Source organism: Klenkia sp. PcliD-1-E, assembly GCF_024124375.1.
Taxonomy (GTDB): Bacteria; Actinomycetota; Actinomycetes; order Mycobacteriales; family Geodermatophilaceae; genus Klenkia.
The window spans coordinates 1-51,300 of record NZ_JAMXRZ010000012.1 but is presented as its reverse complement, the minus strand read 5'-3'; the positions used below and the strand labels follow the sequence as shown (position 1 = coordinate 51,300).

At 74.0% G+C, this 51,300-nt stretch carries 48 protein-coding genes; 20 read left to right on the top strand and 28 right to left on the bottom strand.

Going from position 1 to position 51,300, the window contains the following annotated elements; all coding sequences use genetic code 11:
• Positions 1–151: 151 nt before the first annotated feature.
• The 5 genes from NH342_RS04505 to NH342_RS04485 all read right to left on the bottom strand — a co-directional run bounded on the left by NH342_RS04505 (position 152) and on the right by NH342_RS04485 (position 5,977).
• Positions 152–1,351, bottom strand: a complete 1,200-nt coding sequence (locus NH342_RS04505) for an LLM class flavin-dependent oxidoreductase (RefSeq protein WP_253011806.1) — start codon at positions 1,349–1,351, stop codon at positions 152–154.
• 211 nt (positions 1,352–1,562) lie between these two features.
• Positions 1,563–2,834, bottom strand: a complete 1,272-nt coding sequence (locus NH342_RS04500) for a bifunctional 3,4-dihydroxy-2-butanone-4-phosphate synthase/GTP cyclohydrolase II (protein WP_253011803.1) — start codon at positions 2,832–2,834, stop codon at positions 1,563–1,565.
• Positions 2,831–3,313, bottom strand: a complete 483-nt coding sequence (locus NH342_RS04495) for a flavin reductase family protein (RefSeq protein ID WP_253011800.1) — start codon at positions 3,311–3,313, stop codon at positions 2,831–2,833. The genes NH342_RS04500 and NH342_RS04495 overlap by 4 nt, the downstream gene beginning before the upstream one ends.
• A gap of 3 nt (positions 3,314–3,316) precedes the next feature.
• Positions 3,317–4,801: an aldehyde dehydrogenase gene (locus NH342_RS04490; RefSeq protein ID WP_253011797.1), complete on the bottom strand. Its 1,485-nt coding sequence runs from the start codon at positions 4,799–4,801 to the stop codon at positions 3,317–3,319.
• 96 nt (positions 4,802–4,897) lie between these two features.
• Positions 4,898–5,977 carry a TDT family transporter gene (locus NH342_RS04485; RefSeq protein ID WP_253011794.1) on the bottom strand — a complete coding sequence of 360 codons (1,080 nt, stop codon included), beginning with the start codon at positions 5,975–5,977 and terminating at the stop codon, positions 4,898–4,900.
• A gap of 87 nt (positions 5,978–6,064) precedes the next feature.
• Between NH342_RS04485 and NH342_RS04480 the strand changes: the two genes are divergently transcribed.
• Both NH342_RS04480 and NH342_RS04475 read left to right on the top strand, forming a co-directional pair.
• Positions 6,065–6,973, top strand: coding sequence for a LysR family transcriptional regulator (locus tag NH342_RS04480; protein ID WP_253011792.1), 909 nt, complete (start codon positions 6,065–6,067; stop codon positions 6,971–6,973).
• A gap of 102 nt (positions 6,974–7,075) precedes the next feature.
• Positions 7,076–7,312, top strand: coding sequence for a hypothetical protein (locus NH342_RS04475; RefSeq protein WP_253011790.1), 237 nt, complete (start codon positions 7,076–7,078; stop codon positions 7,310–7,312).
• A 6-nt stretch (positions 7,313–7,318) separates the two neighbouring features.
• Here the strand turns inward: NH342_RS04475 and NH342_RS04470 are convergent, their stop codons facing one another.
• Genes NH342_RS04470 through NH342_RS04460 form a run of 3 tightly spaced genes read right to left on the bottom strand, consistent with a single transcriptional unit; the run spans position 7,319 to position 9,972 of the window.
• The gene (locus NH342_RS04470) at positions 7,319–7,852 is read right to left on the bottom strand and encodes an NAD(P)H-dependent oxidoreductase (RefSeq protein WP_253011787.1); all 534 of its coding nucleotides are present in this window, start codon (positions 7,850–7,852) and stop codon (positions 7,319–7,321) included.
• Complete coding sequence (locus NH342_RS04465) at positions 7,849–8,769, bottom strand: hydroxymethylglutaryl-CoA lyase (protein WP_253011784.1); 921 nt, start codon at positions 8,767–8,769, stop codon at positions 7,849–7,851. The genes NH342_RS04470 and NH342_RS04465 overlap by 4 nt, the downstream gene beginning before the upstream one ends.
• Complete coding sequence (locus NH342_RS04460) at positions 8,770–9,972, bottom strand: CaiB/BaiF CoA-transferase family protein (protein WP_253011781.1); 1,203 nt, start codon at positions 9,970–9,972, stop codon at positions 8,770–8,772. It lies immediately after the preceding gene.
• A gap of 191 nt (positions 9,973–10,163) precedes the next feature.
• Between NH342_RS04460 and NH342_RS04455 the strand changes: the two genes are divergently transcribed.
• Both NH342_RS04455 and NH342_RS04450 read left to right on the top strand, forming a co-directional pair.
• Positions 10,164–10,685 (top strand): DinB family protein, encoded by a 522-nt coding sequence (locus NH342_RS04455; protein ID WP_253011778.1) that lies wholly within the window; start codon positions 10,164–10,166, stop codon positions 10,683–10,685.
• Positions 10,682–11,701: a zinc-binding dehydrogenase gene (locus NH342_RS04450; protein ID WP_253011776.1), complete on the top strand. Its 1,020-nt coding sequence runs from the start codon at positions 10,682–10,684 to the stop codon at positions 11,699–11,701. Before NH342_RS04455 ends, NH342_RS04450 begins: the two co-directional genes overlap by 4 nt.
• A 121-nt stretch (positions 11,702–11,822) precedes the next feature.
• Here the strand turns inward: NH342_RS04450 and NH342_RS04445 are convergent, their stop codons facing one another.
• A complete protein-coding gene (locus NH342_RS04445; protein ID WP_253011774.1) occupies positions 11,823–12,737 on the bottom strand; it encodes a hypothetical protein in 915 nt (304 codons plus the stop codon).
• A gap of 17 nt (positions 12,738–12,754) precedes the next feature.
• Positions 12,755–13,726: an AraC family transcriptional regulator gene (locus tag NH342_RS04440; RefSeq protein WP_253011771.1), complete on the bottom strand. Its 972-nt coding sequence runs from the start codon at positions 13,724–13,726 to the stop codon at positions 12,755–12,757.
• A 189-nt stretch (positions 13,727–13,915) separates the two neighbouring features.
• Here NH342_RS04440 and NH342_RS04435 point away from each other — a divergent pair, with 189 nt between their 5' ends.
• A complete protein-coding gene (locus NH342_RS04435; RefSeq protein ID WP_253011768.1) occupies positions 13,916–16,240 on the top strand; it encodes a hypothetical protein in 2,325 nt (774 codons plus the stop codon).
• Between the two features lie 45 nt (positions 16,241–16,285).
• On the opposite strand, the gene NH342_RS04430 is transcribed toward NH342_RS04435, so the two are convergent.
• The 7 genes from NH342_RS04430 to NH342_RS04400 all read right to left on the bottom strand — a co-directional run bounded on the left by NH342_RS04430 (position 16,286) and on the right by NH342_RS04400 (position 21,737).
• Complete coding sequence (locus NH342_RS04430) at positions 16,286–17,425, bottom strand: LLM class flavin-dependent oxidoreductase (RefSeq protein WP_253011765.1); 1,140 nt, start codon at positions 17,423–17,425, stop codon at positions 16,286–16,288.
• Between the two features lie 115 nt (positions 17,426–17,540).
• On the bottom strand, positions 17,541–18,776 hold the full coding sequence (ilvA, locus tag NH342_RS04425) for a threonine ammonia-lyase IlvA (protein WP_253011762.1): 1,236 nt from the start codon (positions 18,774–18,776) through the stop codon (positions 17,541–17,543).
• A 93-nt stretch (positions 18,777–18,869) separates the two neighbouring features.
• A complete protein-coding gene (locus NH342_RS04420; RefSeq protein ID WP_253011759.1) occupies positions 18,870–19,799 on the bottom strand; it encodes an oxygenase MpaB family protein in 930 nt (309 codons plus the stop codon).
• A gap of 17 nt (positions 19,800–19,816) precedes the next feature.
• Positions 19,817–20,227, bottom strand: a complete 411-nt coding sequence (locus tag NH342_RS04415; RefSeq protein ID WP_253011756.1) for an anthrone oxygenase family protein — start codon at positions 20,225–20,227, stop codon at positions 19,817–19,819.
• 43 nt (positions 20,228–20,270) lie between these two features.
• On the bottom strand, positions 20,271–20,606 hold the full coding sequence (locus NH342_RS04410; RefSeq protein WP_253011753.1) for a type II toxin-antitoxin system PemK/MazF family toxin: 336 nt from the start codon (positions 20,604–20,606) through the stop codon (positions 20,271–20,273).
• Complete coding sequence (locus tag NH342_RS04405; protein ID WP_253011750.1) at positions 20,603–20,839, bottom strand: hypothetical protein; 237 nt, start codon at positions 20,837–20,839, stop codon at positions 20,603–20,605. The genes NH342_RS04410 and NH342_RS04405 overlap by 4 nt, the downstream gene beginning before the upstream one ends.
• A 28-nt stretch (positions 20,840–20,867) precedes the next feature.
• On the bottom strand, positions 20,868–21,737 hold the full coding sequence (locus NH342_RS04400; protein ID WP_253011747.1) for an SDR family oxidoreductase: 870 nt from the start codon (positions 21,735–21,737) through the stop codon (positions 20,868–20,870).
• Positions 21,738–21,792: 55 nt separating this feature from the next.
• Between NH342_RS04400 and NH342_RS04395 the strand changes: the two genes are divergently transcribed.
• The gene (locus NH342_RS04395; RefSeq protein WP_253011745.1) at positions 21,793–25,167 is read left to right on the top strand and encodes a pyruvate carboxylase; all 3,375 of its coding nucleotides are present in this window, start codon (positions 21,793–21,795) and stop codon (positions 25,165–25,167) included.
• A gap of 177 nt (positions 25,168–25,344) precedes the next feature.
• The gene (locus tag NH342_RS04390; protein WP_253011743.1) at positions 25,345–26,955 is read left to right on the top strand and encodes a methyl-accepting chemotaxis protein; all 1,611 of its coding nucleotides are present in this window, start codon (positions 25,345–25,347) and stop codon (positions 26,953–26,955) included.
• 9 nt (positions 26,956–26,964) lie between these two features.
• Here NH342_RS04390 and NH342_RS04385 read toward each other — a convergent pair whose 3' ends face one another.
• The 5 genes from NH342_RS04385 to wrbA form a co-directional block, all read right to left on the bottom strand.
• Positions 26,965–27,861 carry an oxaloacetate decarboxylase gene (locus tag NH342_RS04385; protein ID WP_253011741.1) on the bottom strand — a complete coding sequence of 299 codons (897 nt, stop codon included), beginning with the start codon at positions 27,859–27,861 and terminating at the stop codon, positions 26,965–26,967.
• Between the two features lie 63 nt (positions 27,862–27,924).
• A complete protein-coding gene (gene rutA / locus NH342_RS04380; RefSeq protein WP_253011738.1) occupies positions 27,925–28,977 on the bottom strand; it encodes a pyrimidine utilization protein A in 1,053 nt (350 codons plus the stop codon).
• 33 nt (positions 28,978–29,010) lie between these two features.
• Positions 29,011–30,381 carry an MmgE/PrpD family protein gene (locus NH342_RS04375; RefSeq protein ID WP_253011735.1) on the bottom strand — a complete coding sequence of 457 codons (1,371 nt, stop codon included), beginning with the start codon at positions 30,379–30,381 and terminating at the stop codon, positions 29,011–29,013.
• Positions 30,382–30,420: 39 nt separating this feature from the next.
• Positions 30,421–31,026: an isochorismatase family protein gene (locus NH342_RS04370; RefSeq protein ID WP_253011732.1), complete on the bottom strand. Its 606-nt coding sequence runs from the start codon at positions 31,024–31,026 to the stop codon at positions 30,421–30,423.
• Positions 31,023–31,637: an NAD(P)H:quinone oxidoreductase gene (gene wrbA, locus NH342_RS04365; RefSeq protein ID WP_253011729.1), complete on the bottom strand. Its 615-nt coding sequence runs from the start codon at positions 31,635–31,637 to the stop codon at positions 31,023–31,025. Before wrbA ends, NH342_RS04370 begins: the two co-directional genes overlap by 4 nt.
• Before the next feature lie 110 nt (positions 31,638–31,747).
• On the opposite strand from wrbA, the gene NH342_RS04360 reads away from it, so the two are divergent.
• Entirely contained in the window at positions 31,748–32,449 is a 702-nt protein-coding gene (locus NH342_RS04360) for a FadR/GntR family transcriptional regulator (protein ID WP_253011726.1), read from the top strand.
• 125 nt (positions 32,450–32,574) lie between these two features.
• Positions 32,575–33,615, top strand: coding sequence for a VOC family protein (locus NH342_RS04355; protein ID WP_253011723.1), 1,041 nt, complete (start codon positions 32,575–32,577; stop codon positions 33,613–33,615).
• Between the two features lie 103 nt (positions 33,616–33,718).
• Here the strand turns inward: NH342_RS04355 and NH342_RS04350 are convergent, their stop codons facing one another.
• A complete protein-coding gene (locus tag NH342_RS04350; protein ID WP_253011720.1) occupies positions 33,719–34,921 on the bottom strand; it encodes an amidase in 1,203 nt (400 codons plus the stop codon).
• Positions 34,922–35,000: 79 nt separating this feature from the next.
• On the opposite strand from NH342_RS04350, the gene NH342_RS04345 reads away from it, so the two are divergent.
• From NH342_RS04345 to NH342_RS04315, 7 genes are all read left to right on the top strand, one after another.
• The gene (locus tag NH342_RS04345) at positions 35,001–35,522 is read left to right on the top strand and encodes a MaoC family dehydratase (RefSeq protein ID WP_253011717.1); all 522 of its coding nucleotides are present in this window, start codon (positions 35,001–35,003) and stop codon (positions 35,520–35,522) included.
• Complete coding sequence (locus tag NH342_RS04340) at positions 35,519–36,724, top strand: CaiB/BaiF CoA-transferase family protein (protein WP_253011714.1); 1,206 nt, start codon at positions 35,519–35,521, stop codon at positions 36,722–36,724. Before NH342_RS04345 ends, NH342_RS04340 begins: the two co-directional genes overlap by 4 nt.
• A gap of 3 nt (positions 36,725–36,727) precedes the next feature.
• Positions 36,728–37,891 carry an acyl-CoA dehydrogenase family protein gene (locus tag NH342_RS24070; RefSeq protein WP_253011711.1) on the top strand — a complete coding sequence of 388 codons (1,164 nt, stop codon included), beginning with the start codon at positions 36,728–36,730 and terminating at the stop codon, positions 37,889–37,891.
• Positions 37,888–38,724, top strand: coding sequence for a CoA ester lyase (locus NH342_RS04330; RefSeq protein ID WP_253011708.1), 837 nt, complete (start codon positions 37,888–37,890; stop codon positions 38,722–38,724). The genes NH342_RS24070 and NH342_RS04330 overlap by 4 nt, the downstream gene beginning before the upstream one ends.
• 148 nt (positions 38,725–38,872) lie before the next feature.
• Entirely contained in the window at positions 38,873–40,261 is a 1,389-nt protein-coding gene (locus tag NH342_RS04325; RefSeq protein ID WP_253011706.1) for a threonine/serine exporter ThrE family protein, read from the top strand.
• A gap of 69 nt (positions 40,262–40,330) precedes the next feature.
• Positions 40,331–40,804, top strand: coding sequence for an Lrp/AsnC family transcriptional regulator (locus NH342_RS04320; RefSeq protein WP_253011703.1), 474 nt, complete (start codon positions 40,331–40,333; stop codon positions 40,802–40,804).
• 64 nt (positions 40,805–40,868) lie between these two features.
• Entirely contained in the window at positions 40,869–41,591 is a 723-nt protein-coding gene (locus tag NH342_RS04315; RefSeq protein ID WP_253011700.1) for a VIT family protein, read from the top strand.
• Between the two features lies 1 nt (position 41,592).
• Here NH342_RS04315 and speB (NH342_RS04310) read toward each other — a convergent pair whose 3' ends face one another.
• Genes speB (NH342_RS04310) through NH342_RS04300 form a run of 3 tightly spaced genes read right to left on the bottom strand, consistent with a single transcriptional unit; the run spans position 41,593 to position 44,437 of the window.
• Positions 41,593–42,537 (bottom strand): agmatinase, encoded by a 945-nt coding sequence (speB, locus tag NH342_RS04310; protein WP_253011697.1) that lies wholly within the window; start codon positions 42,535–42,537, stop codon positions 41,593–41,595.
• Entirely contained in the window at positions 42,534–42,914 is a 381-nt protein-coding gene (locus tag NH342_RS04305; protein WP_253011694.1) for an SgcJ/EcaC family oxidoreductase, read from the bottom strand. Before NH342_RS04305 ends, speB (NH342_RS04310) begins: the two co-directional genes overlap by 4 nt.
• Positions 42,911–44,437 carry a cytosine permease gene (locus tag NH342_RS04300; protein ID WP_253011691.1) on the bottom strand — a complete coding sequence of 509 codons (1,527 nt, stop codon included), beginning with the start codon at positions 44,435–44,437 and terminating at the stop codon, positions 42,911–42,913. Before NH342_RS04300 ends, NH342_RS04305 begins: the two co-directional genes overlap by 4 nt.
• Positions 44,438–44,539: 102 nt before the next feature.
• Here NH342_RS04300 and NH342_RS04295 point away from each other — a divergent pair, with 102 nt between their 5' ends.
• From NH342_RS04295 to NH342_RS04285, 3 genes are all read left to right on the top strand, one after another.
• Complete coding sequence (locus NH342_RS04295; protein ID WP_253011688.1) at positions 44,540–45,202, top strand: cyclase family protein; 663 nt, start codon at positions 44,540–44,542, stop codon at positions 45,200–45,202.
• Between the two features lie 97 nt (positions 45,203–45,299).
• Positions 45,300–46,172 (top strand): PP2C family serine/threonine-protein phosphatase, encoded by an 873-nt coding sequence (locus tag NH342_RS04290; RefSeq protein ID WP_253011684.1) that lies wholly within the window; start codon positions 45,300–45,302, stop codon positions 46,170–46,172.
• Positions 46,173–46,229: 57 nt separating this feature from the next.
• Positions 46,230–46,667: a hypothetical protein gene (locus tag NH342_RS04285; RefSeq protein WP_253011681.1), complete on the top strand. Its 438-nt coding sequence runs from the start codon at positions 46,230–46,232 to the stop codon at positions 46,665–46,667.
• Between the two features lie 5 nt (positions 46,668–46,672).
• Here NH342_RS04285 and NH342_RS04280 read toward each other — a convergent pair whose 3' ends face one another.
• Together NH342_RS04280 and speB (NH342_RS04275) are read right to left on the bottom strand one after the other, a co-directional pair.
• A complete protein-coding gene (locus tag NH342_RS04280; protein ID WP_253011679.1) occupies positions 46,673–48,559 on the bottom strand; it encodes a primary-amine oxidase in 1,887 nt (628 codons plus the stop codon).
• Positions 48,556–49,566 (bottom strand): agmatinase, encoded by a 1,011-nt coding sequence (gene speB / locus NH342_RS04275; protein WP_253011677.1) that lies wholly within the window; start codon positions 49,564–49,566, stop codon positions 48,556–48,558. The genes NH342_RS04280 and speB (NH342_RS04275) overlap by 4 nt, the downstream gene beginning before the upstream one ends.
• Positions 49,567–49,674: 108 nt before the next feature.
• Between speB (NH342_RS04275) and NH342_RS04270 the strand changes: the two genes are divergently transcribed.
• Complete coding sequence (locus NH342_RS04270; RefSeq protein WP_253011675.1) at positions 49,675–51,045, top strand: NAD-dependent succinate-semialdehyde dehydrogenase; 1,371 nt, start codon at positions 49,675–49,677, stop codon at positions 51,043–51,045.
• Positions 51,046–51,300 lie beyond the last annotated feature (255 nt).

Genomic DNA, 51,300 nt, shown 5'->3' with positions numbered 1-51,300 from the left:
CCCGCTGAGAGGCTGACGCAACGGTCAGCCCCTCAGCGATCCCCGACCAGAACACCCGCATGTTCGCCCGAGTCGCCACGAGCCCCACCCCTCAGCTGGGGTGATGCAACGACCGGTTGACACCGAGCCAGCTGATCCACGCCGCGGGCGGTCAGTGGCGGATGCCCGCCTGCACCATCAGCGGCAGGATGTCGCTCTCGAAGACGTCGAGCTCCTGCACCGGGTCGATGAGACCCATGATCATGCCGTCCATGCCGGCCTTGTTCAGCTTCACCAGCTCCTCGGTGACCTGCTCCGGGGTGCCGACGATCGGGTAGCCGCCCCAGCCGGCGATGAAGCGCTCCTGGTACTCCTTGACCACGTGGTCGAAGGACTGCGAGGCGCCCGAGCTGGCGATCTTGATGACGTTGCCGGCGGCGCCCCAGTCGCCCTCGTCGATCACGTTCTGGAAGGCGGCCTTGGCCTCGGCCTCGGTGTCGCGGCAGACGATGAGCCCGTAGGTCATGGTCTGGATGTCGCGCTGGTGCTCGGTGCGGGCCTTCTCCTTGAGCGTGGACGTGTAGCTCGTGACGTTCTCCAGGGTGTCCAGCGAGGCGAAGTTGACGTCGACGTTGCGGGCGGAGAACTCGATGCCGGCGGGGGAGTTGCCGGCGTTGATGAGCGCCGGGCGCGGGCCCTGGATCGGCTTGGGGTAGGCCTCGACGTCCATGCCGTGGAAGTACTTCCCGTCGACGTCGAAGCTGCCCTGCTCGGTCCACAGCTTGTTCGCGAAGTCCAGCCACTCCTGGCCGAACGCGTAGCGCTCGTCGTGCTCGCGCTGCTCGCGACCGAACATCTCCATCTCGGGGGTCACCCAGCCCATCACCAGGTTGAGCACGAACCGGCCGCCGGAGATGTGGTCGATCGTGGTGGCCTGCTTGGCCGAGACGATCGGGTGCATGGTGGGCAGGTGCGAGGTCGCGGCGATCGCGATGTTCTCGGTGGCCTCGGCCAGGCCCGCGGCCCACGTGTAGGTCTCGAAGCAGTTGCCGTTGAAGTTGGTCGAGCCGCCGAAGCCCTTCCAGCGGGCGACCGGGACCATCGCCTCGAAGCCCAGCCGGTCGGCCTTCTGGGCGATGGCCTTGGTGTGCTCCCAGGTGATCTCGTAGCTGCTGGCCGCGTGGCTCATGATCAGGCCGTAGGAGCAGTTCGTGCCGAACAGGCCGAGCTTCATGCCCTGGTCGTTGAACAGCGGGTTGGTCGTCGTGCGGTCGGCGTGCGGCTGGGTCTCGGCCGGCGGCCGCGGGTCGGTGGGGGCCAGCCCCAGACGCTCGTTGGCGCGCTGGGTGGGACGGTCGTCGGTGGTCGTCACGCGAGCTCCTCGGCGGATCGGCGGGCCGGGCGCGGTGTGCCCTGGGCCACGTTCACCGCCGACGCTAGGAGTGCCCGGCGGCCGCCGACAGCCGCCGAGCGCACTGCCGTGACCGCTCCCGGCAGACCTCCGCGACACCCCGCTGACCTGCACGGGAGCACACCCGGGGCCCCTCGCGCAGCGCTGCGCGAGGGGCCCGGGACGGCGCGGGTCAGGTGCCGGCGACCGGCAGGTCCAGGACGGCGGACAGCCCCCCGGCGGGCAGGGTGGCGGTGCCGAACCGGTGGCCCATCCGCTCCCGCTTGGTGCGCAGGTAGCGCACGTTGTGCGGGGTCTCGACGGTGGGCAGGTGCACCCGGCCGGTGATGGTGAGGCCGTAGCCGTCCAGGCCGCCGTACTTGGCGGGGTTGTTGGTGATGAGCCGGATGCGGGTGGCGCCGAGGTCGCCGAGGATCTGGGCACCGACGCCGTAGGAGCGGCTGTCGACGGGCAGGCCTTGGGCGGTGTTGGCGTCGACGGTGTCCAGGCCCTGCTCCTGCAGGGCGTAGGCGCGGATCTTGTGGCCCAGGCCGATGCCGCGGCCTTCGTGGCCGCGCAGGTAGACCACGGCGCCGACGCCTTCGGCGGAGATGGTGGCCAGGGCCTGCTCGAGCTGGGCGCCGCAGTCGCAGCGCAGGGAGCCCAGGATGTCGCCGGTCAGGCACTCGGAGTGCACCCGCACCAGCGCCCCGGCCGGGGTGCGGGAGGCCGCGGACAGGTCACCCATGACCAGCGCCAGGTGCTCGGTGCCGTCGAGGGTGTTGCGGTAGGCCGCGGCGCGGAACTCGCCGAACTCGGTGGGCATCTGCGCCGACCCGACCAGCTCGACGAGGCGTTCGGTGGCGCGGCGGTGCCGCACCAGGTCGGCGATCGCCAGGATCGGCAGCCCGTGCTCGCGGGCGAACCCGGTCAGCGACGCACCCGCTCGCATGGAGCCGTCCTCGTCCACGATCTCCCCGATCACGCCCACGCCCGAGAGCCCGGCCATGGTGGTGAGGTCGACGGCGGCCTCGGTGTGCCCGGCGCGCACCAGCACCCCGCCGGCGCGGGCGATGAGGGGGAACACGTGCCCGGGACGGCGGAACTCGGCCGCCGGTGCCGAGGTCAGGGCGCGGACGGTGGCGGCGCGGTCGGCGGCCGAGACGCCGGTGGAGGTGTCGTGGTGGTCCACGGTGACGGTGAACGCCGTGCCGTGGGCGTCGGTGTTGTCGGTGACCATGAGCGGCAGCTGCAGCTCCGCCGCGCGGGCGGCGGGCATCGGGGTGCAGACGATGCCGGTGGTGTGCCGCACGAGGAAGGCCATCTGCTCCGGCGTGCACAGCTCGGCGGCCACGACCAGGTCGCCCTCGTTCTCCCGGTCGGCGTCGTCGACGACGACGACCATGCCGCCGGCGGCCAGGGCGGCGACGGCGGTCTGCACCGATTCGGTGGGGGTGCGCTTCACGGGGTGGCCTCCAGTGCGGCGTGGGTGCCGAAGACCCGGGAGTGGTAGGTGAGCGGGGCGCCGTCGACGGTGTCGGCCGCGGTGACCAGGCCGAGGGCGACGACGTGGTCCCCGCCCTCGACCAGGGACTCCACGTCGCAGGCCAGCCACCCGGGCGCGCCGGGCAGCCGGGGCAGGCCGGAGTCGGGCACCCAGTCGACGGCGGCGAACTTGTCCGGGCCCTTGCGGGCGAACGACAGCGCCAGCGCCGACTGGGTGGAGCCGAGCACGTTCACGCCGAACCGGCCGGTGTCCCGGACCAGGGCCAGCAGGTCCGACCCGCGGTCGAGGGAGACCAGCACCATCGGCGGGTCCATCGACAGCGACGCGAACGCCGACACCGTCGTCCCGTGCGGGACGCCGTCGGCCGACACCGCGGTGATGACCGAGACCGGGGTGGCGACCCCGGCCATCACCTCGCGGAACGCCTCGGCCAGCACGGGTCAGCCCAGCTGGAACGGGTCGCGGGTGCCGCCGGTCAGCTCGATGAACACCGACTTGTTCTCGGTGTACTCGTTGACCGCTTCGACGCCGTTCTCCCGGCCGATGCCGGAGTTGCCGAACCCGCCGAAGGGCATGTTCGGGGCGACCACCCGGTAGGCGTTCACCCACACCGTGCCGGCCCGCAGCTTCGCCGCGACCCGGTGCGCGCGGTGCACGTCCTTGGTCCACACCGCCCCGGCCAGGCCGTAGGGGGTGTCGTTGGCCAGCTTCAGCGCCTCGTCCTCCTCGGTGAAGGTGTAGGCGGCCAGCACCGGGCCGAAGACCTCCTCGCGGACGATGGTGTTCTCCGGCCCGACGTTCGTGACCACGGTCGGCTTGACGAACAGCCCGCCGAGCTCCGCGGCCGGCTCGCCGCCGCAGGCGAAGGTGGCGCCCTCGGCCGCAGCGCCCTGCAGGTAGCCGAGCACCTTCTCGTACTGCGGCCGGTTGGCCACCGGGCCCATCTCGGTGTCGGCGTCGTTGGGGTCGCCCAGCACGATCTCGTTCGCCCGGGCGGCGATCTTCTCGACCAGGGCGTCGTGCACGTCGGCGTGCACGATCAGCCGGGAGCCGGCCATGCAGGTCTGGCCGGTGGCGGCGAAGACACCGGCGACCAGGCCGTTGGCCGCGGCGTCGAGGTCGGCGTCGGGGAAGACGATCTGCGGGCTCTTCCCGCCCAGCTCCAGGGTGACCCGGTTGAGGTTGCTCACCGCGGCCCGGGCGACGGCGGCACCGGTGGCGGTGGAGCCGGTGAAGGCCACCTTGTCCACGCCGGAGTGCGAGGCCAGGGCCTCGCCGGTGGCGCGGTCCCAGCCGGTGACCACGTTCAGCACCCCGGCGGGCAGGCCGGCCTCGTGCAGCACCTGGGCGAAGGCGACGGTGGAGGCGGGGGAGTGCTCGGAGGGCTTGACCACGCAGGTGTTGCCGGCGGCGAGCAGTGGCGCGAGCTTGAAGGTCAGCAGCAGCAGCGGGGAGTTCCACGGCGTGATCGCACCGACGACGCCGACCGGCTCGCGCACGGTGTAGCCGAAGTAGTTCGGGTTCACCGGCGGCACGGTGCGGCCCTCGATCTTGTCGGCCAGCCCGGCGAAGTAGTAGTACCAGTTGGGCAGGCCCTTGAGCTGGCCGAGCATCTCGCGCATCAGCTTGCCGGAGTCGTTGACCTCCAGCTGGGCCAGCCGCTCGGCGTTGGCGAGGATCGCGTCGCCGCACGCCCGCATGACCGCGGCGCGCTGGAAGCCGGTCATCCGGCCCCACTCGCCCTCGAAGGCGGTGCGGGCCGAGGCGACGGCCTCGTCGACGTCCTCGGGGGCGCCGTCGGCCAGCACGGCCCAGGCCTGGCCGGTGTAGGGGTTCTGCGACTCGAAGGTCTTCCCGGACCGGGCGTCGACGGTCTTCCCGCCGATGAACAGTCCGAAGGTCTCCAGCTCGGTGGCGGTCGTCATCGACAGCTCCTCAGGTGTTCGAGTGGTGGCGGTCACCCCCGACGGTAGGCACGCCGATCGCGGGCCACCATCCGCTGAGAGCGTCCCGATGACCGGCTACAGCAGCGACGAGTCGAGGACGCCCCGTGCGGTGCGGATGGCCACGGTGCCCCACGCGACCAGCAGCCCGGCGAACAGCACGACCGCGGCGACCTGCAGGAACACCTCGCCGGTGTGCGCGGCCAGCCCGGAGGTGCCGGTGACGACCGTGCCGACCGGGAAGGTGAACGACCACCAGGTGAGGGTGAACGGCAGCCGCGCCCGCGCGGTGCGCACGGTGACCGCGGCCGCGATCCCGGCCCACATCAGCGCGAACCCCCAGACCGGCAGGCCGTAGACCAGGCCGGCGGCCCGGAACGCCGAGGCGTAGGGCTCCGGGACCGCGAGGTGCGCCTGCGTGCCCAGGTTGTTGGCCGCGGTGATCGACTGACCGAGCGGGCCGAGCACGATCCACAGCGTCGGCACCATCGCGGCCGCCCCGACCTTGTGCCGGGCCAGCCGGCCCCACACCAGGGTGATCACCACCAGGCTGGCCAGCAGCGACAAGCCGAACATCGACCAGCAGAGGGTGAACACGGTGGTGCGCAGCTGGCCGGCGGGCAGCTCGGGCACCAGCAGCGCGCCGGTCGCCGCCGACACCATCGGCGGGACCACGGGCATCAGCCACCCGCCGAAGGCGGCGTCCTCGGGGACGTCGTGCCGGGTGAAGACCAGGTACGGGACGGCCACGGCGGTGACCAGTCCGGAGACCGTGCCCGCCACCCAGAGGACGGCGAACACCCCGAGCGCCGCGCCCTCACCGACGAGGTCCGCGCCGACCAGCTGGGTGGCCACCCCGAAGGCCAGCAACGCCATCGGCGGAGCGCCGTAGAAGTGCGCCATCACCGGGTTCGAGGCATGCGCCCGGGCGGCGTCCGGGTGGTGCCGCCAGTGGGCCACGGTCGCGGCCGACACGGCCACCAGCAGCACCCCGGCGAGGACCCAGACCACCTGCGCCAGCAGGCGCAGCCCGGGTAGCTGCACCGGCAGGGTGACCGCGGCGGTCGCGACGATCGACGTCCCCATCACCGAGGCGAACCAGTTGGGCCCGATCGCGGCGACCCTGGGGTGCGCGGGGGCGACGAGGGTGGCGGTCATGCCTCCACGGTGCTGCCGGCGTCCCGTGCGCGGTAGGGGCGTCGTCGCTGTGGATGCACAAGCCGAGCTTGTGGGACAGTCGGCCCCGTGCCCCTCAGCCCGCACGTGCCCGACCTGGGTGCCCTCGAGCTGCTGCTCGACGTCGTGGCCACCGGCAGCATCGGGGCCGCCGGGCGCCGGCACGGCATCAGCCAGCAGGCCGCCTCGGCCCGGCTGCGCACCCTGGAGCGGCAGGCCGGCGTCGCGGTGCTCGACCGCCGGGCACGGGGCACCCGGCTGACCGAGGCGGGCACGGCGTTCGCGTCCTGGGCAGCCCGGGTGGTGGAGGCAGCGGCGGAGCTGGACGCCGGGCTCGCCGCCCTCCGGCACGAGGGCACGGCGCGGTTGCGGCTGGCCGCGAGCATGACCGTCGCCGAGCACCTCGTCCCCGGCTGGCTGGCCGCGCTGCGCCGGCAGGGCGGCCCGGCCCGGGTGCTGCTCACCGCGACCAACAGCGCCGCGGTGGCCGAGCTGGTGCGCACCGGTGCCGTCGACCTCGGACTGGTCGAGGGGCCCGAGCCGCTGACCGACCTGCACCAGGTGGTGGTCGGCCAGGACCGGCTCGTGCTCGTGGTGGCGCCGGACCACCCCTGGGCGAGCAGGCGCCGTCCGGTGGACGCCGCGCTCCTGGCCCGCACCCCGCTGGTCACCCGGGAGCCCGGGTCGGGCACCCGTACCGCCTTCGAGCAGGCCCTCGGGGAGTCCGCCGCGGCCCCGGTCCTGGAGCTGAGCACCGCGACCGCCGTCCGAGAGTCTGTGCGGGCCGGGATCGGACCGGCCGTGCTCTCCCGGCTGGCGGTGGCGGGGGACCTGCGCGAGCACCGGCTGGTCGAGGTCGCGGTCCGCGGGGTCGACCTGCGCCGACGCCTGCGGGCGGTCTGGTCCGGCGGGTCGCAGCTGCCACCCGGCCCCGCCCGCGACCTGCTCGCGGTCGCCGCCGGGTCACCGGCCCGCTGAGGCGACGGCCCTGCGCCCACTGCCGGGACGGGGCATGCTGGGCCGTGTCGGACCGGGGAGTCCAGCCCGTGGCCCCGTCGAGCAGGTCCTCGAGGAGTCAGCATGGGCACCGGGTGGTGGGCGGTCGTCTTCTTCGCCGTCGTCGCGGTCGTGGCCGCGGTCTGGATCGGCAACACGATCCGGTGGACGCGCGCGAACGGGAACCTGGCCCGGCGCAGCGAACCTGCGCTCGGGCCCGGCGCGGGCCGCCGCGGCGCTCGCCTGGTCGTCGGCATCGTGCTGGCAGGGGTCGCCGTCGTCGGGCTGGTGTGGTCGGTCCTCTACGCGACCGCGAGCTGACCGGCGTCAGACCTGCGGCTGCAGGGCGCGGATGGCTGCCGAGCCATGGACGGCGCGGGTCAGGTCGACCAGCGCGCGGCCGTGGGCGGCGGCGAGCTCGGCGGCGTCGGCGGTGAGGTCGGTGCCGTCGAAGTGCGGGTGGGTGAGCACCAGGCCGGGGCTGAGGACCTGGCAGCCGTAGAACCCGGCCAGCAGGCTGCGCAGCGAGTCCTGGGCGAGGAAGTGCTCGGGGGCGTTGTTGGTCATGACGATCGCCGCCGTCGTCCCGGCCAGGTGGGCTTTGGTCTCGGTGGTGTACCGACCGCGCTCGGCGTTCTCGAACAGGTTGCGCAGCAGGCTGGAGAACGACGCCCGGTAGGTGGGGCTGCCGAAGACGACGGCGTCGGCGGCCTCCATCGCGTCCAGCACGGTGGGGACGTCGGTGTCGGCCAGGCTGAGCTTCTCCGTCTCGGCACCGAGGCACCCGGCGAGCACCCCGGCCACGCCGGCGTCCGTGCGGCCGCCGACCGAGGGGCTGCCGACGACCCCCAGCACCTTCACGGGCGGAACTCCCCGCGCGGTTTGTTCGCCCCGCCGGCCCGGTACAGCGAGCTGGGCAGCTCGTGCTCGACGGCGCGCTCGGTGACGGCGGCGGCGGCGAGCACCCGGTCCAGGTCGATGCCGGTCTCCACGCCGGAGTCGGTGAGCCAGTAGACGAGCTCCTCGGTGGCGATGTTGCCGCTGGCCCCCGGGGCGAAGGGGCAGCCGCCGAGGCCGCCGACGGAGGAGTCCAGCTGGGTGACCCCGGCCTGGACGGCGGCCAGCGCGTTGGCCTGGCCGGTCCCGCGGGTGTCGTGGAAGTGCGCGCCCAGCGGCAGGCCCGGGGCGGCCGCGCGGACGGCGTCCAGCAGCTCGACGGTGCGCCGCGGGGTGACCGTGCCGATCGTGTCGCCCAGGCACAGCTGGTCGGCGCCGTTGGCCACGGCGGTGGCGACGACGTCCAGCGTGCGGGACGGATCGGTCCGTCCGTCGAACGGGCAGTCCCACGCGGTGGCGATGATGACCTCCAGCGACCCGCCGGCGGCGTGGCTGACCTCGGCGATGGCGCCGATCGCGTCGGCGGCCTCCGCGGTGGGCTTGCCGGCGTTGGCCCGGGAGTGCGAGTCCGCGGCGCTGACCACGTACTCCAGGTGCGGGATGCCGGCGTCCACCGCGCGCTGCGCGCCGCGCAGGTTGGCGACCAGAGCGGAGAAGTGCACCCCGTCGTACTGGCCCAGCGCCGCGGCGACCTGGTCGGCGTCGGCGAGGGCGGGCACCGCCTTGGGGGAGACGAAGGAGGTCACCTCGATCCGCTGCACGCCGGTGGCGACCAGCGCCTCCAGCATCTCCAGCTTGGCCTCCAGCGGGACCGGGTCCTCCAGCTGGAGGCCGTCGCGCATGCCGACCTCGCGGAGGTCGACCCTCGGTGGCAGCTGCACTCAGATCACCCCTTCGGCGACCAGCGCCGCCACGTCGTCGTCGGTGAGGCCCAGCAGTTCCCCGTAGACCTCGGTGTTGTGCCACCCCGGCGTCGGCGGGCCCGCCCACTTGACCGCCCCCGGCGTGGCCGACAGCTGCGGCGTCACACCGGGACCGAGCACGTCGGCGTCCACCCCGAGGTCGTGGTGGTCCACCAGCATGCCCCGCGCCAGGAACTGCTCGTCGACCACGACGTCGGCGACGGTCGCCACCGGGCCGACGACGACGCCGGCACCGCTGCAGCGGGCCACCACCTCCTCGGGCGGGAGCCCCTTCGCCCAGGCGCCGATCAGCGCGTCGAGCTCGTCCTGGTTCCGCGCCCGGGCGGTGTGGGTGGCGTAGCGCTCGTCGTCGGCCAGCTCGGGGCGGCCCATCGCGGCGCACAGCCGGCGGAACAGGGTGTCCTGGTTCGCCGCGATGATCACGAACGTGCCGTCGGCGGTCTCGTAGCTGTTGGAGGGTGCGATCGCGTCGAGCCGGGTGCCGCTGGGCTGGCGGACCAGCCCGGCTCGCGAGAAGTCGGGGACCATCGACTCGGTCACCGCCAGGCACGAGTCGGTCAGCGCGGCGTCGACGACCTGGCCCTGCCCGGTGCGGGCGCGGGCCACCAGCGCGGTGAGGATGCCCTGGCAGGCGAACATGCCGGCCAGCGAGTCGCCGATCGACAGCGCCATGCGCACCGGCGGCTGGCCGGGGAACCCGGTGACGAACCGCAGCCCGGCGCGGGCCTCGGCGACGCTGGCGTAGCCGGGCTGGGCGGCCATCGGCCCGGTCTGGCCGTAGCCGGAGACCCGGGCGAGCACCAGGCCGGGGTTCGCGGCGGCGAGCCGGTCGTACCCCAGGCCCCAGCGCTCCAGGGTGCCCGGGCGGAAGCTCTCGACCACGACGTCGGCGCCGGCGGCCAGCTCGAGGAACAGCTCCTGGCCGCGCTCCCCGCGCAGGTCGAGGGTGATGCAGCGCTTGTTGCGGGCGTGCACGGTCCAGAAGAACCCGCGGCCGTCCTCGTGGGCCTGGCCCCAGGTGCGCAACGGGTCGGGCCGGTCGGGGGCCTCGACCTTGATGACGTCGGCGCCCTGGTCGCCCAGTAGCCGCCCGGCGAACGGGCCGGCGATCAGGGTGCCGATCTCCAGCACGCGGATGCCCTCGAGCGCTCCGGCGGTCATCTGGCTCCTCACGTCGTCGTGCGGGGACGGGGCCGACGGTAGGGAGGCTCCCCGGCCCGGACCATCCGCGCCCGGCGGACCTGCATCCGCAGAGCGCACGCCTCGCCGGGCCCTCTGGACCCCACATGCGTTGCGCCCTACCTTTCCCCGTGACGCCGGGCACCGCAGCCCGGCCGGACGACGGGAGCACCATGTCCGACATCGTCGAGACGCAGACGCGGATCGCCGACCGCACCCTGACCGCCGTCGAGGAGCTGCTGCGCAGCATCGACGACGGCGACCTGCACGTGGCCGACCCGGGCGGTGGCTGGACCGGCGCCACGGTGGTCAGCCACATGACCCTGGCCGGGCTGCTGTGGGTGGCCGACATCGCGCGGCTGCAGGCCGACCCCGAGCTGGACTTCTTCTACCGGGAGGAGATCGGCCACGACACGATCGGCGCGATCCCGCCCACCGCCGCCGAGGCCGCGGACAAGATCGCCTCGCTGCGCCGCACGATGGTGACGACGCTGCCGATGCACACCGAGGAGATCCTCGCCCGGTCGGTGGAGATCACCACGCTGGGCCGGATGACCGTGGCCGAGTGGCTGCCCATCGTGGTGGGCCACGTCGTGCACCACCGCGACCAGCTGCACGCCGTGCTGAAGTCGCGCGGCAAGCTGCCCGAGCGGTTCGAGGTCCCCGAGGGGTACACCGGCGAGGACGCGGCGTGAAGGCCGTCGTCCTCACCGGTGTCGGCCAGGTCGAGGTCCAGGAGCGTCGCGACCCCACCGCCGACCCGCTGCACGTGGTGGTGCACGTCGACGTCGCCTCGCTGTGCGGCACCGACGCCCACCAGTTCGAGGGCCGCATCGACTCGCCCTTCCCGCGGGTGCCCGGGCACGACTTCGCCGGCACCGTCGTCTCGGTCGGGGAGGGCGTCGACGAGTCGCTGGTCGGCCAGCAGTTCGCGGTCAAGCCCTCGCTGCCGTGCGGGAACTGCGCGGCCTGCGTCGACGGGCCCTCGCTGGACTGCCCGAACAAGAAGCTGATCGGGCTGTGGAGCGACGGCTGCTTCGCCGAGCTGGTCGCGGTCCCCCGGGTGAACCTGGTGCCGATCCCCGACGGCGTGCCGATCTGGGGCGCGGCGCTGCTCGAGCCCTTCGCCGTCGCGCTGAACTGCATCGACCGGCTGCAGATCAAGCTCGGCGACTCGGTGCTGGTGCTCGGGCAGGGCCCGATCGGCCTGGCGGTGGCGCGGTTCGCGGCGCTGAGCGGCGCCGGCCGGCTGACCGTGACCGACGTCCGCGAGGAGGTCTTCGAGGTCTCCCGGGCGTTCGGGGCCACCGACTGCCTGGACAGCCGCACCGACGGGCTCGTGGAGCGGGTGCTGGAGATGCACGGCGGCCGCGGGGCGGACATCGTCGTGGAGACCTCGGGTGCGCCCGCGGCCTCGGCGTCGGTGATCGACCTGGTGCGCAAGGAGGGCAAGGCCAGCTTCATCGGCTACGCCAACGACCTCCCCGGCATCCCCGTCGTCCCGATGATGCTCAAGACCGCGACGGTGTTCGGGGTCGGCGGCAACGGCGGGCGCGGGCAGTACGAGCGGTCCCTGGAGCTCATCCGGGCCGGCCGGGTCGACCTGAGCCCGCTGGTCACGCACCGCTTCTCCCTCGACGACGCCCCGGAGGCCTTCGAGGTCGCCAGCACCAAGCGGGACGGCGCCATCAAGGTGCTGCTGGAGCCCTGACGGCCCCACCCCCCCGCACGGCGTGGATCAGGTCCGACGACGCATGTGCATCCTCCGCCACCGACGTCAGTGGCGGAGGATGCACGGTGGTCGTCCCACCTGATCCACGCCGGGGGAAGGGTCAGCCGCTGACGCGCTTGTAGGGGTCGGGCGGGGCGGCGCCGGCGGCCACGATGCGGTTGCTCCACTCGTCCAGCTGCGCGGTCAGCGACGCGAGGTCGTCCCCGATGGGGGCGAGCACCCGGGCCATGGCCTCGTCGGTGACCTGCTCGATGCGGTCGCGCTCGGCCCGGCCGGTGGCGGTCAGCTCGCCGTCGGCCAGCCAGCCGCGCTCGCGCAGGTCGGCGTCGGCGGCGTCCATCACCTCGGGCGACCAGGCGCGGGTTCCCGCGTAGGCGCGGGGCTCCCACCCGATCCAGTACTCGGTCACCAGGTTCATCTGCACGCCCGACAGCCCGGCGGCGACGTTGGCGGCCTGGTGGGTGTCGCCGCGGTACTCGCGCAGGATGTTCAACGCGTGCCACAGCTGGCCCCACGGGTCGGCGGGCCACTGCAGCGACGCGAGCCCGGCCACCAGCGGGCGGCCGACGACGTCGGCGACGGCGACGTCGGTGGCCCGGCGCAGCTGCGCCACCGCGGTCTCGACGTCGGAGGTCGGGACGTCGCCGAGGATCTCGTGCAGCGACTCCACCGCCCCCTTCTCCCGGGCGGCCAGCACCTGCTCGCGGGTGGCGATGCCCCGCGCCTGGTCGTACAGGGACGTGATCAGCCCCGGCTCGAAGACGCCGAACGCGGCGACGACGACCGGCGCGGTGGGTTCGCCCATCGGCGCGGTGCGGCCCCACACGTAGCCGGTGAGGAACTCCAGGCCGAGCGCCTCCATCGCGGCGTAGGCCGGCTTGCCCCAGAAGCCGATGGTCGCCAGCGGCTCGGCGGCGTCGCGCAGGGACCGGGCGGCCCCGGAGGGGATGCGGGGCGCGGGCCGGCCGGCGGAGGGCTCGGCGAGGAAGGCGGCCGACAGTTCGTCGTAGTCCACGAGGGTGGTCTCCCGGGTCAGTGGCGGAGGGTGGCGGACGGGAGCTCGCCGAAGCGGTCCCGGTACTGCTGGGCGAACCGGCTCTGGTGGAAGAACCCCCAGCGCACGGCGACGTCGGTGACCCGCACCGTGGTGGGGTCGGCGTGCACGAGCTCGGCGCGCACCCGGTCCAGCCGGACCCGGCGCAGGTAGCTCATCGGGGACTCGCCGTACTGCTGTTGGAAGGCCGCGTGCAGGGTGCGCACGCTCATGCAGCCCACCCGCGCCAGCTGCTGGGGGGTGAGCGCCTCGTCGGCGTGCTCCTCCAGGAAGGCCACCACCGGGGCCAGTCGACCGTGCTCCAGGGCCCGGGCCGGGGCGGCCAGGGCGTCGGAGAACTGGTGCCGGCCGGCGTGCAGCAGCTGGGTCATCACGAACGCCTCGAGCTGCTCGCGGGCCAGCGGCATCTCGGCCAGCCCGCCGGGCCGGTCCAGCTCCCGGGCCAGGAACTCCACCGAGTTCAGCAGCGACTGCCCGGCCGGGTCGGTGAGGTCCAGGCCGAAGTCGAAGTCGACCACCTCGGCCACCGACCGGCCGATCAGGTCGCCCAGGTGGGACTCCAGGCTGGCGCGCGGGATCTTGAGGATCAGCTGCTCGGCGTCGGGCGTCCAGCGCACGGTGTTGCGCTGCTGGGGGTTGAGCACCGCGCCCGACGTGCGGGCCACCGTGCGGGTGCGGGCGCCGTCGGAGCGGTCGGCGTCCGTGCTGCCCGCGGTGGTGAGGTTGACGTGGTAGCAGTCCTCGGTGGGCGGCATGACCAGCTCGGTCTGCGCACCGTAGGTCAGGTACCCGAGGGTGAAGTTCCGGTCGGTGACGGCGTTGAGCCGCATCGCCACCTGGTCACCGCGCGCGGTCAGGTCGTGCTGGAGGTAGACCCGCGTGACGGCGTCCTGCGCCTCCTCGAGGCTCCGCGTGCCGACCACGGGGAACCGCGACAGGGGTTGGCCCACGGTCACCTCCACGCGGACGACGGCGTCTCGGATGTGGCCCAGGCCACAGCTTGCGCCCGCAATGTAGGTCGTGCACGACATGAGCACCAGCCGCTGGGTGCGCCGCGGTGTCCGCGCAGCGCACGGGGCGGATGCCGGGCTGCAGCAGGCGGCTGGCCGGGGGGCCGCACGGTCGGTCAAGCTGGGTGCATGACCGCCACCCTCGGCAACGCTGCCGGCACCAGCACCGACGACGCCGCCCTCCGCGAGGTCGAGCAACGGGTGCTCTGGCTGGCCAGCGCCGTCGTCGACCACGCCAACCGGGTGCGGCCCAACCCGACCGGGCTCAAGGTCGGCGGCCACCAGGCGTCGTCCGCCTCGATCACCACGATCATGACCGCGCTGTGGCTGGAGACCCTGGGCCCGGAGGACCGGGTGTCGGTGAAGCCGCACGCCTCGCCGGTGCTGCACGCCCTGGAGTACCTGCTCGGTCAGCTGCCGGCGTCGGCGCTGACCACGCTGCGGGAGTTCGGCGGCCTGCAGTCCTACCCTTCGCGCCTCAAGGACCCGGTGCCGGCCGACTACTCCACCGGCTCGGTGGGCATCGGGGCGACCGCACCGATCTGGGGCGCGATCGCCCGCCGCTACGTCAACACCCAGTTCGGCACGGGCGGCGCGGGTCGGCAGTGGTCGCTGGTCGGCGACGCCGAGCTCGACGAGGGCGCGGTGTGGGAGGCCGTGGTGGACCCGATGGTGGCCGAGCTGGGCGAGGTCTGCTGGGTGGTCGACCTCAACCGGCAGTCCCTGGACCGCGTCGTCCCGACCTTCGGCGCGACCCGGCTGCAGGGCATGTTCGCCGCGGCCGGCTGGCAGGTGCTCACCGTCAAGTACGGCGCCCTGCTGGAGGAGCTCTACACCCGCGAGGGCGGCCCGGAGCTGCGCGACCGGATCGACGAGATGACCAACCCCGAGTACCAGCGGATGCTGCGCCGTTCGGCCGGCGAGCTGCGCGAGCACCTGCCCGGGGACGGCGCCGGGGCCGCCGCGATCGCCGGCCTGATCGCCGGGGTCGCCGACGACGACCTGGTCGCCGCGGTGCGCAACCTCGGCGGGCACGACCTGGCGGCGCTGCGGACGGCGTTCGCCCAGATCGACGACACCCGCCCCACCGTGGTGCTGGCCTACACGCTCAAGGGCTACGGCCTGGCCATCGAGGGCCACCCGCAGAACCACTCCGCGCTGCTCACCGAGGCCCAGCTGCACGAGCTGGCCGACCGGGTGGGCGTGGACCCGGCCGACCCGTGGAGCCGCTTCGACCCCGCCTCGGGTCCGGGCCGGCTGCTGGCCGCGGCCGCCGACCGGCTGCGCCGCGCCCCGCACCAGGGGGCGGCGGCGCCGTCGGTCCCCGGCGACCTGGGCCGGACGCCGAACGGCACCGGCACCACCCAGGCGGCGCTGGGCCGCACCCTGCTCGACCTCAACCGGGCCGCGCCGGAGGCGGGTGCGCGGGTGGTGACGGTCAGCCCCGACGTGTCCAGCTCCACCAACCTGGGCGGCTGGGTGAACAAGGTCGGCGTGTGGGCCGCCGAGGACCGGCGCGACTGGTTCTCCGACGACCCCGAGACGATCCTGCACTGGCGGGAGCGGCCCAGCGGCCAGCACGTGGAGCTGGGCATCGCCGAGGTCAACCTGGTCGGCCTGATGGGCGAGCTGGGCGCGACGTGGTCGCGGTGGGAGCAGCCGCTGCTGCCGATCGGGGTCATGTACGACCCGTTCGTCTCCCGGGCGCTGGAGCCGTGGAGCTTCGGCGTCTACGCCGGCGGCCAGTCGATCCTGGTCGGGACGCCGTCGGGGGTGACGCTGGCCGGCGAGGGCGGGGCGCACCAGTCGATCACCACGCCGTCCATCGGGCTGGAGCAGCCCGGCGTCGTCACCTACGAGCCCGCCTTCGCCCTGGACACCGAGTGGTGCCTGCTCGCCTCCCTCGGCCGGCTGGGCAAGCCCGGCGGCACCAGCGCCTACCTGCGCCTCTCGACCCGGCCGGTCGACCAGACCCTGGCCGCGGTCCCCGAGGACCCGGCCGCCCGCGAGCGCCGCCGTCGTCAGGTGGTGGCCGGGGCCTACGCCCTGCGCCGGGTCGAGAAGCCCGCCGTCACGGTGGTGACCATGGGTGCGCTGGTGCCCGAGGGCCTGGCCGCCGCCGACCGGCTCACCGGCCTGGGCCACCCGGCCGACGTCGTGGTGGTGACCTCACCGGGGCTGCTGTTCCGGGCGCTGCAGGCCCGCCGGGGCCAGGACGACGCCCCCACCGCCGTGCTGGACCAGGCGTTCCCCGCCGATCGGGCAGCACCCATGGTCACCGTGCTGGACGGCCACCCGCACACCCTGGCGTTCCTCGCCGGCATCCACCGGGTGCCCGCCGTGCACCTGGGCGTGACGCGGTTCGGGCAGTCCGGCGACCTGGCCAGCGTCTACCGCCATCACGGCATCGACACCGACTCGGTGGTGGCCGCCGCCCTCGACCTCCTGGACTGACGTGCCGCCGCCGGGTTGATCGCTGCCCGGCGGCGGCACGAGGGGTCAGTGGCGCAGGCCGTTCCTCTTCATGATCGGCATGACCTCGGCGCCGAACTCCTCGAGCTCCGTGGCGTAGTCGTGGAAGCCGAAGATGGCCCCGCCCATGCCGGCCTCGGACAGCTCGTGGAACTGCTCGGCGACCTGCTCCGGCGTCCCGACCAGGTTCGGCCCGCCCCAGCCGGCGATGAACCGCTCCTGGAACTGCTTGATCTGGCTGCCGAAGCTCTGCGACTGGATGCCCAGGACGTCCATGATGATGTTGGCGCCCGGCCAGTCGCCGGCGTCGATGATCGCCTGCTGCGCGGCCTTGGCCTCCTTCTCGGTCTCCCGGCAGATGACCAGGCAGTAGGTCCAGACGTCGATGTCGCGCTCGTACTTGTCGTTGGCCAGCTGCTTGATGCCCTTGATGTAGGCCGGGGCCTCCTCGGTCGGGAGCGCGATGAGGTTGATGTCGACGTTGCGGGCGGAGAACTCCTGGCCGGCGGGGGAGGCACCGGCGTTGAGCAGCGCGGGCCGCGGGGTCTGCACCGGCTTGGGGTAGGCCTTCGCGCCGTGCGAGGTGAAGTGCGTGCCGTCGACGTCGAAGGTGCCGTCCTCGTTCCACAGCTTCATGGCGAAGTCGATCCACTCCTGGCCGAACGCGTAGCGCTCGTCGTGCTCGAGCTGCTTGCGGCCGAACAGCTCCATCTCGGGGGTGAACCAGCCCATGACGAGATTCATCCCGAACCGGCCGTTCGAGATGTGGTCGATCGTGGTGGCCATCTTGGCGCCGACGATCGGGTGGATGGTCGGCAGGTGCGTGGTGGTGAAGATGCCGATGTTCTCCGTCGCCTGCGCGAGGCCCGCGGCCCAGGTGTAGGTCTCGAAGCAGACGCCGTTGAAGTCGGTGTTGCCGCCGAAGCCGGTCCAGCGACCGACCGGGACCATCGCCTCCATGCCCAGCCGGTCCGCCGTCCGGGCGATCTGCAGCTGCTGGTCCCAGGTGACGCGGAAGTCGGTGGGCGCGTCGCTCATGATCACGCCACCGGAGCAGTTGGACGAGAACACGCCCAGCTTCAGCTTCTGGTCGTTGAAGACCGGGTTCTCGGTGACCGGCTTGTAGTGGCCGAGCAGTCCGTCGGCCTGGTGCATGGGCAGCGTCATCGATGACCTCCGCATCAGGGCGGCCGCGTCTCGACCGCCGCGGCCCGATGGTGTCGACGGTCACACCTGCCGCACCATCCGTTGCGCGCGACCCGGTGGCCGCCGCGCGCAGGGTTCAGACCAGGAAGCGGTAGGCCGTCGTCCCGGGGGCCAGGTGCTGGATGCGCAGCGGGCCGGCGGCGATGCGGGCCAGCAGCGGCGTCAGCCCGGCCGCGGCGCCCAGCTCGATGCCGACCAGCGCCGCCCCGGTCTCGCGGTTGTCCCGCTTCTGGTACTCGAAGAGCACGATGTCGTCGTCCGGGCCGAGCACCTCGTCCAGGAAGCGGCGCAGCGCGCCCGGCTCCTGCGGGAACTCGACCAGGAAGTAGTGCTTGAGCCCGCGGTGCACCAGCGAGCGCTCGACCACCTCGGCGTACCGGCTGACGTCGTTGTTGCCGCCGCTGAGCAGCGCGAGCACCGTCTGCCCCTGCTCGACGGTCACCGCACCGCTCGCCAGCGCCGCTGTCGCGAGGGCCCCGGCGGGCTCCGCGATGACGCCGTCCACCTGGTAGAGCTCGAGCATCTCGGTGCAGACCGCGCCCTCGGGGACGGCGACCAGCTCCACCCCGGCGTCCCGGACCAGCGGGAAGGTGACGTCGCCGGCCCGGCGCACCGCGGCGCCGTCGACGAAGGTGTCGATCTCGGCCAGCACCACCGGCTCCCCGGCCGCCATCGCCGCGGCCATCCCGGCGGCGCCGGCCGGCTCCACGCCGACCACCCGGGTGGCGGGGGAGTGCTCGCGCAGCCAGGTCGCGCAGCCGGCCAGCAGCCCGCCGCCCCCGACCGGCAGGACGACGACGTCGGGCGCGACCGGCAGCTGGGCGAGGAACTCCACGGCGACCGTGGCCTGCCCGGCGACGGTCGACAGCGCGTCGAACGCGGGGACGACGACGGCGCCGGACGCGGCGGCGAGCTCGGCGGCGATCCGGGCCGAGTCGTCGTAGGTGTCGCCCTCGACCCGCAGCGTGATCGCGTCGCCGCCGAGGGCCGCGATGCGCTGCCGCTTCTGCTTCGGCGTGGTCCCGGGGACGACGACGGTGCCGCGGACGCCCAGCGACGCGCAGGCGTACGCGAAGCCCTGGGCGTGGTTGCCGGCGCTGGCGGTGACCACCGCGGTGCCCGGGTCGAGCTGGGCGATGGTGTTGTAGGCGCCGCGCACCTTGTACGAGCGGCCGACCTGCAGGTCCTCGCGCTTGGTCCAGACCTCGGCGCCGGTCAGCGCCGACAGCCGCGGGAGCCGCTGCACCGGCGTCGGCAGCGCGACGCCGTCGAGCCGGTCGACGGCGTCGCGGACGAGGCGGGTGAAGTCCACGAGGGGACATCCTCCCCTGCCCGCAGTTGATCATCGTCAGGTGCAGGCCGGACGCGCCCCGCGCCCCGTGTCCTCAGCTGCGGATGACGATGATCAACTGGCGGCGCGCTCAGCCCACGCGGGGGCGGGGCCGACCCCCAGGCGCCACCGGGCCGCCTCCTCGCTCGGGCTGTGCGAGCCCAGGGCCAGGTTGAGCGCGCGCAGCTGGGCCTCGGTGACCAGCAGCTGGGCGCGGTCGCGCGGGCTGCGGGAGGCCCGGCCGGGCACCTGGGCCAGCGGGGCGATGGTGGGGGAGACCAGCCGGGCGGCGCCGGCGGAGAACCCGGCGTAGACCACCCTCTCCGCCGCCGACAGCCCGGGCGGGCCCTGCAGGAAGGTCAGCAGGTCCTCGGGCACCGGCTCGAGCACCGGCCGGTAGGCACGGATCGCCTCCGCCAGCTCCGCGCGCGACACCGGCAGGTCGGTCGCACCCAGCGCCTGGGCGCTGGGTGCCCAGTCGCGCACGTACGCGTCGTGCCAGCGGGGGCCGTAGCGGGACATCGAGCGGCCGACGGCGTCCTGCGCGGCGAGGAAGGCGTCGGTGAAGGCCAGGTGCACCCAGCGCAGCAGGTCGGGGTCGCCGGCGGAGTAGCCGCGGCCGTCGGGGAGCGTGCCCTGCACCCGGCGGTGCATCCCGCGCACCCGGGCGGACTCCCGCTCGGCCAGCTCCGCGGACCCGAAGGTGGTCACCACCAGCCAGCGGGCGGTGCCGGCCAGCCGCTTCCAGGGGTCCTCCCGGTAGGCCGAGTGGCGTTGCACCCCGGCCAGCGCCAGCGGGTGCGCACCCTGGCCGAGCAGCGCAGCCACCCCGCCGACCAGCGTGGACAGGTCGCCGTGCACCCGCCAGACGACGCCGTCCGGGTCGTACCAGCCCTCGCCGGAGCCGACGGTGGCGATCTCCCGTACCCAGTCCGGTGCGCCGGTGGGGTCCCCGGACACCCGGCCGCGGAACGCGGCCCGGGCCGCGTCGAAGGGGTTCACCACGTCCCCATCGTGCGGGTTCAGGCCACCAGCAGCAGGACGGCGGCCGCGGTGGCCGACACGGTGCGCAGCGTGTTCCACCGCGTCCAGACCCGCAGGTAGCGCGGCCAGGTGTCGGGGTCGCGCTCGAGGGCGTCGTTGAGCGGCACGTTCGCCGCGACGGTCACCCCGACGGTGCCCACCAGGTACAGCCCGGCTCCGATCCGGTCCAGCACCTCCGGGGCGACGACGAGCACGGCGACGCAGGCGGCCGCCGTCCCGAACAGCAGCACCATCAGCGGCGGCCGGACGGCGGCCACGTTCACCGCCCGCATCGCCCCGGCGCCGTCCGGTGCCCGGCCGAGCCCCGCCATGACGAACCCGCTGAACGCGAAGAACACCCCGCCGACCAGCGCGCACCCGACGGCGGTCAGCGTGCCCAGCAGCTCCACGCGGGCACCGTAGCGAGAGCGGACGGGGGCAGCGCTCGACGTGTCAGAAGCTGGGCGGCGGGCTCAGGTCGAGCAGCAGGGCCAGCGCGACGTCGACCGCGCGCAGGTCGGCCAGGGTGAGGTGACCGACCTGGTCGCCCAGCCGGATCGCCGGGTCCACCGACACCAGGGAATCGCAGAGCACCAGGGTGGGGCCGTCGCCCCAGTCGACCTCCGGGCGGACCACCATCGACCTCGCACCAGTGCTGGTCGGCGCCACCACCCACCGGGACAGCAGATCGAACCTGGTGGCCTGGAGGACGACGGCGAACCGCCGACCGCCCTGCTCGTGACCACGCGCGTGGTGGTCGGCGCGGATGCGGTGGACCGCGCCCCTCACGCCGGGGGGTCGAGCAGATCGCGAGCCGCTGCGGCGACCTCGGCCCGGTCGGCCGGATCGTCGGCGGCAGCGGCGATCTCGGTCTCCGCCTGTTGCCGGAGGGCCTCCCACCGCACGAGACGCAACGCGTCCGCCAGCACCCGGTCGGCGCTGACGCCCCGCTCGGCCGCCATCCGTCGGACCTCGTCCCGCGTCTCCCGGGACACGCGCACGGTGGTGTCGGGCGAGCTCATGACCGGAGTATACGTTGCGCATACAAGCTCAGACGTCGCGCCAGGGACCCTTCTCGGCGTTCTGCTCCGGCACGGAGGCGAAGACGTTGCCCTCGGTGGCGGGCACCGAGTCCCGGGACATGCCGAAGACGCGCAGCAGCGGGCCGACCAGGGCGTCGAACACCGCGGGCGCCAGCCGGTAGCCGGCGATGATCACCGGGTTGGCGATGCCGCTCTGCCGCAGCCGCCGGTGCGAGCCCGCGACGTCCAGGATCGTGCGGGCCACCCGGCGCGGGGAGTAGACCGGCGGCGGCGGGTGGCCGGTGTTCCCGAGCACGGTCGCGGCCTGGTAGTAGATCGGGGTGTTCACCCCGCCCGGCGAGACCGCGGCGATGCGGATGCCCGGCACGTCCCGGGTCTCCTGCTGCAGCGTGCGCACCAGGCCGAGCTGGCCCCACTTGGCGGTGGCGTAGGCGCCCATCGTCGGTGCGGTGATCGAGGCCAGCAGCGAACTGACGACGACGAGGTCGCCGCGCCCCTGCCGCCGGAACGTCGCCAGCACCGGGCGGGCCACGTTCGCCGTCCCCTTGATGCCGGTGTCCACCACCCGCTCGAAGACGTCGGCCGGCAGGTCCTCCACGTCGCCGTAGGCCATGACGGTGGCCGAGTGCACGACCAGGTCCAGGGCCCCGGCCCGGCCGACGGCGGCGGTGACGGCGTCGGCGTCGGTGATGTCACACGGCTCGACGACGACGTCGGCGGCGCCGGCGGCGCGGCACTCCGCCGCGGTCGCCTCCAGCGCGGGCCGGCCCCGGGCCAGCAGCACCAGCGAGGCGCCCTCCGCGGCGAGCAGCAGGGCGGTGGCCCGGCCGATCCCGCTGGAGGCGCCGGTGATCAGGGCGGTGCGGGGAGAGGTCACGACCGGGCCGTGCCCTCCCGCTACCGTGCCCACACCCGAACCACCGGAGGCATGCGTGTTCACCAAGGTCCTGGTCGCCAACCGCGGGGAGATCGCCGTCCGGGCGTTCCGCGCCGCCTACGAGCTGGGCGCGGGCACGGTCGCGGTGTTCCCGCACGAGGACCGCAACTCGGTGCACCGGCTCAAGGCCGACGAGTCCTACGAGATCGGCGAGCCCGGCCACCCGGTGCGGGCCTACCTGGACGTGCAGGCCGTGGTCGCCGCCGCCCGCCGGGCCGGCGCCGACGCCGTCTACCCCGGCTACGGGTTCCTCTCGGAGAACCCCGACCTGGCCGCCGCCTGCGCGCAGGCCGGCATCACCTTCGTCGGCCCCAGCGCCGAGGTGCTGGAGCTGACCGGCAACAAGGCCCGCGCGATCGCCGCCGCGAAGGACGCCGGCCTGCCGGTCCTGGGCTCCACCGACCCCAGCGACGACGTCGACACCCTGCTCGCCGCCGCCGAGGGCATGGAGCTGCCGGTCTTCGTCAAGGCGGTCGCCGGCGGCGGGGGGCGCGGCATGCGCCGGGTCGAGGACCGCGCGGCCCTGCAGGGCGCCATCGAGGCGGCCATGCGCGAGGCCGAGTCGGCGTTCGGGGATGCCACTGTGTTCATCGAGCAGGCGGTGGTGAACCCGCGGCACATCGAGGTGCAGATCCTCGCCGACACCACGGGCGAGGTCATCCACCTCTTCGAGCGCGACTGCTCGGTGCAGCGCCGGCACCAGAAGGTCATCGAGCTGGCCCCGGCGCCCGACCTCGACCCCGCGCTGCGCGAGCGGATCTGCGCCGACGCGGTCGCCTTCGCCCGGGCCATCGGCTACTCGTGCGCGGGCACCGTGGAGTTCCTGCTCGACGAGCGCGGCGAGCACGTGTTCATCGAGATGAACCCCCGCATCCAGGTCGAGCACACGGTCACCGAGGAGGTCACCGACGTCGACCTCGTGCAGGCCCAGCTGCGCATCGCGTCCGGCGAGACGCTGGCCGACCTCGGGCTCTCCCAGGACACCGTGCAGCTGCGGGGCGCGGCGCTGCAGTGCCGGATCACCACCGAGGACCCCGCCAACGGCTTCCGCCCCGACACCGGCCGGATCACCGCCTACCGCTCGCCCGGCGGCGCGGGCGTCCGGCTGGACGGCGGCTCGTCGATGGGTGCCGAGGTGGGGGCGCACTTCGACTCGATGCTGGTCAAGCTCACCTGCCGCGGCCGCGACTTCGGCGTCGCGGTGGCCCGGGCCCGCCGGGCGGTCGCCGAGTTCCGGATCCGGGGTGTGGCCACCAACATCCCGTTCCTGCAGGCGGTGCTCGACGACCCCGACTTCCGCGCGGGCCGGGTGACGACGTCCTTCATCGAGGAGCGGCCCGAGCTGCTCACCGCGCGGCAGTCCGCCGACCGCGGCACCCGGCTACTGGCCTACCTGGCCGACGTCACGGTCAACGCCCCGCACGGCGAGCGGCCGCACCTGGTCGACCCCACCGACAAGCTGCCCGCCGCCGACCTCGCCGGGGAGCCCCCGGCCGGGTCGCGGCAGCAGCTGCGCGACCTCGGCCCGGTCGGGTTCGCCCGGGCGCTGCGGGAGCAGACCGCGCTGGCGGTCACCGACACCACCTTCCGCGACGCGCACCAGTCGCTGCTGGCCACCCGGGTGCGCACCAAGGACCTGCTCGCGGTCGCCCCGCACGTCGCCCGGACGACGCCGCAGCTGCTCAGCCTGGAGTGCTGGGGCGGGGCCACCTACGACGTCGCGCTGCGCTTCCTGCACGAGGACCCGTGGGAGCGGCTGGCCGCGCTGCGCGAGGCGGTGCCCAACGTCGCGCTGCAGATGCTGCTGCGCGGCCGCAACACCGTCGGCTACACGCCCTACCCGACCGAGGTGACGACGGCGTTCGTCGACGAGGCCGCGCGCACCGGGATCGACGTCTTCCGCGTGTTCGACGCCCTCAACGACGTCGCCCAGATGCGCCCGGCGATCGAGGCGGTCCGGGACACCGGGACGGCGCTGGCCGAGGTGGCGCTGTGCTACACCGGGGACCTCTCCGACCCGGCGGAGACGCTCTACACGCTGGACTACTACCTGCGGCTGGCCGAGCAGATCGTCGAGGCCGGCGCGCACGTGCTGGCCATCAAGGACATGGCCGGGCTGCTGCGCCCGCCGGCCGCGGCCACCCTGGTCACCGCCCTGCGCGAGCGGTTCGACCTGCCGGTGCACCTGCACACCCACGACACCGCCGGCGGCCAGCTGGCCACGCTCATGGCGGCCTGGCAGGCCGGGGTGGACGCCGTCGACGGCGCCGTCGCCTCGATGGCGGGGACGACGTCGCAGCCGCCCCTGTCGGCGATCGTGGCCGCCACCGACCACACCGAGCGGGCCACCGGCCTGGACCTGGCGGCGGTCAACGACCTCGAGCCCTACTGGGAGGCCGTGCGGCGGGTGTACGCGCCCTTCGAGTCCGGGCTGCCCAGCCCGACCGGGCGGGTCTACACCCACGAGATCCCCGGTGGGCAGCTGTCGAACCTGCGCCAGCAGGCCATCGCCCTGGGCCTGGGCCAGCGCTTCGAGGAGGTCGAGGACGCCTACGCCGCGGCCGACCGACTGCTCGGGCACCTGGTCAAGGTCACCCCGTCGTCGAAGGTGGTCGGCGACCTGGCGCTGCAGCTGGTCGGCGCCGGGGTGGACGTCGCCGCCTTCGCCGACGACCCCGGGAAGTACGACCTGCCCGACTCCGTGGTCGGGTTCCTGCGGGGGGAGCTGGGTGACCCGCCCGGGGGGTGGCCGGAGCCCTTCCGCACCCGCGCGCTGGAGGGTCGCCGGGCCGCCGAACCGCCGGCGCAGCTGTCCGACGGCGACCGGGCCGGGTTGCGCGACACCCCGCGCCCGACGCTGAACCGGCTGCTCTTCCCGGCGCCCACCCGGGAGTTCGAGGCCCACCGGGAGACCTACGGCGACACCTCCGTGCTGCCCAGCAAGGAGTTCCTCTACGGCCTGCGGCGGGGCACCGAGCACGCCGTCGACCTCGAGCCCGGCGTCCGGCTGCTCATCGGCGTCGAGGCGGTCAGCGAACCCGACGAGCGCGGCATGCGCACGGTGATGTGCACGCTCAACGGCCAGCTGCGGCCGGTGAGCGTGCGCGACCGCTCGGTCGACTCGGCCGTGAAGGCGGCGGAGAAGGCCGACCGGTCCGACCCCGGCCAGGTGCCCGCGCCGTTCGCCGGCGTGGTGACCTTGCAGGTGGCCGAGGGCGACCAGGTCGCGGCCGGGGACACCCTGGCCACGATCGAGGCGATGAAGATGGAGGCCGGCATCACCGCGCCGCGGGCCGGCACCGTCTCCCGCGTCGCGATCGGGCAGGTGCAGCAGGTCGAGGGCGGGGACCTGCTCGTCGTCCTGGGCTGAGGCCGCCCGGTCGACGTGTCGACCGGGCGCGGACGGTCACCCGGGAACTTCCGGCGACCTGCCGGGTTGCGCTCAACAGCGGAACCGAATCGGCCGTTGACGGGGACGCCCGGGCACCGTCCCGGGGATGCCGATCCGACCGCGGGGCGGCATCGCGACCCGGAGGAGGAGATCCCCGTGCCCCGACCCACCGGCCCTGCCCGCTTCTGGGCCGACCGCAGCGTCCGTGTCAAGGTCCTGAGCGCCGTCACCGTGGCGTCGGGGGTCGCGGTGGCGATCGGCCTGGTGGGCGTGGGCGCGCTGGAGGACAGCGCCCGCACCACCGACCGGATGTACTCCGAGAGCCTCGTCGCCGTCAGCGCCATCGCCTCGCTGGAGAACGACGTCCAGACCATCCGGGTGCAGAACCGCAACGCGATCCTGGCCGGGGACGCCGCCGGGACGCAGGCCGCCCTGGACGCCGTCGACGCGGCCCGCGAGCAGTTCGGGACGACGGTCGAGGAGTACCGCGCCACCGGGCTGGACGCCGAGCAGGAGTCGCTGGTGTCCGACGCCGTCTCCCACCTCGACGAGGCCGCGGCGCTCAGCGACCAGCTGCTCGTGCCGCTGGCCGAGGCCAAGGACGAGGCGGGCTGGGTCGCGGCCAACGCCCAGCAGGTCGGCCCGCTGTTCGACCGGGCGCAGGACGAGCTGCGGCAGCTGGACGCGATGGAGAACGCGGCCGCGGCGGCGGCGGCGGCCGATGCCCGGTCCGCGGCCGTGTCCGCCCGCACGACCGACCTCGTGGTCCTCGCGGTGGGCGTGCTGGTCGCGATGGCCACCGGCTGGTGGGTGGCCGCCGGGGTGGCCGCGCGCATCCGGCAGGTGCAGGTCGCGACCGACCGGCTCGCGGCCGGCGACCTGACGGTGCAGGTGGGGCTGACCAGCCGGGACGAGCTCGGCCGGATGGGGGCGTCGCTGGACCAGGCGCTGGTGCACCTGCGAGCGGTCATGGCCCAGGTGGCCGCGTCGGCCGACGCGGTGGCGGCCTCCAGCGAGGAGCTGTCGGCGTCCGCGGCGCAGATCGCGGCGTCGTCGGAGGAGACGGCGGTGCAGTCGGGTGCCGTGTCGGGTGCAGCCGACGAGGTGTCGCGCAGCGTGGCCACGGTGGCCGCCGGGGCCGAGCAGATGAACGCCTCGATCCGGGAGATCGCGCAGAACGCCAACCAGGCCGCCCGGGTCGCCGCCGAGGCGGTCACCGAGGCCGAGGAGACCAACCAGACGATCCAGAAGCTGGGCCTGTCGTCCAAGGAGATCGGCGACGTGGTCAAGGTGATCACCTCCATCGCGGAGCAGACGAACCTGCTGGCGCTCAACGCCACGATCGAGGCCGCCCGCGCCGGCGAGGCCGGCAAGGGCTTCGCCGTCGTCGCCAACGAGGTCAAGGAGCTGGCCCAGGAGACCGCCCGGGCGACCGAGGACATCGCGCGGCGGGTGGAGGCGATCCAGGCCGACACGGGGGGTGCGGTGGCCGCGATCGGGCGGATCGGTGAGGTGATCGGGCAGATCAACGACTACCAGCTGACCATCGCCAGCGCGGTGGAGGAGCAGACCGCGACGACGAACGAGATGTCGCGCAGCGTGGCCGAGGCCGCCGGCGGCACCACCGAGATCGCCGCGAACATCACCGGGGTGTCCACCGCGGCGGAGTCGACCACGCAGGCGCTGTCGCAGACGCGGGTGGCCGTGGACGAGATGTCCCGGATGGCCGCCGACCTGCGCACCGGCGTCGGCGCCTTCACCTACTGACGGCGCACCTCAGACGGCGAAGCGGGCCTCGTCCTCCCGGATCCCCGGCAGGCCGATGGTCTCCAGGAACCCGCCGAAGTCGCCCATCGGGGCGCCCTCGGTGGACGACGTCCGCTGCAAGGTCTCCAGCGCCATCTGCATCGCCCGGGTCGCGGCCAACAGGGTGCTGATCGGGAACAGCACCAGCGAGAAGCCCAGCTCGGCGACGGTGTCCATGGTCAGGCCCTCGGTCGCCCCGCCCTCGACCCAGTTGAAGAGCAGGTGGTGGCCCTTCAGCTCGGTGGCGACCAGCTCGACGTCCTCGGCGGTGCGGGGGGCCTCGACGAACAGGACGTCGGCGCCGGCGTCGGCGAACCGCAGCGCCCGGTCGACGGCCGCCCGGGTGCCCTCGACCTGCGCCACGTCGGTGCGGGCGATGACCACCAGGTCGGGGTCGGTGCGCGCGGCCACCGCGGCGCGGACCTTGGCCACGGCCTCCTCGACGTCCACCACGGCCTTGCCGGTCATGTGGCCGCAGCGCTTGGGCGAGACCTGGTCCTCCAGCTGCAGCCCGCCGACGCCGGCCTGCTCGTACTCCCGCACGGTGCGGACGACGTTGAGCGCGTTGCCGTAGCCGGTGTCGGCGTCGGCGATGAGCGGGACCTCGACCGCCTGCGCCATCCGGCGGGCGTTGTCGGTCATCTCGGCACCGCCCAGCAGCCCGATGTCGGGTCGGCCGAGCAGCGAGGCCGACGTCCCGAAGCCGGTCATGTAGACGACGTCGAACCCGGCCTGCTGCACCAGCCGGGCGCCGAGCGCGTCGTAGGCGCCGGGTGCGACCAGCGGACGGCCGGTGTCCTGGGCGGCGGCCAGCAGCTCGCGCAGCCGGGCGCGGGGGTTCGGGCGGGGGGCGACGAACGAGGTCACAGGGGGTCCTTCCAGGTGGGCCGACGGGGCTCCCGCACGGGGGGACGGGAGCCCCGCCGGCGATCAGCCGAGCAGCGGCTTGACCTTCTCGCCGAAGGTCTTCACGCCCTGCTCGAAGTCGTCGAAGGTGAACATCATCCCCTTCACGCCGGGCATCTTCGCGACCTCGTCGATCTGCCGGGCGACGGTCTCCGGCGAACCGACGAGGGTGGCCATGTTGAAGTTGACCGCGCCCTCGGGCAGGTTGATCGTCCGCGCGGTGCCCCCGGAGTCGGCGGTCGTGTCCTTCGCGCCCTCGTCGCTCATGTAGCCCAGGGCCGCCAGGTCAGCGCCGTCGTGGTAGCTCTTCCACTTGGCCTGCGCCTCCTCGTCGGTGTCGGCGATGATCGCCATGAACAGCGGCAGCGAGCCGACGTCCCGGCCGGTCTTCGCCGCCGCGGCGGCCAGCTTCTCGGTGGGCTCCCGGTAGGTCTCGGGGGTGTTGATGCCCGGCGAGAGGATGAAGTTGTAGTCGCCGTGCTCGGCGCAGAACCGCATGCCGCGCTCGCTCTGGCCGGCGCAGACGATGTCCACGTGCCCGCTGGGCTGCGGGGACAGCTTGCAGTCGGTCATCTGGAAGTACTGCCCGTCCAGGTCGCAGGTCCCGGTCTCCCAGAGGTCGCGCAGCACCTGGACGTACTCGGTGGAGTAGTCGTAGCGGTAGCCGAAGTAGTCGTCGCCGGGCCACAGCCCCATCTGCGCGTACTCGCCCGACGCCCAGCCCGACACGATGTTGACGCCGAACCGGCCCGGCGCGATCGAGTCGATCGTCGTGGCCATCCGGGCCACCAGGGCCGGGGGCAGGGTGAGGACGGCGGTCGACGCGTAGAGCTTGATCCTCTCCGTGACGGCGGCGAGGCCGGCCATGAGGGTGAAGGACTCCAGGTTGTGGTCCCAGAACTCGGTCTTCCCGCCGAACCCGCGCAGCTTGATCATCGACAGCGCGAAGGCGAAGTCCTGCGCCTCGGCCTCCTGCACGATGCGCTTGTTGAGCTCGAAGCTCGGCATGTACTGGGGTGCGTTCTCGCTGATCAGCCAGCCGTTGTTCCCGATCGGGATGAAGACGCCGAAGTCCATGACCGTGCTCCTCTGCTCTGGAAGGTGGGTGTCTCAGCCTGCTGCGCAGGCCTCGGCGAAGTCGCGGGCGGAACCGCCGTCCCCCAGCGACAGGACGGCGGCGAGCACCCGCTCGGTGGTGGCCTCGTCGGCGACCGGGGCCATCGACTCCCGGTACTTGGCGACGACGTCGGCGTCGGTGAGCGGCCGGTCGGCGTGGCCGCGGTTGACCTGCTCGCGGTGGGTGAGCACGCGGCCGTCGGTGGTGGTGACCTGCACCCAGCCGGAGTAGGCCTGCGGGAAGGCGCTCTCGTCGTCCGGGACGACCTCGACCTTGCGGGCCAGCGCCAGCACCTCGGGGTCTGCCAGCGCGGTGTCCGAGAGCTCGGCGAGGGTGAACCGGCCGCGGGCCAGCGCGGTGGAGACGATGTAGGGCAGTGAGAACTTGGCGTCGTACTCGTCGCGCGGCGCCCACTTGGCCTCGGCGGGCTCGCAGACCACCTTGCCGGGCACCGGGTGGATCGCGCACCGCACCGACGCGACGTCGGCGGCGGTCAGCCCGTGCTCGGCGCGCAGCAGCAGGACGGCGTCGGCGAAGGCGTGCGCGAAGTGGCAGACCGGGTAGGGCTTGACCGCCGTCTCCGGGGTCTCCCACCGCTCGCCGAGGTCGTCGGCGACCAGGTCGGGGTGGGTGTCCCGGCCGGCCAGGTGGCTGGCGAACAGCCCGAACCGGCCCTCGTAGACCGCCTCGGGCCCGCTCCAGCCGGCCTTCGCGAACGTGGCCGCGGTGATGCCGCTCTGCGCCGCCCAGCCGGGGTGCAGCCGCTTGGTCCAGGAGCCGTCCTCGAGGAACTCCAGCAGCCCGGCGGCCATCGAGCCGACCACGCCCTGCGCGGCGACCAGCTGGTCGGCGTCCAGCCCGGCGATCTTCCCGGCGGCGACGGCGGAACCGAACGCCCCGGCCACCGCGGTGGGGTGGAAGCCCAGGTCGTGGAACGCGCCGGCACCGGCCAGGCCGACGCGGGCGGAGACCTCGACGCCGAGCAGGTAGCCCAGCAGCAGGTCCTGCGTTGACGCGTCGGCCGCGACGGCGGCGCTGATCGCCGCGGGCAGGGCCGCGGCGGAGACGTGGGTGACGGCGCCGATGTGGGTGTCGTCGAAGTCCAGCCCGTGCACCAGCACGCCGTTGAGCACGGCGGCGTCCCGCGCGGACAGCCGGGTCTTCGAGCCCAGGGTGGGGACGTCGCCGGTGCCGAAGGTGGCAAGGGCGTCGGCGGCGACGTCGGCGAACGGGTGCGCGGACGAGGCGAAGGCCAGGCCGACGGCGTCGAGGACGAGGTGGCGTGCGCGGTCCAGCACGGGGGTGGGGACGTCGTCCCAGGTGGTGCGGGCGACGACGTCGGCGACCTGTCGGGCGATGCTCATGGGGCTCCCTCCTGTGACCGCGACCATATGTCAGACGATTCAGCGTGCGGAAGTCCCCAGCGCCCCGAACCAGGCCGCCCCGTCGGGGACGACGTCGGCGTACCGGGCGTCCAGGTCGACCAGGGCTGCGTCGTGGATCTGCCTCGACCGGTCGGCGACGGCGTCGGCCAGGACGACGGGGGCGTAGTCCAGCGAGGCGGCGTCGACGACGGTGGCCCGCACGCAGCCGGCGGTGGTGAACCCGGCGACGGCGAGGGTGTGCACGTCCAGGTCGTGCAGCAGGTCGTCGAGGTCGGTGCGCACGAAGCCCGAGGCGCGCTTCTTGGTGACGACGGGCTCGCCCTCGACGTAGCCGACGCGAGGGTCGAACCCGGCCAGCTCCGCGCCGGGGCGCAGCTGGGTGAGCGCGGGGGCCTTCGCCGTCCAGACCGGGCCGAGGTCCTCGCCCTCGTCGAAGACGACGCGCAGCCAGACGACGGGGACGCCGGCCTCCCGGGCCGCCGCGGCCGCGCGACCGCAGGCCGCCACGGCCTCGTCGACCGCTGGATCCAGGGTGAAGAGGTTCTGGCAGTCGACCAGCACCAGGCCGGGGCGCTCGGTGGTGTCCAGCCGGCCGACGCCGACCCGGACCGCCTCGGCGCTCACCCCGCGAGCCCGGTGGCGACGGCGCCGGCGAACCGGGCGAGGCGGACGCCCTGCAGCCGGCAGGCCTCCAGCGCGGTGTCGTCGGGGGCGGCGCCGGAGCGGGAGACGAACGAGCCGCCGTAGGGGTTGCCCGACTCCTTCATCAGGTGCCGCTCGCCATAGCCGAGGGGCAGCACGAGCGAGCCCCAGTGGTAGAGCACGTTGTTCATCGCCAGGATCGTCGACTCCAGGCCGCCGTGGCCGGTGCTGGCGCTGGTGAAGGCGGTGCCGACCTTGTCGGCCAGCTTTCCCTGGAACCAGAGGCCGCCGGTGGTGTCGAGGAACTCCTTGAGCTGGCCGGCGGGCAGGCCGAAGCGGGTGGGGCTCCCGAGAGCGATGCCGTTGGCCCACTCGAGGTCGTCGAGGGTGGCGGTCTCGTACCTCGCCTCGTCGACGAAGGCCTGCCACTTCGGGTTGGCCGCGACCGCCTCGGCGGGGGCGAGCTCGGGGACGATGCGCAGCCGGACCTCGGCGCCGGTCTCCTCGGCGCCCCGGCCGATCGCCTCGGCCATCGCGGCCAGGTTGCCGGTGGCGGAGTAGAAGACGACGGCGACGCGGGGGGTGACGGGCACCGGGGGAGCTCCTCTGCTCGGGGCCCCCATCCAAGTGTCAGACGATTGGCCTCGTCAACGCCTGCGGTGTCAACACCGTGTGAACCGGTTCCGCTGGCAGACTGCGCAGGGTGACCGGCCCTGCGTACGCCGTGCTGGCGGGCAGCATCCGCGCCCGGATCCTGTCCGGCGAGCTCGTGCCGGGGGAGCGGCTGCCCAACGAGCAGGAGCTGTCGGCGGAGTTCGGCGTCGGCCGGTCCACGGTGCGCGAGGCGCTGCGCTCGCTGGCGTCGCAGGACCTGATCCAGACCACCCGCGGGGTGTCCGGGGGCAGCTTCGTCAGCGTGCCGACCGCGGCGCACATGTCCGCGCACCTGGAGACCGGGGTGGCGCTGATGGCGGCCGCCGAGCGGGTGACGGTCGGGCAGCTGATGTCGCTGCGGCACCTGCTGGAGGTGCCCGCGGCGGGCGAGGCGGCCCGGCACCGCACCGACGAGCAGCTCGACGACCTGCGGCGGGCGGAGTTCGACCCCGGCACCGCGGTCGGCGAGGCGACGTACGCGGCGAACCAGGACTTCCACCTGGTTCTGCTGCGGGCCACCGGCAACCCGCTGCTGGAGGTCATCACCGCGCCGCTGTTCCGGGTGCTCGCGACGCGGTTCGGCCGCGACCACGCCCCCGACGGCTTCTGGGCCTGCGTGGCCGACGACCACGCGGAGCTGCACGACCTGGTCGCCGCCCGCGACGCCGACGGCGCCGTCACCGCCATGCGCCGGCACCTGGACCACCTGACCGGCGCCTACCTGCAGATGGACCGCCTCAGCCGCAGCTGAGCGCGCCCCGGGGCGCACGAGTGTGCAGTTCGCGGGGCCGATCCGGGTCGTCGGACCCCGAGAACTGCACAGTCATGGGTTGCAGCCAGCTCTCGCCGCGGTCCGCTGGGCACTACGGTGCCGGGATGGCAGACGGCGCCGTGACGGAATGGTCCGCCGCACCCTCCCTGCCGGCCGCGGCCGACCTCGCCGGCCGCGTGCTCGCCCGGGACCCCACCGCCGAGGTCGAGGTGCGGGCCACCGGGGTCCGGGTGGCCGGCTTGCAGCGCCTCGACGTCGTCGTCGAGGCGGCGGACCCCGCCGCCGTCGCCGGGTTCTGGGGCCGCGTCCTCGGTCGCGCACCCGGCCCGGACGGCGACCTGCCCGACCCGCTCCGCCGTGGCCCCGGCGTCCGGGTCGTCCGCTCCGCCGAGCACCGGTCGCTGCGCCAGCGGGTGCACCTGGACGTCGTCCGCCCAGCCGGGGTGGTCGATCAGCTCGGTCTGGGCGACGGAGCCGGGCCGTACGGCGTCCGGCACGCGGACCCGGAGGGCAACGAGGTCGACCTGGTGCCCGGCGGGCCGCTCGGCGAGGGTGCCGAGGACTGGCACGCCGTGTTCAGCGCCATGGCCGTCTACCGCACGCCGGAGCCCGCCCGGCTGGCCGCGGCCGTCGCCGAGCTGGTCGGCGACCTGCCGCTGGGCATCGACCTGCGGCCCGGCGTCGTCGTCCTGGACAGCGGCAAGGACCAGTGGGAGGACGGCGTCGTCGCCCCCGCTGCCGACGTCCTCGCCGTGGCCTCGCGGATCCAGGCCGCAGCCCGTGACCTGGGTGCGGTGCCCGACCCGGCGGCCCCGGTGTTCGTGCAGCTGTTCCTCGACGCCGCCGACGTCGCGGCCGTGCAGGCCTTCTGGGCGGCGGCGCTGGGCTACGTCGCCGACCCCCGGCCCGGGCTGACCGAGATCCACGACCTGCACCGGGTCGGCCCCGTCGTCGCGTTCCAGCCCCTGGACCCGGCCGAGGAGGACCGTCGGCGCCAGCGCAACCGCACCTCGTTCGTGTTGACCGTCCCGGCCGACGCCGTTGAGGAGCGGCTCGCGACGGCGGAGGCGGCGGGCGGGCGGCTGCTGGGCGGCGAGCGGGTCGCCGACCCCGAGGGCAACGAGCTGGTCGTCCGCGCCGGCTGAACCGCACCTGTTTCCGCGGAAACGCCTCCCGCCTTGTTGATCATCGTCAGGTGCAGCTGAGACGCGCCGCCGGCTGGCGTGTCCGACCTGCGGATGGCGATGATCAACAGGAAGGGGCCGGTGGGCGGCGGGTGTGCCAGTCCGTCTGCTGCTGGTACCAGAGGCCGGCGGCGAACAGGACGTCCTCGGCGTCCTCGGGGGCAGTGAGCTGGACGCCGACCGGCATCCCCGACACCGGGTGGAAGCCGACCGGCAGCGCCAGCGTGGGGCCGGCGTGCAGGGACCAGGGGTAGGTCAGCTGCCCCAGCCGCCGCGACACCCGCAGCACGTCGTCGGGGTCGGCGCGGGGGACGTCGACGGGCAGCGTCGGGGTGAGGACGAGGTCGACGCCGTCCATCGCGGCGCTGATGCGGGACTGCAGTGCCCGCCGGGCCTCGACGGCGGCGGCCCGCTGCTCCGCGGTTATGTCCCGGCCCAGGCCGATCCGCACCAGGCTGTCGGGGTGGAACCGCTCGGGGTCTGACGCGAGCCGGGAAGCGTGGATGCGGGCCAGGTCGGCGTAGACCAGCGTGTAGACGATGTCCTGCGCGTCGAGCAGGCCCTCGACCTCCACCGGCACCACCTCGGCGCCGAAGGCGGCCATCGCGGCGTCCACCACCTGCTGCACACCCGGGTCGATGTCCACCAGCAACTGCACCGGTGTGCCGATCCGCCGGGGGGCGGCGGGAGCGGGCAGGTCGGCCGACGACCCGGTGAGCACCCGCTGCGCCCGTGCGACCAGGTCGACGGTTCGCGCCAGGGGGCCGACGGTGTCCACGTCGTCGCAGACCGGGAAGACTCCGTCCAGCGGGATCGAGCCGTGCGTGGGCCGCAGCCCGACCACCCCGCACGCGGATGCCGGCAGCCGGATCGACCCGCCGGTGTCGGTGCCCAGGGCCAGGTCGACGATCCCCGCCGCCACCGCGGCCCCCGACCCGCCGCTCGACCCGCCCGGGATGCGTGCGGGGTCCCACGGGTTGCGGCACGGCCCGGCCGCGGAGTTCTGGGTGGTCACCCCGACGGCGAACTCGCTCAGGTTCAGCGTCGCCACCACCGCCGCTCCGGCGTCCGACAACCGCCGCACCACCTCGGCATCACGGTCCGGAACGCGCGCGGCGAAGAAGGCGGACGCGCAGGTCGTGGGCCCGCCGGCGACGTCCACGTTGTCCTTGACGCCCACCCGGACCCCGGCCAGCGGGCCGTCGCCGGAGGGTCGGTCCACCCACCTGATGACCGCGTTCACCGTGTCGTCCACGTGGTCGTCCACCGGCACTCCAGACGTCGCAGGGGGCTTGCGCACCGAATCATCAGACATTTAGCGTGCAGCTGTCGAGGGAGGCACATCCATGGCCACGCACCCCGCCGTCCTGGGGCGGTTCTTCGAGGACTACGTCGTCGGCGACGTCTACCAGCACCCGCTCGGCCGCACGATCTCCGAGGCTGACAACACCTGGCTGACGATGCTGACGATGAACACCAACCAGCAGCACGTCAACGCACACCTGGCCGCGCAGAACCCGATCACCGGGGGCCGGGTGATCGTCAACTCCGGGCTGACCATCGCGCTGACGCTGGGCCTGAGCGTGCTGGACATGAGCCAGAACGCGGTCGCCAACCTGGAGATGACCGACGTGAAGCTGACCCACCCGGTCTACGTCGGCGACACCCTCTACGCCGAGAGCCTCTGCACCGCGCTGCGCGCCTCGAAGAGCCGCCCGTACGCCGGCATCGTCTCGATGGTCACCCGCGGGCTGAACGCCGACGGCGACGAATGCATCTCGTTCAAGCGCTCGGTGATGGTGGCCACCCGGGAGAGCGGCATCGGGCAGGGCCACTTCCCCGAGGCCAAGACCGGGCCGATGGCATGAGGCCGCTGGAGGACGTCCGGGTCATCGCGCTCGAGCAGTACGGCGCCGGCCCCTTCGGCAGCGTGCACCTGGCCGACCTGGGCGCCGAGGTCATCAAGATCGAGGACCCGCGCACCGGCGGCGACATCGGCCGCTACGTCCCGCCCTACGTGCACGGCGAGGACTCGCTGTTCTACGAGACCTTCAACCGCAACAAGCAGAGCCTGTCCCTCGACATCTCCACCGCCGCCGGCCGGGCGGTGTTCGAGGACCTGGTGCGCACCAGCGACGCCGTCTGGTCCAACCTGCGCGGCGACGTCCCCGCCAAGATCGGCATCCGGTACGCCGACCTCGCCCACCTCAACCCGGCGATCGTCTGCTGCAGCCTCACCGGCTTCGGCATGACCGGGCCCCGGCAGGCCGAGCCCGGCTACGACTACGTGCTGCAGGGCATCGCCGGGTGGATGAGCCTCACCGGCGACCCCGGCGGCCCGCCCACCAAGACCGGGCTGTCCCTCGTCGACTTCTCCAGCGGGTTCGTCGCCGCGCTCAGCCTGCTCGCCGGCCTGCACGCCGCCCGGCGGGACGGGGTCGGCGGCGACTGCGACGTCTCGCTCTACGACACCGCCGTCTCGCTGCTGACCTACCCGGCGACGTGGGCGATGACGGCGGGGTACGAACCGGTCCGCACGAAGGACTCCGCGCACCCCTCGCTGGTGCCGTTCCAGGCGTTCGAGGCCTCCGACGGCTGGCTGGTCGTCGGCTGCGCCAAGGAGAAGTTCTGGCAGCGCCTGGTCGCGGTCCTCGGTCGGCCCGACCTCGGGGACGACGGGCGGTTCGCCACCTTCGCGCTTCGCGACCGCCACCGCGACGCCCTGCTGCCGCAGCTGAAGGAGGCGTTCCGCACCGACACGGTGGAGCACTGGATGGCGCAGCTGCGCGCCGCCGGGGTGCCGTCGTCCCCGATCAACGACGTCGGCCAGGCCCTGGCCGACCCGCAGGCCGCCGCCCGAGGACTGCTGCTGGAGACCGAGCACCCGCACTGGGGCACCGTGAAGCAGGTGGGCAGCCCGGTCCGCTTCGGCGAGCCGCGCACCGACCACCGCCGGGCCCCGCACCGCAACGAGCACCAGGACCGCATCACCCGCGACCTGCTCGGCTACTCGGCCGAGCGCGTGGCCGAGCTCGAGGCCGCAGGCGCGTTCGGACAGCAGGGGAGCTGACCCGTGGACTTCACCCTCACCGAGGAACAGCGCGACTTCCAGCAGACGCTGCGGCGCTTCGTCGACCGCGAGATCGTGCCGGTGGCCTCGGAGTGGGAGCGCACCGGGCGCTACCCGACCGAGATCGTCGACCACCTCAAGGCCCTCGGCCTGTTCGGGCTCACCACGCCCGAGGAGTACGGCGGCCTGGCCCTGGACATGGTCAGCTTCACGCTGGTCTACGAGGAGATCAGCCGCGGCTGGATGGGCATCGCCGGCATCCTCGGCAGCCACGGGCTGTCCGCCTGGATGATCGCCAAGCACGGGACCGACGAGCAGAAGCAGCACTACCTGCCCAAGCTGGCCACCGGAGAGTGGCGCACCGGGGTGGGCCTCACCGAGCCCGGCGCCGGCACCGACCTGCAGGGCATCGCCACCCGGGCCGTGCGCGACGGCGACCACTACGTCGTCAACGGCACCAAGACCTGGATCACCAACGCCCGGCACGCCGACGTCCTGCCCGTCCTGGTCAAGACCGACCCGGACGCGCAGCCCCGGCACCGCGGCATGTCGCTGCTGCTGGTCCCCACCGACACCCCCGGCTTCGAGGTCAGCCGCGACCTGGGCAAGCTCGGCTACAAGGGCACCGAGTCCTGCGAGATCAACCTGGTCGACGTCCGGGTGCCGGTGGACGCCGTGCTCGGCGGGGTCGAGGGCCGCGGCATGCAGCAGGCGCTGTCCGGGCTGGAGATCGGCCGGCTCAACATCGCCGGCCGTTCGGTCGGCGTCGCGCAGGCCGCCTACGACGCAGCGCTGAAGTACGCCGGCGAGCGCGAGGCGTTCGGCCACCCGATCGCCGAGTTCCAGGCCATCGCGCTCAAGCTCGCCGAGATGGCCACCCAGCTGCAGGCAGCAAGGCTGCTCACCTACTGGGCCGCCTCCCAGGCCGACGCCGGCAAGCGGGTGGACGCCGAGTCCGGCATGGCCAAGGTCTTCGCCTCGGAGACCGCGCTGTCGCTGTCGCTGGAGGCCATGCGCATCCACGGCGGCTACGGCTACTCCACCGAGTTCGTCGTCGAGCGGCTCTACCGCGACGCCCCGCTGATGGCCATCGGCGAGGGCACCAACGACGTGCTGCGCACCGTCATCGCGAAGTCCCTGGTCGCGGGGAAGACGGTCGTCGGGTGACCGTGCGGTCCTGGCTCTACGTACCCGGGGACCGGCCCGACCGCTTCGACAAGGCCGTGGCCACCGGGGCGGGCGCCGTCGTCCTGGACCTGGAGGACGCCGTCCCCCCGGCCGGCAAGGACGACGCCCGCGCCGCCGTCGTCGACTGGCTGGCCGGACCGGCCACCGACACCCAGGTCTGGGTCCGGGTGGGCACCGGGCAGCGGGGTGCCGACGACGTCGCCGCGGTGGCCCGGGGTGCCCGGCTCACCGGCGTGCTGCTGCCGAAGGCGTCCACGCGGGCGCTGCTGGAGCGCGTGCACGACCAGCTGTCCGCCGCCGAGGAGGCCACCGGCCGGGCGCCGTGCACCCTGGGTGTGAGCCCGCTGGTGGAGAGCGCTGCCGGGGTGCTCGCCGCGCCCGCGCTGGCCGGCGGGCCGCGGGTGCGCTGCCTGCAGCTCGGCGAGGTCGACCTGGCCGCCGACCTCGGCGTCACGCCCGGTCCGGACGGCGCCGAGCTGCTGCTGGCCCGCTCCTCGGTGGTGCTGGCGTCGGCCGCCGCCGGGATCGCGCCGCCCCCGGCCGCGGTGTCGACCGTGTTCCGCGACCTCGCCGCCTTCGAGGCCGAGACGCGGCGGCTGGTGGCCCTCGGCTTCCGGGGGCGGGCCTGCATCCACCCCGCCCAGGTCGAGGTGGTCGAGCGGGTCTGCCGGCCGGCCCCGGAGGAGGTCGCCGCCGCCCGGGAGGTCCTCGCCCGCCTGGAGGCCAGCCCCGGGGTGGCGGTCGGCGCCGACGGGACGCTGCTGGACGAGGCGGTCGCCCGCCGGGCCCGCGCCACCCTCGCCCTCGCCTGATGCCTGAGCCCCCGGCCGGCCGGAGCGGCGTGTTTCAGCTCCGACGGGCAGTGTGCATCCTCAGCCGCCGACGTCGGTGGCTGAGGATGCACGCTCGTCGTCCCACCTGATCCACGCCGGGCAGCCTCGCCCTCCGTAGCCTGCGGGGATGGCGGGCGAGGGGTGGGGACGGCGGTTGCCCGACCGGGCGCGGCGGGCGGTCAGCGGGTCCGGGCCGCCCACCGAGCCGCTGGCGCTGCGGGCCGGGCCCGGTGGGGTCGACGAGGCCACCGCGCGGTCCGCGCTGTCGCTGGCGCTGCGGATCGGCGAGGCGATGATGTCCGTGGGCGCCTCGGCCGCCGACGTGACCGCCGGCGCGCTGCGGGTGGCCGCCGCATACGGCCTGACCGACTGCCAGGTGGACATGACCTTCACCTCGCTGACCATCGGCTACGACCCGGACGACGTCCCGCCGCTGGTGGTCATGCGGATCGTCCGGCCGCGCGGGCTGGACTACACCCGGCTGCAGGGCATCACCGACCTGGCCACGGAGGTCACCGACGGGCTGCTCGCCCTCGAGGAGGCCCACCGGCGGCTGGACGCCGTGCTCGCCGCACCCCACCCCTACCGCCGGTCCCTGCACGCCCTGGGGTGGTCCGGGGTCGCGGCCTGCGTCGCGGTCCTGCTGGGCGGGAGCTGGCTGGTCGCCCTGGTCGCGGCGGTCACCACCGCCGTCGTCGAACGGACCATCCGGTTGCTCAACCGGCGCGGCCTGCCGGTGTTCTTCCAGCAGGCGGCCGGCGCGGCCGTGGTCACCTCGACGGCGGTCGTCCTGGTCGCCGCGGGCGTGGAGATCCGGGCGTCGCTGGTGGTCGCCGCGGGGATCGTCGTGCTGCTGGCCGGGCTCTACCTGGTCGGCGCGGCCGAGGACGCCATCAGCGGGTTCCCGGTCACCGCGGCCGCCCGGGCGTTCGAGGTGGTCACCCTGACCACCGGCATCGTCGTCGGCATCGCCGCGGTGCTGGACGTGGCGCGCCGGGTGGAGGTCCCGCTGCGGGTGGTCGACCCGGCCACCGTGAGCGTCCCGTTCGCCGTGGCGCTGACGGCGGCGGCGCTCATGGGGGGTTCGTGGGCGCTGGCCTCCTACGCCGGGCCCCGCGGTCTGGCCGTGGCCGTGGTGGCCGGCGGTCTGTCCTGGGCCACCACGGCCGCGGCGGGTGCCCTCGGGGTCGGCCCGGCCGTGGCCAGCGCGGCCGCGGCCGCGGTCGTCGGCTTCGGGGGCGAGGCCCTGGGCGGCCGGCTCCGGGTGCCGGCACTGCTGGTGGCGGTGTGCGGCATCGTGCCGCTGCTGCCGGGCCTGGCCATCTACCGCGGCCTGTTCGCCGTCGTGGTGGGCGGCGACGTCGCCGGCGGTACGGGCGAGCTGGTCGGCGCCGCGGCGGTCGGGCTGGCGCTGGCCGCGGGGGTGGTGCTCGGCCGGTACCTGGGCCGTCCGCTGGGCGGGCAGCTGGACCGGTACGAGCGGCGCGTGCGGCGTCGGGCGTCGCTGGCGGACTGACGCGACCGGCCAGGACTACTGTTCGCGTCGTCGGGGGACCGGCGGACGACGGTATCCGTAGGGGGGCGCGTGGTGGAGCGGCAGGCGGTGGTGCTCGACGACACCTCCCGGGCCATCATCGAGCAGCTGCAGCAGGACGGTCGCCGTCCCTACGCCCGCATCGCCGAGGCGGTCGGGCTGAGCGAGGCCGCCGTCCGGCAGCGGGTGCAGCGCCTCCTGGACGCCGGGGTGATGCAGATCGTCGCGGTCACCGACCCCCGCCAGGTCGGGTTCCCGCGGCAGGCGATGGTCGGTGTCCGGGTGCGCGGGGACAGCCGGGTGGTCGCCGACGCGCTGGCCGCCTTCGACGAGGTGGACTACGTCGTCATCTCCGCGGGCTCGCTGGACCTGCTGGTCGAGGTGGTCTGCGTCGACGACACCCAGCTGCTGGACACCGTGAGCCGCATCCGGGCGGTCGAGGGCGTGGAGTCCACCGAGACCTTCCTCTACCTGGGCCTGGCCAAGCAGACCTACGCCTGGGGCACCCGTCCCCCGGAGGGCTGACCTCCCGGGTAGCCCAGCCTTCCCTCGCTGGCAGCACGGTCGCGCGCGACCTACCGTCGCCGCCGTGACCACGCAGGACGCGCCCACCCACCAGGACGAGCCGCACGCCGGTGCCCTGAGCTCCCGGCTGAACTGGCTGCGCGCCGGGGTGCTCGGCGCCAACGACGGCATCGTGTCCACCGCCGGCCTGGTCGTCGGCGTGGCCGGGGCGACCACCGCCGACGGGCCGGTGCTCACCGCCGGCGTCGCCGGGCTGGTGGCCGGTGCGGTGTCGATGGCGCTGGGCGAGTACGTGTCGGTGAGCAGCCAGCGCGACAGCGAGCGGGCCCTGGTCCGCAAGGAGAAGCGCGAGCTGGCCGAGATGCCCGAGCAGGAGCTCGAGGAGCTGGCCGCGATCTACCAGACGAAGGGCCTGTCGGCGGCCACCGCGCGGAAGGTCGCCGAGGAGCTCACCGAGCACGACGCGCTCGCCGCGCACGTCGAGGCCGAGCTCGGCATCGACCCCGACGAGCTGACCAACCCCTGGCACGCCGCGGGTGCCTCCGCGCTGGCCTTCACCCTCGGCTCGCTGCTGCCCCTGGCCGCGATCCTGCTGGCCCCGACCTCCGTCCGGGTGGCGGTCACCTTCGTGGTGGTGCTGCTCGCCCTGGCGCTCACCGGTGCGGTCAGCGCCCGGCTCGGCGGGTCGAGGGTGGGCACCGCCGTCGTCCGGCTGGTCGTCGGTGGCGCGATCGCGATGGCCGTGACGTTCGGGGTCGGTGCCCTGGTGGGCGGGGCGGTCGGGTAGCTCAGGCGCGGTTGAGCGCCAGCACGCTGAGCAGCTCGTAGGCGGTGTGCGAGGCCGCCACCGCGGTCAGCTCGGCGTGGTCGTAGGCGGGGGAGACCTCCACGATGTCCGCGCCGACGACGTCCAGGCCGACCAGGCCGCGGAGCGTGTTGAGCAGCTCCCGGCTGGTCAGCCCGCCGGCCTCCGGCGTGCCGGTGCCCGGCGCGTGCGCGGGGTCCAGCACGTCGATGTCCACCGACACGTAGACCGGCCCGTCGCCCAGCCGGCGGCGCATCCGCTCCACGACGCTGGCCGTGCCGTCGACCTCGTAGTCGTCGCTGCGCACCACCTGGAAACCGAGCACGCCGTCGTCCTCCAGGTCCTGCTTGGAGTACAGCGGCCCGCGGATGCCGATGTGCATCGACCGCTCCTGGTCGACCAGCCCCTCCTCGCTGGCCCGCCGGAACGGCGTGCCGTGGGTGTAGGGCGCGCCGAAGTAGGTGTCCCAGGTGTCCAGGTGCGCGTCGAAGTGCAGCACGGCGACCGGGCCGTGGTCGCGGGCCACCGACCGCAGGATCGGCAGCGCCACCGTGTGGTCGCCGCCCAGGGTCAGCACCTGTGCGCCGTCGGCCCGCAGCGCGCTGATCCCGTCGTCGATGGTCTGGATGGCCTCCTCGATGTCGAACGGGTTCACCCCCAGGTCGCCGGCGTCGGCGACCTGCTGGGTGCCGAAGGGCATCGCGTCCAGCGCCGGGTTGTAGGGGCGCAGCAGCTTGGAGCCGGCACGCACGTGGCCCGGGCCGAACCGGGCGCCGGGCCGGTAGCTGACGCCGGAGTCGAACGGGATGCCGACGACGGCCACGTCGGCGCGGGACACCTCGTCGAGGCGGGGCAGCCGGGCGAAGGTGGCCGGGCCGCCGTAGCGGGGGACCTTCGTCGCGTCGACCGGGCCGATGGGGGTGCTCACTGCGCTGCTCCAGAAGGTGAGAGGTGCTCGTGGGCGACCAGCCAGCGGTCGCCGTCGGGGACCAGGACGACGGTCTCCCGCTCGTGCGTGGTCGTCTCGCCCTCGTGCGTGGCGACCGTGGTGAGGACGGCGTGGGTGACCACCGCGGTGTTCCCCACGAGCTGCACGTGCTGGTCGGTGGAGCTGCAGGAGACCACCCGGAAGCCGTCGTCGGCCACCCAGGACCGCCACGCCGCCCGGTACTCCTCGCGTGAGCCGAACCGCGGGCTGCCGGGCAGCACGAAGGTGGCGTCGGGGTGCATCCAGGCGAAGTAGGCGTCCTCGTCCGACGACGCGAACGCCGCGACCAGCCCGTCGAGGGCCTCCAGCGGTGTCACGAGGGCAGCCCGGCGCCCGCGGGACGGACCGGGTCGGTGACCGGCGGCGCCTCGCCCGGCGCGCTGGGCACCCACCGCGGGCCCTGCGGGCCGAAGACGTACCGCGGCTCGGGGAACAGGAACAGCGACCCCAGGTAGACCACGGCGGCCAGCAGCAGGGCGACCGGCAGGCTGACGTCGACGCCGCCGAACGCGTTCGTGAACGGCCCGACGATCAGCGGCGGGTAGTTGGCGAACAGCAGCCCGATGACCGCCGACGGGATCCAGGCGACCATCCCGCGCCAGTTGACCCCACCGGAGAACCAGTAGATGCCGCCCTCGCGGCCCTGGTTGAACACCTGGACGGCGGCCGGGTCGTAGAAGCCGCGGCGCACCACGTAGCCCAGCGCCATGATCACCATCCACGGCGTGGTGCAGATGACGATCGCGCCGATGAAGGCGTTCACGCTGCCGACCAGGTCGAAGGCCAGCCGGCCGACGAGGATGAAGACGAAGGACAGCGTGCCGATCACCAGCGAGGCCCGCACCCGGCCCAGCCGGGGGAACACCGAGGAGAAGTCCAGGCCGGTGCCGTAGAGCGAGGTGACGCCCGTCGACAGGCCACCCAGCACGGCGACGACCATGAGCAGCAGCGCGTACCAGAGCGGGGAGAGCTGGACGAGGGCGAACACGTAGTCGACCTCGCCGGCCACCAGCGTCGCCGTCGCCACCCCGAACAGGAACGGCACGAGGGTGGCCAGCTGGGCCGCGACCGTGGCGCCCAGCAGCCGGGTCCGGGACGTCGCGGCCGGGATGTAGCGCGACCAGTCGCCGAGGAAGGCGCCGAAGGAGACCGGGTTGCCCATCACGATGAGCACGCTGAGCACGAAGGTGGGGGCGAAGGAGCCCAGGGCGTAGGCATCCGGCCCGGGGTCGTAGCCGGGGTCGAAGACGCCGGCGTAGGCGATGAGGCCCAGCAGGATCAGCACGGTGTTGCCGACCACCACGACCTTGTTGACCAGCAGCATGAACTGGTAGCCGTAGACCACGACCACCACCACGAGCCCGCCCAGGACGGCGTAGACCAGCGCGCGGGTCAGGTCGCCGTCGGGCAGGCCGAACAACCGGTTGCCGGCCGCCACCAGGGCGTCGCCGGACACCCAGACCGAGATCGAGTAGAAGGCGATCGCGGTCAGCAGGGACAGGAAGGACCCCACGATCCGGCCCCGGACGCCGAAGTGCGCCGAGGAGGACACCGCGTTGTTGGTGCCGGTGCGCGGGCCGAACAGGCCCATCGGCGAGAGGATCAGCCCGCCGAGCACCACGCCGAGCACGGTCGCGGCGGCGGCCTGGGCGAACGAGAGCCCCAGCAGCACCGGGAAGGTGCCCAGGATGATGGTGGCGAAGGTGTTGGCCCCGCCGAACTGGATGCGCAGCAGGTCCAGCGGACGCGAGGTCCGTTCGGCGTCGGGGATGGTGTCGATGCCGTGCTGCTCGACCTCCAGCGCGCGGGGACGACGGGTCGGGGTGGGCGTGCTGGCCATCGCGGCTCTCCTCCTCGGCGGTGACGGGGGCCACCAGTCGGTACCGTAGGGCCACAGTTGCTCCGAAGGCAACGAAAGTTCACCAGAGCGAAACGAGGACACGTGCGCGTCACACGGCTGGTCGACCTCTCGGTCCCCGTGGACGCCGGCACCCAGGTCTTCCCGGGTGACCCGGTGTTCACCTCGCACCCGCACGCCACGGTGGCCGCGGACGGCTTCCACGTGCAGGCGATCAGCATGGGTTCGCAGACCGGCACCCACGTCGACGCGCCCTACCACTTCGCCGACGACGGGCTGCGCATCGACGAGCTCGACCTGACCCTGTTCACCGGTCCGGCGGTGCTGCTCGACGTCCGCGGCCGGGCCCCGCGCACCCGGCTGACCTGGGCCGACCTCGGCGAACCCGACGTCGCCCCGGGCACGGTCGTGCTGCTGCACACCGGCTGGTCGGCGCACTACGGCACGCCGGCCTACTTCGACCACCCGTTCCTCGACGCGGACGCCGCCCGGCGCCTGCTGGCGGCCGGCGTGCGCACCGTCGGCCTGGACGCCCCCAATCTCGACGTCACCCCGACCGACGCCGACCCCGGCGAGGGCTACCCCGTGCACCACCTCGTCGCGGCCGCCGGCGGGGTCATCTGCGAGAACCTGACCAACCTCGCCGCGGTCGACTTCCCCGACCCGTTCGTGTCGCTGCTGCCGGTGCGGCTGACCGGCGCCGACGGCGCACCGGTGCGCGCGGTGGCCCTCCAGCTGGCCCCCTGACCACCCCGACCGGGTCGGGCCACGCCCCGCGCACGCGCGACCGGCCCCGTCGGCTGGTCTACTGATCATCGGCCGCAGGGTGCGGCCGGGGACGGGGGTGGACGTGGCGCTGGCGCTGCACGCGGCTGCCCGTTCGCACACCGGGCCCCGGCCGGACAACCAGGACTCCGGTCTGGTGTCCCCGGCGCTGGTCGCGGTCGCCGACGGCGTGGGCGGCAACGTCGGCGGCGCGGTGGCCTCCGGCCTGGTCATCTCCTGGCTCGCGCCGCTGGGGGCGGGGCTGCTGCCCGACGAGCCGGACGGCGGCCTGGCCCGCCTGGTGTCGGCGGCCAACGAGCGCATCCGCACCGCGGTCTCCCACCGCCCGCGGCTGGAGGGCATGGCCACCACGCTGTGCGGCATCGGCGTGCTCGGCGACGGCGCGGTGCTCGCGCACATCGGCGACTCCCGCGCCTACCGCTGGCGGGCACCCGAGCTGGTGCAGCTGACCCGGGACCACACCCTCGTGCAGGCCCTCATGGACGCCGGGTCGATCACCGCCGAGGAGGCCCTGGTGCACCCGCAGCGCTCCGCGGTCTACGCCGCGCTGCACGGCGGCACCGACGACGTCGAGGGCCTGGAGGTGCTCGCCGTCGACATCCGGCCCGGTGACCGGCTGCTGGTCTGCTCCGACGGGCTGTCCGGCGCGCTGCCCGCCCAGGTCATCGCCGAGCTGCTCGCGGTCGCCGAGAACGCCGACCAGGCGGCGGCCACCCTGCTGGGCGCCGCGCTCGCCGCCCCGGCCTCGGACAACGTCACCGTCGTCGTCGCCGACGTCCTCGACGACATGGTCGACGGCCGGCCGCCCACCCGGTACCGCACGGTCGGCGCCGCCTCGGGGGCCCGCGACGAGACCGTCGAGGTGCTCGAGGCGCTGTGGCCCGGGCCCGCCACCGGTGCGTTCCGGCCGGTCACCGCGCCCTCGGACTGATCACCCCTGCGGGGGAGAGCGCCTCCACCATCCCCGCGCGGCGCCGATCTCGACGGGGTGACCGCTCTGCTCGACGTCGACGCCACCACCCTGCTGCCCGGCCGGACCGCGCTGCTGGACGTGCTCGCCCTGCGCCGGCCCACCCCGCCCGCCGCGCCCACCACCGGCCTGGTGCTGGTCGGCCTGCCCGCACCCGCCGGTCTGCCGCTCGGCGCCGGCCAGCTGGTCGAGGCCGCCACTGCGCTGTCGGGCGCGCTGCTGCCCGGTGAGTGGTTGGCCCGGCACGGCGCGGACGCCTTCGCCGTCGTCACCGAGGAGCCCATGCCGGCCACCGCGGCCCGGTTGCTCACCGCGCTGCCGTCCGGTGCCTGCGCCGGCGTCTGCCCGGTGACCGCCGACCGCGGGGCCCGCGACGTCGTCCGGCTGGCCGCCCTCGGCCTCGTGCTGGCCCGCCTGGGCGAGCCCGGCTCGGTCGTCCGCTACCCCACGGCGTAGCTGCGTCAGTGGCAGTGCGGCTGCCCCGAGGCCGACGGGGGCATGCCGAGCGTCGGGTTGCGGTCGAAGAAGCCCCAGGGCTTGAGCTCGAACCGCACGACGTCCACCGGCATGACCGGCCAGTCCTCCACCCGCGGCACGTGGTGCAGGCCGAAGACGTGCCACAGCACGACCTCGGTGGCCTCCACCGACCGCCCGGCCTCCGTCCACGCCGGCAGGCCGGCGTCCCGCGAGCTCTGGTTGCAGAACTCGCCCGACGGCCAACGCTCCTCGCGGTGGTACGGGCTGACCCACACCGGGTGCGCAACCACCCCGGCCCGCTGCATCAGCGGGCTCTCGGGCCCGGCCAGCGCGGGGATCGCCGCCGTCGGCACCAGCTTGTAGGCCGTCGGCGCGCCCCAGGCGTTCCGCCGGGACGCCGAGGTGACCGAGAACCCGCGCTGGGAGGCCCAGTCCAGGTCGAACCCGCCCTCGGTGGTGATCGGCTGCTTCCGGGGGGTCAACGCCATGCCGTGGGGGTTCCCGGGCCCGATCGGCGGCACCTCGGTGTGCGACTGCACCACCGTGTTGTCGGGGGTGTCGACCTCCATGTCCAGCCGGGCCACGATGAAGTGCTGGTGGACCGGGGCGTAGGTGTGGTCGTCGACGACGGTGCCGTGCTCGGGCGGGGTGCCCTCGAACGAGGACGTCACCATGATCCCGGTGGCCCGCACCTCGCACTCGATCTGGCCGTCGGGGTAGAAGCGCCAGTAGACGAGGTACTCGTAGTTGGCCACGGTGGCGTGGAAGCTGACCACCAGCCGGCGGGACCGGCGCACCTCGGCGCCGGCGTGCTCGTCGACGTGCTTCCACAGCACGCCGTCGTCCTCCTCGTGGATGCAGACGGCGTTGGTGATGGTGTACGGCTCGCCGTGGCTGTCGTGCAGCACGGCGTCCAGGTAGGTGATCTCGCCCAGGCAGTCGCAGCCCAGCTCCAGCGACGTGGTCATGAAGCCCAGGCCCCACTCGCCGATGTCGAAGGCGGTGCGGCGGGAGTGGTCGGTGCCCGGGTCGCGGTAGGGCACGACCATCTCGGCGAAGCTCATCCGGTGGGCCACCGACCGGCCGTCGATCGACACCCGGTGCAGCACCAGGCCCTCGCGGTGGTTGAACCCGACGCGCATCGACCAGTCCAGCCAGCGCAGCTCGTTGCCCTCCATGGACAGCGAGACGCCGTCGGGCTGGGTGAGCTCGAACTTCTTCACGTCGGTGCGCTCGACCAGGCCGGGGACCAGCGAGGGCACGTACTCACCCATCGCGCCCTGCGGGGCGGGCACCCGGAAGGTGTCCTCGATGTCCAGCAGCTCCATGGTGTTGAGGTCCACCACGTGGTGCAGCCCGTTGACCGGGTGGGCGTAAGGGTTGCCGTTCGGGGTCTCGCGCACCCACACGTCGGTCCAGCCGACCCGTCGGTCGGCGAACTGCTGCGGGATGAGGGAGTGCCCGTAGGCCCAGGTGTCGATGAGCACCAGGTCCAGGTCGGTGATCCCGCGCTCGGCGAGGGAGGCGATCACCTGCGGGTGCTTGATGAGTTCGACGTGCGCCTCGTGCCACTCGTCGACGGTCATGTTCGGCTGCTCGCCCGGCACCGGCGTCCACTCCAGGACGGCGTCCTCGGTGAGCGACACGACCGCCTTGTAGGCGGAGTTCGTCGAGCGGTCGAAGCAGGTCACCCGGGCCTCGCGCGGGTTCGGGTCCCCGGCCGCCCAGGTGCGGACGACGTCCCTGGCCGGCTCGCGCAGCTCGATCCCGGCGAACCGCCAGCCCTCGCCGACGCCCCGGTCCCGGCGCAGGATCGCCGCCGCGGCGCGGAACTCGTCGGCGGACAACGGGTCGAGCGGGTGCGCGGTCATGGCAGGTTCCGATCTGCGAGCAGGGGGAGCGAGGGGTCGAACGGGATGCCCGACCGGCGGCGGGCGATGGCGGAGAGCGCCTCGAGGACGACGCGGTTGGCCAGCGCGGCGGTGATGTCGGCGTGGTCGTAGGGCGGGGACACCTCGACCACGTCGATGCCGACCACCGGCAGCTCCAGGCAGATCCGGCGCACCGAGTCCAGCAGCTCGCGGGCGGTGAGGCCGCCCGGCTCGGGCGTGCCGGTGCCGGGGGCGTGCCCGGGGTCGCAGACGTCGATGTCGACGGAGAGGAAGACGCCGTCGCACTCGTCGGTGGCGATCGCGAACGCCTCGGTGAGGCAGGTCTGCAGCCCACGGTGGCCGATCTCGGTCATCTCGTAGGAGCGCATCCGCTGGGCGGCCATCCAGTGCAGCGTCTCCGGCGGCGGCCAGTAGCCGCGCAGCCCGATCTGCAGGAACCGGTCGCCGCGCAGCGCCCCGCTCTCGACGAGTCGCCGCATCGGCTGGCCGTGGCCCCACAGCGAGCCGAACTCGATGTCCCCGGTGTCGGCGTGCGCGTCGAAGTGGATCATCGAGACCCGGCCGTGGCCGAGGACGTCGGCGACCCCGCCCGCGTCGGGGAACGCGATCGAGTGGTCGCCGCCCAGGACGACCGGGATCGCCCCGGCCCGGACCACGTCGGCCACCGCGGAGCGCAGTGCGGGCAGGGCGGTCTCGATGTCGCCGGAGTACATCTCGACGTCCCCGGCGTCCAGCACCCGCAGATCGCGCAGCCCGTCGGTGCGCAGCGCGAGGCTCGGTCGCGAGCCGTCGTGCGGCAGGTAGTCGGTCATCCGGATCGCCTGCGGCCCGAACCGGGTGCCCGGTCGGTGGGAGGTGCCGCCGTCGAAGGGGGCGCCCAGCACGACGACGTCGGCGCCGGCCATGGAGGCGGGGTCGGTGTGGTCGCACCGGTCGACGCCGAGGTAGGTGATGTCCGGGCCGAACTGCGGGCCGTAGCGCACCATCTGTCCCCCTAGCTCACGACGGAAACCGTCGATACGGTGTTCCACAGCGACGCTATCCGTTGTCAGCGGCGGCGTCGAGACGCGTCGTCCCCCCGATCGGAGCCCACCATGAGCGAGTACGCCGTCGTCGACCCCGCCACGGGCGAGACCGTGGCCAGCTACCCCACCGCGACCGACGAGCAGGTGGAGGCGGCGATCGCCGCGGCCAGCGCCGCGCACCGGGGTTGGTCGCGCAGCTCCACGGCGGCCGAGCGCGGCGAGCTGGTCCGGCGCGTCGCCCAGCTGCACCGCGAGCGGAAGGCCGAGCTGGCCGCGCTCATCGTGCGCGAGATGGGCAAGACGATCACCGCCGCCGAGGGCGAGGTGGACTTCGCCGCCGACATCTACGAGTACTACGCCGACAACGCGGAGCGGATCACCGCCGACCAGCCGATCGAGCTGGCCGAGGGCTCGGCCGGCACCGCCGTCGTCCGCAAGGCCTCGCTCGGCCCGCTGCTGGGCGTCATGCCCTGGAACTTCCCCTACTACCAGGTGGCCCGGTTCGCCGGCCCCAACCTGGTGCTGGGGAACACGATCATCCTCAAGCACGCCCCGCAGTGCCCGGAGTCCGCCGCCGCGATCGAGCAGGTCTTCGCCGACGCCGGGTTCCCCGAGGGCGCCTACGTCAACGTGTACGCCAGCAACGACCAGGCCGCGACGATCATCGGCGACCCCCGGGTGCAGGGGGTCTCGCTGACCGGCTCCGAGCGGGCCGGCACCGCGGTGGCCGAGGTCGCCGGTCGGCACCTGAAGAAGGTGGCGCTGGAGCTGGGCGGGTCCGACCCGTTCATCCTGCTCTCGACCGACGACCTGGACGGCGCCGTCACCTCCGCCGTGGACGCCCGCATGGACAACAGCGGCCAGTCCTGCAACGCGGCCAAGCGGTTCGTGGTGCACGCCGACCTGTACGAGGACTTCCTCGCCAAGCTCACCGAGACGATGACCGCCATCGAGCCCGGCGACCCGACGAAGGCCGAGACCGAGCTCGGCCCGCTGTCCTCGCTGCGCGCCGCCGAGACCCTGGACGAGCAGGTGCAGCGCGCGGTGGCCCACGGCGCGACCCTGGTCGCCGGCGGCACCCGCCGCGACGCCTTCTTCGAGCCGACCGTGCTCACCGGCGTCACCGCCGACAACCCGGCCTACGGGGAGGAGTTCTTCGGCCCGGTCGCCGTCGTGTACTCGGTCCCGGACGAGGACGCCGCGGTCGAGCTGGCCAACGACACCGGCTTCGGCCTGGGCTCCTACGTGTTCACCACCGACCCCGAGCAGGGCGAGCGGGTGGCGAACCGGATCGAGGCCGGCATGGTCTACGTCAACCTGGTGCTCGCCGACTCCCCGGAGCTGCCCTTCGGCGGCGTCAAGCGCAGCGGCACCTCGCGCGAGATGGGCCTGCTGGCCGCCGAGGAGTTCGTGAACAAGAAGCTGGTCCGCATCGGCTGAGCCCAGCCGGGGCTCGGGCAGGGCACAGGGTGCGGTCCGAGGGTGGTCGGTGCAGCGACCCCCTCGACCAGGAGCCACCGTGACCGACCCGCAGCAGCAGTTCCCCTCGGCCGACCCCGCCGCGCACACGCAGGCGCAGCCCTGGTCGGGCGGTGAGCCGCACGTCGACGCCGCGCCCCACCCCGCGGAGCCCGCCCCGCCCCGTCGCCCGGGCGGGGCGCGGGTGGCGCTGGTCGCGGCGGTCGCCGTCGGCGC

Bases quoted from the DNA above. Each gene is read 5' to 3' on its own strand.
- NH342_RS04490 (WP_253011797.1), bottom strand. From the start codon at position 4,801: ATGACGACCGCCACCGAGCTGGAGACCTTCGGACTGTTCATCGGCGGG.
- NH342_RS04485 (WP_253011794.1), bottom strand. From the start codon at position 5,977: ATGACCGCCACCCTCGTCGCCCCCGCGCACCCCAGGGTCGCCGCGATC.
- NH342_RS04475 (WP_253011790.1), top strand. From the start codon at position 7,076: ATGGGCACCGGGTGGTGGGCGGTCGTCTTCTTCGCCGTCGTCGCGGTC.
- NH342_RS04460 (WP_253011781.1), bottom strand. From the start codon at position 9,972: ATGACCGCCGGAGCGCTCGAGGGCATCCGCGTGCTGGAGATCGGCACC.
- NH342_RS04455 (WP_253011778.1), top strand. From the start codon at position 10,164: ATGTCCGACATCGTCGAGACGCAGACGCGGATCGCCGACCGCACCCTG.
- NH342_RS04435 (WP_253011768.1), top strand. From the start codon at position 13,916: ATGACCGCCACCCTCGGCAACGCTGCCGGCACCAGCACCGACGACGCC.
- NH342_RS04430 (WP_253011765.1), bottom strand. From the start codon at position 17,425: ATGACGCTGCCCATGCACCAGGCCGACGGACTGCTCGGCCACTACAAG.
- NH342_RS04405 (WP_253011750.1), bottom strand. From the start codon at position 20,839: ATGAGCTCGCCCGACACCACCGTGCGCGTGTCCCGGGAGACGCGGGAC.
- rutA (WP_253011738.1), bottom strand. From the start codon at position 28,977: ATGGACTTCGGCGTCTTCATCCCGATCGGGAACAACGGCTGGCTGATC.
- NH342_RS04375 (WP_253011735.1), bottom strand. From the start codon at position 30,381: ATGAGCATCGCCCGACAGGTCGCCGACGTCGTCGCCCGCACCACCTGG.
- NH342_RS04355 (WP_253011723.1), top strand. From the start codon at position 32,575: ATGGCAGACGGCGCCGTGACGGAATGGTCCGCCGCACCCTCCCTGCCG.
- NH342_RS04345 (WP_253011717.1), top strand. From the start codon at position 35,001: ATGGCCACGCACCCCGCCGTCCTGGGGCGGTTCTTCGAGGACTACGTC.
- NH342_RS04340 (WP_253011714.1), top strand. From the start codon at position 35,519: ATGAGGCCGCTGGAGGACGTCCGGGTCATCGCGCTCGAGCAGTACGGC.
- NH342_RS04325 (WP_253011706.1), top strand. From the start codon at position 38,873: ATGGCGGGCGAGGGGTGGGGACGGCGGTTGCCCGACCGGGCGCGGCGG.
- NH342_RS04300 (WP_253011691.1), bottom strand. From the start codon at position 44,437: ATGGCCAGCACGCCCACCCCGACCCGTCGTCCCCGCGCGCTGGAGGTC.
- NH342_RS04280 (WP_253011679.1), bottom strand. From the start codon at position 48,559: ATGACCGCGCACCCGCTCGACCCGTTGTCCGCCGACGAGTTCCGCGCC.
- speB (WP_253011677.1), bottom strand. From the start codon at position 49,566: ATGGTGCGCTACGGCCCGCAGTTCGGCCCGGACATCACCTACCTCGGC.
- NH342_RS04270 (WP_253011675.1), top strand. From the start codon at position 49,675: ATGAGCGAGTACGCCGTCGTCGACCCCGCCACGGGCGAGACCGTGGCC.